The 57,671-nt window shown below is 36.4% G+C and carries 39 protein-coding genes and 1 tRNA gene; 24 read left to right on the top strand and 16 right to left on the bottom strand.

Annotated features, from left to right (window positions below; genetic code table 11):
- Positions 1–125: 125 nt before the first annotated feature.
- The 8 genes from IEW94_RS12970 to IEW94_RS13005 all read right to left on the bottom strand — a co-directional run bounded on the left by IEW94_RS12970 (position 126) and on the right by IEW94_RS13005 (position 15,513).
- Positions 126–3,050 carry an FAD-binding and (Fe-S)-binding domain-containing protein gene (locus IEW94_RS12970; protein ID WP_188653757.1) on the bottom strand — a complete coding sequence of 975 codons (2,925 nt, stop codon included), beginning with the start codon at positions 3,048–3,050 and terminating at the stop codon, positions 126–128.
- A gap of 18 nt (positions 3,051–3,068) precedes the next feature.
- Complete coding sequence (locus tag IEW94_RS12975) at positions 3,069–4,754, bottom strand: glycoside hydrolase family 3 protein (RefSeq protein ID WP_188653759.1); 1,686 nt, start codon at positions 4,752–4,754, stop codon at positions 3,069–3,071.
- The gene (murQ, locus tag IEW94_RS12980; RefSeq protein WP_188653761.1) at positions 4,751–5,572 is read right to left on the bottom strand and encodes an N-acetylmuramic acid 6-phosphate etherase; all 822 of its coding nucleotides are present in this window, start codon (positions 5,570–5,572) and stop codon (positions 4,751–4,753) included. Before murQ ends, IEW94_RS12975 begins: the two co-directional genes overlap by 4 nt.
- Positions 5,573–5,584: 12 nt before the next feature.
- Positions 5,585–7,873: a DUF6259 domain-containing protein gene (locus tag IEW94_RS12985; RefSeq protein WP_188653763.1), complete on the bottom strand. Its 2,289-nt coding sequence runs from the start codon at positions 7,871–7,873 to the stop codon at positions 5,585–5,587.
- Between the two features lie 20 nt (positions 7,874–7,893).
- Positions 7,894–9,375: a sodium:solute symporter gene (locus IEW94_RS12990; RefSeq protein WP_188653765.1), complete on the bottom strand. Its 1,482-nt coding sequence runs from the start codon at positions 9,373–9,375 to the stop codon at positions 7,894–7,896.
- Positions 9,376–9,455: 80 nt separating this feature from the next.
- Complete coding sequence (locus IEW94_RS12995) at positions 9,456–10,643, bottom strand: exo-beta-N-acetylmuramidase NamZ family protein (protein ID WP_188653767.1); 1,188 nt, start codon at positions 10,641–10,643, stop codon at positions 9,456–9,458.
- Positions 10,644–10,807: 164 nt separating this feature from the next.
- On the bottom strand, positions 10,808–12,313 hold the full coding sequence (locus IEW94_RS13000; RefSeq protein WP_188653769.1) for a SusD/RagB family nutrient-binding outer membrane lipoprotein: 1,506 nt from the start codon (positions 12,311–12,313) through the stop codon (positions 10,808–10,810).
- Positions 12,314–12,324: 11 nt separating this feature from the next.
- Positions 12,325–15,513, bottom strand: a complete 3,189-nt coding sequence (locus IEW94_RS13005) for a SusC/RagA family TonB-linked outer membrane protein (protein ID WP_188653771.1) — start codon at positions 15,511–15,513, stop codon at positions 12,325–12,327.
- A 541-nt stretch (positions 15,514–16,054) separates the two neighbouring features.
- Between IEW94_RS13005 and IEW94_RS13010 the strand changes: the two genes are divergently transcribed.
- The 5 genes from IEW94_RS13010 (at position 16,055) to IEW94_RS13030 (ending at position 22,015) form a co-directional block, all read left to right on the top strand.
- Entirely contained in the window at positions 16,055–16,804 is a 750-nt protein-coding gene (locus IEW94_RS13010; RefSeq protein ID WP_188653773.1) for a DeoR/GlpR family DNA-binding transcription regulator, read from the top strand.
- 69 nt (positions 16,805–16,873) lie between these two features.
- Complete coding sequence (locus tag IEW94_RS13015) at positions 16,874–18,136, top strand: exo-beta-N-acetylmuramidase NamZ family protein (protein ID WP_188653775.1); 1,263 nt, start codon at positions 16,874–16,876, stop codon at positions 18,134–18,136.
- 3 nt (positions 18,137–18,139) lie between these two features.
- Entirely contained in the window at positions 18,140–19,093 is a 954-nt protein-coding gene (locus tag IEW94_RS13020) for an NAD-dependent epimerase/dehydratase family protein (RefSeq protein ID WP_188653777.1), read from the top strand.
- 31 nt (positions 19,094–19,124) lie between these two features.
- Positions 19,125–20,378 (top strand): exo-beta-N-acetylmuramidase NamZ family protein, encoded by a 1,254-nt coding sequence (locus tag IEW94_RS13025; protein WP_188653779.1) that lies wholly within the window; start codon positions 19,125–19,127, stop codon positions 20,376–20,378.
- An 80-nt stretch (positions 20,379–20,458) separates the two neighbouring features.
- Positions 20,459–22,015, top strand: a complete 1,557-nt coding sequence (locus IEW94_RS13030) for a glycoside hydrolase family 10-like protein (RefSeq protein WP_188653781.1) — start codon at positions 20,459–20,461, stop codon at positions 22,013–22,015.
- A gap of 96 nt (positions 22,016–22,111) precedes the next feature.
- Here IEW94_RS13030 and IEW94_RS13035 read toward each other — a convergent pair.
- Positions 22,112–22,185 (bottom strand) — tRNA-Ile (locus IEW94_RS13035).
- Positions 22,186–22,240: 55 nt separating this feature from the next.
- Complete coding sequence (gene mce, locus IEW94_RS13040; protein ID WP_188653783.1) at positions 22,241–22,642, bottom strand: methylmalonyl-CoA epimerase; 402 nt, start codon at positions 22,640–22,642, stop codon at positions 22,241–22,243.
- Positions 22,643–22,840: 198 nt separating this feature from the next.
- On the opposite strand from mce, the gene rbfA reads away from it, so the two are divergent.
- The gene (rbfA, locus tag IEW94_RS13045) at positions 22,841–23,236 is read left to right on the top strand and encodes a 30S ribosome-binding factor RbfA (protein ID WP_188653785.1); all 396 of its coding nucleotides are present in this window, start codon (positions 22,841–22,843) and stop codon (positions 23,234–23,236) included.
- Complete coding sequence (locus IEW94_RS13050) at positions 23,237–24,442, top strand: ABC transporter permease (protein ID WP_188653787.1); 1,206 nt, start codon at positions 23,237–23,239, stop codon at positions 24,440–24,442.
- A gap of 11 nt (positions 24,443–24,453) precedes the next feature.
- On the opposite strand, the gene dusB is transcribed toward IEW94_RS13050, so the two are convergent.
- The gene (gene dusB, locus IEW94_RS13055) at positions 24,454–25,449 is read right to left on the bottom strand and encodes a tRNA dihydrouridine synthase DusB (protein WP_188654157.1); all 996 of its coding nucleotides are present in this window, start codon (positions 25,447–25,449) and stop codon (positions 24,454–24,456) included.
- Between the two features lie 69 nt (positions 25,450–25,518).
- Positions 25,519–26,640, bottom strand: a complete 1,122-nt coding sequence (locus IEW94_RS13060; protein ID WP_188653789.1) for a T9SS type A sorting domain-containing protein — start codon at positions 26,638–26,640, stop codon at positions 25,519–25,521.
- Between the two features lie 196 nt (positions 26,641–26,836).
- Between IEW94_RS13060 and lepA the strand changes: the two genes are divergently transcribed.
- The 7 genes from lepA (at position 26,837) to IEW94_RS13095 (ending at position 39,548) form a co-directional block, all read left to right on the top strand.
- On the top strand, positions 26,837–28,633 hold the full coding sequence (lepA, locus tag IEW94_RS13065; RefSeq protein ID WP_188653791.1) for a translation elongation factor 4: 1,797 nt from the start codon (positions 26,837–26,839) through the stop codon (positions 28,631–28,633).
- A 307-nt stretch (positions 28,634–28,940) separates the two neighbouring features.
- Positions 28,941–30,143 carry a glycogen synthase gene (gene glgA / locus IEW94_RS13070; RefSeq protein WP_188653792.1) on the top strand — a complete coding sequence of 401 codons (1,203 nt, stop codon included), beginning with the start codon at positions 28,941–28,943 and terminating at the stop codon, positions 30,141–30,143.
- Positions 30,144–30,226: 83 nt separating this feature from the next.
- Positions 30,227–31,492 (top strand): glucose-1-phosphate adenylyltransferase, encoded by a 1,266-nt coding sequence (locus tag IEW94_RS13075; RefSeq protein ID WP_188653794.1) that lies wholly within the window; start codon positions 30,227–30,229, stop codon positions 31,490–31,492.
- 43 nt (positions 31,493–31,535) lie between these two features.
- Positions 31,536–33,473: an alpha-1,4-glucan--maltose-1-phosphate maltosyltransferase gene (locus tag IEW94_RS13080; RefSeq protein ID WP_188653796.1), complete on the top strand. Its 1,938-nt coding sequence runs from the start codon at positions 31,536–31,538 to the stop codon at positions 33,471–33,473.
- A 2-nt stretch (positions 33,474–33,475) separates the two neighbouring features.
- On the top strand, positions 33,476–35,110 hold the full coding sequence (locus IEW94_RS13085; RefSeq protein ID WP_188653798.1) for a trehalose synthase: 1,635 nt from the start codon (positions 33,476–33,478) through the stop codon (positions 35,108–35,110).
- A gap of 3 nt (positions 35,111–35,113) precedes the next feature.
- Complete coding sequence (glgB, locus tag IEW94_RS13090) at positions 35,114–37,021, top strand: 1,4-alpha-glucan branching protein GlgB (RefSeq protein WP_188653799.1); 1,908 nt, start codon at positions 35,114–35,116, stop codon at positions 37,019–37,021.
- Positions 37,022–37,151: 130 nt separating this feature from the next.
- Positions 37,152–39,548 carry a glycoside hydrolase family 31 protein gene (locus tag IEW94_RS13095; RefSeq protein WP_188653801.1) on the top strand — a complete coding sequence of 799 codons (2,397 nt, stop codon included), beginning with the start codon at positions 37,152–37,154 and terminating at the stop codon, positions 39,546–39,548.
- Positions 39,549–39,567: 19 nt separating this feature from the next.
- Here IEW94_RS13095 and IEW94_RS13100 read toward each other — a convergent pair whose 3' ends face one another.
- Positions 39,568–41,394, bottom strand: coding sequence for a cation:proton antiporter (locus IEW94_RS13100; protein WP_188653803.1), 1,827 nt, complete (start codon positions 41,392–41,394; stop codon positions 39,568–39,570).
- A gap of 194 nt (positions 41,395–41,588) precedes the next feature.
- Between IEW94_RS13100 and IEW94_RS13105 the strand changes: the two genes are divergently transcribed.
- From IEW94_RS13105 to IEW94_RS13150, 10 genes are all read left to right on the top strand, one after another.
- Positions 41,589–43,508, top strand: coding sequence for a cation:proton antiporter domain-containing protein (locus IEW94_RS13105; RefSeq protein ID WP_188653805.1), 1,920 nt, complete (start codon positions 41,589–41,591; stop codon positions 43,506–43,508).
- A gap of 54 nt (positions 43,509–43,562) precedes the next feature.
- On the top strand, positions 43,563–44,423 hold the full coding sequence (locus IEW94_RS13110; RefSeq protein ID WP_188653806.1) for an MBL fold metallo-hydrolase: 861 nt from the start codon (positions 43,563–43,565) through the stop codon (positions 44,421–44,423).
- 12 nt (positions 44,424–44,435) lie between these two features.
- Positions 44,436–46,043: a S8 family peptidase gene (locus IEW94_RS13115; RefSeq protein ID WP_188653808.1), complete on the top strand. Its 1,608-nt coding sequence runs from the start codon at positions 44,436–44,438 to the stop codon at positions 46,041–46,043.
- Positions 46,044–46,104: 61 nt separating this feature from the next.
- Positions 46,105–47,940 (top strand): M1 family metallopeptidase, encoded by a 1,836-nt coding sequence (locus IEW94_RS13120; RefSeq protein ID WP_373286604.1) that lies wholly within the window; start codon positions 46,105–46,107, stop codon positions 47,938–47,940.
- Between the two features lie 170 nt (positions 47,941–48,110).
- On the top strand, positions 48,111–49,508 hold the full coding sequence (locus tag IEW94_RS13125) for a S41 family peptidase (protein ID WP_188653810.1): 1,398 nt from the start codon (positions 48,111–48,113) through the stop codon (positions 49,506–49,508).
- A gap of 162 nt (positions 49,509–49,670) precedes the next feature.
- Positions 49,671–50,996, top strand: a complete 1,326-nt coding sequence (locus tag IEW94_RS13130; protein ID WP_188653812.1) for an aminotransferase class I/II-fold pyridoxal phosphate-dependent enzyme — start codon at positions 49,671–49,673, stop codon at positions 50,994–50,996.
- A gap of 44 nt (positions 50,997–51,040) precedes the next feature.
- Positions 51,041–51,418, top strand: a complete 378-nt coding sequence (gene rnpA, locus IEW94_RS13135; protein ID WP_188653813.1) for a ribonuclease P protein component — start codon at positions 51,041–51,043, stop codon at positions 51,416–51,418.
- 12 nt (positions 51,419–51,430) lie between these two features.
- Positions 51,431–53,068 carry a S41 family peptidase gene (locus IEW94_RS13140; RefSeq protein ID WP_188653815.1) on the top strand — a complete coding sequence of 546 codons (1,638 nt, stop codon included), beginning with the start codon at positions 51,431–51,433 and terminating at the stop codon, positions 53,066–53,068.
- A 60-nt stretch (positions 53,069–53,128) separates the two neighbouring features.
- Positions 53,129–53,974, top strand: coding sequence for an OmpA family protein (locus tag IEW94_RS13145; RefSeq protein WP_188653817.1), 846 nt, complete (start codon positions 53,129–53,131; stop codon positions 53,972–53,974).
- Between the two features lie 34 nt (positions 53,975–54,008).
- A complete protein-coding gene (locus IEW94_RS13150) occupies positions 54,009–55,412 on the top strand; it encodes a T9SS type B sorting domain-containing protein (RefSeq protein WP_188653819.1) in 1,404 nt (467 codons plus the stop codon).
- 3 nt (positions 55,413–55,415) lie between these two features.
- Here the strand turns inward: IEW94_RS13150 and IEW94_RS13155 are convergent, their stop codons facing one another.
- The 3 genes from IEW94_RS13155 to IEW94_RS13165 are packed head-to-tail and all read right to left on the bottom strand — an operon-like array spanning position 55,416 to position 57,233.
- Complete coding sequence (locus tag IEW94_RS13155; protein WP_188653821.1) at positions 55,416–55,859, bottom strand: GNAT family N-acetyltransferase; 444 nt, start codon at positions 55,857–55,859, stop codon at positions 55,416–55,418.
- 27 nt (positions 55,860–55,886) lie between these two features.
- Positions 55,887–56,798, bottom strand: coding sequence for a cation diffusion facilitator family transporter (locus IEW94_RS13160; protein ID WP_188653822.1), 912 nt, complete (start codon positions 56,796–56,798; stop codon positions 55,887–55,889).
- The gene (locus IEW94_RS13165; protein ID WP_188653825.1) at positions 56,799–57,233 is read right to left on the bottom strand and encodes an RpiB/LacA/LacB family sugar-phosphate isomerase; all 435 of its coding nucleotides are present in this window, start codon (positions 57,231–57,233) and stop codon (positions 56,799–56,801) included.
- Between the last annotated feature and the right edge of the window lie 438 nt (positions 57,234–57,671).

Consider the following 57,671-nt stretch of genomic DNA (forward strand, 5'->3'; position numbering starts at 1 on the left):
GCCACTGCCTTTGAGGCCAAAACTGAATTCTCAAAAACCACGGTCCCTATGTTCTCAAATCGCTTTTCAAATCCCGTGGCCTTGTCTATGTTACTTTTCAACATATCTATTCTGTATTATTTTAATTATATATTATTTATAAATGCTTCTTTTAAAACGCTTATAGGGTGCTTTGCGTTTCTTTTAGTTCCATCTTTAATTTGGTGCCTACAACTAGTGCCGGAGGCCGCAATAATAACCTCATCATTCATGTTCCTTATTTTAGGAAACAAACTGTCTTCACCAACTTGCATGCTTACTAGGTAGTGTTCTTTTTCGTACCCAAAGGAACCTGCCATGCCGCAACAGCCTGAATTGATTATGGTGACCTTATAATTTTTTGGAATGGACAACATACTGAATGTTGATTCCATATTGCTCAATGATTTTTGGTGGCAATGTCCATGTATTTTAATTGTTTTTATATCACTTGTAAAGCTTTCCTCTGCAATGTTTTTTTTATCAAACTCCGCTTTAATAAACTCTTCAATGGTAAAGGTATTTTGTGCTATGTCCTTAGCCGCTTCTTTGTCTTCTGCCAATCTTAAATATTCATCCCTGAATGTTAAAATAGCCGATGGTTCTATCCCTACTAAAGGTGTTTCTTTTGAAATTTTATCCTTAAAAAAAGTCACATTACTATCGGCTATGCTTTTTGCTTTGTGCAAAATGCCCTTAGAGATAAAACTCCGCCCACTTTCCTCATGGTTGGCTATTTGTACTCTATAACCTAAATCCGTTAAGAGTTCTATGGTATCTATACCAATAGTGACATCGTAATAATTAGTAAACTCATCAACAAACAAAAACAGCTCACCAATTTTTATGGGTTTACTGCCGAGCCTTTCCTTATTTGCTCTATACCAATTTAGAAACGTTTTATTTGCTAATTTAGGAACAGATCTTTCAACGGCAATTCCTAGTATGTTTTTAGTGATTTTAGAGTTTAAAACTGCATTGGTTACCGAAGGTATTATCATACCCAGTTTGTTCAACTTAGCATTATTGGCAAATAACTTGGTTCTTAAGGAGGTTCCGTTTTCTTTTTGATACTGATATAAAAATTCAGCTTTCAAGGTAGCAACATCAACATTACTGGGGCATTCGCTGGCACAAGCCTTGCAGCTTAAACACAAATCAAAAACATCAAACAATTCCTGATGGTTGAATTTATTGTCCTTTTCTGAATGTGTTAGAAATTCCCGTAACGCATTAGCCCTGGCCCGTGTGGTGTCCTTTTCGTTTCGGGTTGCGCGGTAACTGGGGCACATGGTACCGCCTGCCGTTGGTAGCTTTCTACAATCACCCGATCCATTGCATTTTTCGGTAGCCCTCAAAATGCCCAAGCTATCCGAAAAATCCTGAATGGTTTCAATTTGGGGTTCCTCTCTGTCAACTTCAAACCTTAAATTCTTGTCCATAGGAAAGGCATCTACAATCTTTCCTTTGTTGAAAATATTATGGGGATCAAAGGCGTGTTTTATTTGTTTTAAAAGCGCATAATTTTTCTCTCCAATCATCATTGGGATAAATTCTGCCCTCACAATACCATCTCCATGTTCTCCACTAAAGGAACCTCCATATTTTTTGACCAATTCTGCTGTCCTTGTGGTTATTTCCCTAAACAACACGACATCTTCTTGTTTCTTTAAATTCAGAATTGGTCGTAAATGTAATTCGCCAGCACCCGCATGGGCATAGTAGACAGCATCTTGCCCAAAATCTTCCATCATTTTTGAAAACTCCGAAATATAACTTGGTAAATCCTTTACATCAACCGCGGTATCTTCAATACAGGCCACTGCTTTATCATCACCGACTATATTGCCCAATAATCCCAGCCCTGCTTTTCTAAGTTCCAGAGCCTGATGTATTTCATGTTCAATCAATTTTGGAAACGCATATCCCAACTTATTTCTTTTTAAATCGGCTATTAATGCATTGGCCCGTTCAAAGGATTCTTCCTTGTCGTGTGTACAGATTTCAAGCATCAATATGGCCTTGGGATCTCCTTCAACAAAAAATCTGTTTTTTAATTGTTCCCGATTGTTTTTGGTGCAATCCAAAATGGTCTTGTCCATGAGTTCACAAGTAAACAAATCATGCTTCATGGCAATAACCACGGCCTCCATACTTTCCTGAATACTATTAAAATGTGCCGCTACCATGATGTTTTTTGGCGGTGGCAGATTGTCCAATTGCAAGGTTATTTCAGAAGTAAATGCCAGCGTGCCCTCACTGCCTGTTAACAGCTTTGCTAGATTTATTGTGGCATTAGAGCCACCAAACCCTTTGTACTTCAACAGTTCGTCAACAGGATATCCATTATTTCGCCTGTGGATTGATTGCTTTGGAAACTCTTTAATGATCTCTTGCTGAACGTCTTTGTTTGACAATTCATTAAATACCGTGTTGTAAATGTTACTCTCTAATGAGTTGCCTTGCCTTTTAGCCTCAAATTCTTCCGAAGATAATTCTTTAAAAATCACTTCAGAAGCATCACTTAAAATGACTTTTAATTCTAAAACCTTATCACGGGTAACGCCATATTTTATGGAGGTTGTCCCCGATGAATTATTGCCGATCATGCCCCCGATCATACAGCGGTTGCTAGTTGATGTGTTAGGGCCAAAAAACAATCCGTGTGGCTTTAAAAAACCATTGAGCTCGTCCCGGATGATTCCCGGTTGCACGGTAACGGTTTTCTTTTCTTTGTTAAAATCCAGAATCTTGGTAAAATGCTTTGAGATATCCACAACCAGACCATCGCCAACACACTGCCCCGCCAATGAGGTGCCTGCCGCTCTTGGAATGAGCGTGATGCCATTTTCATTTGCAAAACGGATGAGCGTTTTTAAGTCTTGATTGTCTTTGGGGTATACCACACCCAATGGAATCTTTCTGTACACCGAGGCATCTGTTGCGTAGATGCTTTTATGTAAATCATCTAGAAACACTTCTCCAGAAATGGCGTTGGATAGTTCTTTTATGTTTGTTGTTGTGGAACGCATATATGTGTTTTACTTCTATTAAATCTTTATTCCATAACCTGCCACAAATTCTTCATTAAAAGAGGCAGGTAACTTACCTATCGCCTCTTTTTTGCCTAAAATAATTTGAGCAGATACTTTTTGCGCCAGTTCAGAATTCTCATAGGATACAATAACACCTTGAATATATTTAAGAGACACCTGTTTTAAGCAATACTGACTTGCAAAAACATCTAAAATGACCTTGTTTTTTTTTGAAATAACTTCAATAACCTTTTTATCATCATCAGACATGACATCAGTTAATCGATAATTTAGACGATGATATCCTATGATTACCTTATCATATTTTTTAAGGGCTTTTAATAGTTTCTTTATGGGAAGACCAGTAAGATCATGAACATTCATTCCTAATTTTAATTCTGAAATGAAATCACCATAGTCTCCATCCCCCAACTTCACATAAGCTATTTTTTCTTGCTTACTCACATTAACTGGCAAAACCTGCTTGTTGTTTTTTATGGCAGTAATGGCTTCGCTAAAAGCTTCTTCGTTTAAAGTTTGGTTAATGACACCATTCAAATCATTTACTAAATGTTCTGTATCAATGGGCTTAAAATGATTCAAATTGGCCTCGTATTTGGCCTCCAATATTTTTTTTACGGAATGTGCCAAGCGCTCTTCGGTTATCTCATTATCATGATAAGCGGCTATTATTTTTGAAATTGCTCTTGGAGCATTTTCAGTGAACAGCAATACATCATTACCTGCTTTGAATGCGGCTAAATCAATATCCCCAGGCTCCTCATAATTTGCCGCCCCTTTCATGTTTAGGGCATCAGTAAAAACCAATCCTTTGTATTCCAGTTGCTTTTTTAAAATATTTGTAACCACATTATATGATAGAGAAGATGGCAGGCCGTTGGTAGGCTCTAAACTTGGAACATTTAAATGGGCTACCATAACCCCAGAAATTCCTATTTTAAATAACTCTTTATATGGATATAATTCAACAGAATCTATTCTCTCTTTAGAAAATGATACTGTAGGCAATGTTTTATGAGAATCCTTATCGGTATCTCCATGTCCGGGAAAATGCTTGGCACAAGCCATAATTCCTTGGCGTTGCATACCTTCTGTAAATGCCATTGCTTTATTGGCTACATTTAATTTATCTTCTCCAAACGACCGCACGCCTATTATGGGATTATTGGAGTTTGTGTTTATATCAACCACAGGAGCAAAGTTCAAATGAACTCCTAAACGTTTGCAATGCTTCCCGATTTCACTACCAATTTTTTTGATTAAATCGTTATTTTTAATGGCTCCAAGTGTCATATTATATGGATATCTTACCGTGCTGTCCAACCGCATATTAAGTCCCCACTCTGCATCCATACCAATTAGCAAAGGCACTTTGGCCATAGATTGATACCTGTTAGTAAGGTTGGCTTGTCGCACAGGGCCTCCTTGAAAAAATATTAGCCCCCCTATTTTATAATCTTTGATGAGTTTTTCTATGGAATCAACATGATTTTTATCTCTGTTTGAATAGGCTGCAACCATAAATAACTGACCAACTTTTTCTTGAATGGTCATCCCATTATAAATACTGTCGACCCATTTAGATTTTTTGTTTTCGGGATGTAATGGTATTTCTTTATTGTGTGGATAAAATCCAAAACCTAGGATTGATACAATCAATATTACAAAAATGTTCTTCATTTTTTAATTAATTTATATTGGTCTATGGCGTTTCTAACACTTTTATGTTCTAGTAATAATTTGGTTGCTGTTTCTTCATTAACGTTAATTTCATGCATGATCATTCTAACACCCCGTTTTACAAGTTTTTTATTGGAAAGTTGCATGTCTATCATTTTGTTTCCTCTTACTCTACCTAACTTTATCATGACCGTTGTAGAAATCATATTTAAAACAAGCTTTTGGGCTGTACCGGCTTTCATTCTGGTACTTCCTGTGACAAATTCAGGCCCCACTATTAATTCAATGGGATAATCAACTTCTGATGCTAACGGTGAGTTTATATTGCAAGTTATACAGCCTGTCACAATGTTTTCTTTTCTAGCCTTTTTTACTCCTCCAATGACATATGGTGTTGTTCCTGAAGCTGCAATTCCAACAAGAACGTCGTTTTCATTAATATCATACTTTTTTAAATCTTTCCAAGCCAATGTGGTATCATCTTCAGCGTTTTCGACTGCTTTTCTGAGTGCCACATCCCCACCAGCTATCAATCCTATGACCAAGTCATCTGAAACACCATAGGTAGGTGGACATTCTGACGCATCCAGTACACCTAACCGGCCACTGGTTCCAGCCCCTATATAAAACAAGCGTCCCCCATTGCTCATTTTAGCATGTACAACTTCTACTAATTTTTCTATGGATGGCAGCACTTTTTCTATGGCATAGGGAACCGTTTTATCCTCAGCATTCATATTGAAGAGCAAGTCTATTGTACTCATTTTTTCAAGATCATTATAGTCAGAAGATTGCTCGGTTGTAAGTTCGTTTTTCATTATAATATTTTATTAATTTGTTATTTCTATGATACAAATCTGTCTAGATTCAAGTGTGAAATCTATGTGTATTTTACCTTTATCATATGCTGTCAAGAACGTTTTCCCATTAGCATCAATAATATTGATTTTCCCAGATGGCCATAAACCATAATCTTTGGAATCGATATTAAAATCAACATGGTATGGGTCATCACTGATACTGGCCATCGCAATGCCAATTTGATTATCATCTGATTTCCAGGTGCCATAATAAATCAAAGGGTATGATTTCTTAAAGCTTGAAACTGTATTTCCAGTTTTACCGGCATATATTGATACTCTGGACATTGATAGTTCCTCGTTTGGGATATCCATCTCTGGAGAACGTTCAAAATTTCCGTGAAGCAAATACTTCAAACCATTGTTCCTTACTTTTGATAATTTTAATAAATATCCTATCTCTTGTTTCCTCTGGTTTGACAAAAATCCATGATAATTGGAAATCGTTGGCTGAAAACCCCAAACAAAAGACCTTGCTTGCTCCATCAAAAATTGTTTATTAAACTTGGCATCTAAAAGTTCTAGAGGCTTTTTTGGCGCGTATTTTTTAGGCCAAAGTTCATCATATGGTGGAACCACCAAAGAAGAATAATTACCATAAGTGATTGCATATGGGTGATAAACGGCTTGAAAGAATGGAATAGGTTCCCAACCATTATCGCCTGCATATCGTTCCATGCTTACCTGTAAAGTTAAAAAAGCATCTAAGTAAGGTAGCCAAGCCTCACTCACACCTTCGCCGGCCAAAAAGACATCTTTGTTCTTAGGAAACGTCAATCGAATCTGTTGAGTTAGTTTCGCAAAATTTTTAAGCCAATAATTCCCACCTCCAATTGGATGCCCATGTGTTTTATCATAACATAGAAAACTAAAACAAGCTTGATCCATATATACCCCATTTGTATGATAGGTGTTAACCACACTATCACATAATGACGTATATTTATCTTTCCAGAACTGAGTTCCCAAACACATGGTTGTCAAAGATTTATTGGTAAAAATATTATATAGATGCGTATTCATTTTGCCATTGATATCTTTCACGGCATAGGCCTGTGCATTTTCATTCTTCCAACTTTCAGTCTCTGTTCCCCATTGCATTTGGTTCATATATACAATGGCCTCGACCCCATCTTTTTGAGCAGATGTCATAGCGGTTACAAAAGATTGCTTGCCTTCCCTGGGCGGAAGATACTCTGGAAATCCATCATCGTATGAGCAGCCGTGCCACCAATGCCAAAATACCTTTACTGGCAATTTTAATTGTTTTTCAAGCTCTTGGGCCGGAACAAGCACATTATTTGATTTCCCTCGGTTCCATTCCCAAAGAGCTGTTTTCTCTAAACTCTTTGGGGTTAAACCATTTTTAAATCTACTTTCAAAAGCCCATTTTTGTTTGGAACCCCACTCTCGGTATAGTGTTGCCACACTAATCCAATCTCCTTCGAAAGAACCAATAATGGCTTCATATTTTGGTGAATAAATATCTGATTTCATATCAAGTGAGGGATAATTTGATACCTTATAGGTCAAATTATTTAAGGAATCTAACGTCAAAGAAAAATCTTTTCTATATGCCAATGAATCATTACAAGAGGCGTACAGTCCAAATTTTTTGCCTTTGTTGTACAAAGCAAGACACTGCATAGACATTCTGCCCGGGTATTGCCATTCATATTTTTTTTCTTTGCCTTCAATCTTTGAAAGATGGGTTCTAGGGTTTTTCATTTTTTCACCCATCCAATAGGGAACCGCCAGATTTTCGTCTCCAATATCTTTTATTCCCGAAATTATAGGAAAAACAACTTTGCTCACTTGCACATCCTTAATCCCTTCAACAGCGATTTTCCATGATGATAATGGCATATCGTCTTTAAGCTTAATTGTTGCTGTAACCTTAAAATTTCTGTTCTTGATTTCTTTAAAGTGATCCCAAATCAATACTAAGGTATTGGTGTCTCTTTTTAGAAAATGAAAGTTTGACGCAGCTCTCATATCAATTGTTTTGATACCCGATGGTTGAAACAAATCAATCTTCCAAAGTGATTCTGAGTTATTTTCTGAATCTAAAAAATTATAGGAATGGTTGTAATTTTTAAAATGCTCTAAAGCTCCAGTACTAATATTAAAACCCAACTCAATCTTGCCATTGTCTATTATTGTATTTTGTTCTATTTCACTATTCTTGCACCCCGACAAAAGACAAAATACAATGCTAAAACAAAGTATCAAGAGAATTCTTTTTTTATTGGTTTTCATCTAAATTTTATTTTTTAGCATTAAGGTAGTTTTATGTTATTTGCATTGATCCTTCGGTTGTCTTTAAAAAGAATAAGACATAAAACCGTTAGAAGTGCATTTACAAAAATGTTCATGAATCCAAAATCAAAATTCAAGTAACTAATAAAATAATCATTTAAAAAATATGTAACAATTGGCATGATTATGCATATGTATGGAATAGCTGTATCCTTAATTTTAATTTTTGTAAAAATCCCAAACATATAAAGGCCAAGCAATGGTCCATAAGTGTATCCAGCTACTTTAAAAATTGTTGAAATTACATTGCCCTTACTTTGTGAAAACAGCATAATTATTGCAAAAATAACTACAGAAAAACCGAATAAAACTCGGTTTTTCAATTTCTTTTTTTCCTTTGGATTTTTGTGCTGAACATCCAAAAAATCATGTGTAAAAGACGTTGTTAAAGCTGTTAAGGCGGAATCTGCACTTGAAAACGAAGCTGCCGTTATTCCTAAAATAAAACTAATGCTGGCCAGGGTTCCAAAATGATTTAGGGAAAGCATTGGGAACAATGTGTCTGTATTAATAAATTTCCCGTTTTCAATCTCTAATTGAATGCCAAACTTTTCGGCATACATATACAACATGACCCCAAGGCCTAAAAACAAAAATTGCGTGACCGCTAAAATCAAACTAAAAGTCAATATGTTTTGTTGTGCCTCTTTCTTGTTTTTGCAGGTCAACGTTTTTTGCATCATGTTTTGGTCCAGACCAACCATGGCAATTGCAATTAAGACACCAGAAATAAACTGCTTAAAAAAATTGTTCCCTGAATGAACATCCCAGTTAAAAACCTTAAAATAGTTGTTCTTAATAACAGACGTTATGGTTTCCGAAAAACTTAACTCCAGAGAGTTTTTAACAACATATATGGTAACCAAGACGGCCATTAACAAGAAAAATGTTTGAAGTGTGTCTGTCCAAACAATTGTTTTTATACCAGATTTATGTGTGTATAACCATATAAGGACCAGTATAACAATAACTGTTAGAAAAAAAGGAACATGAAAAGCATCAAATACGGCATATTGCAAAATTTTTGCAGCGAGCAATAATCTCAAAGCTGCTCCAAACGATTGGGAAATTAAAAAAAACAATGATCCCGTTTTGTATGCCCTAAATCCAAAACGTGATTCAAGATAGGTATAAATTGAAACTAACTTTAAATTATAATAAATGGGAACTAAGACATAGGTTATAAAAACATATCCAACCACGTTACCGAACACAAATTGTAAATAATAAAAATAATTGGTACCTACCATGCCTGGAATAGAAACAAACGTAACTCCTGATAGAACAGCGCCTATCATTCCAAAGGCAACAACTTGCCATGGTGACTTTCTATCACCAGTGTAAAAAGAATCATCACTGGAATTTTTGGAAACGAAATGAGATATTAATAATAATACTCCAAAATAGGATGCTATAATTAATAAAATTACTGTTGCGTTCATTTATTTTGTTTGTTTTTCGGTAAAACACCCATTTTCTTAAATCATGTTCAAGGATGCAATGTAATTGGACAAATAAACTGTCAATAAATTTTAATCTCGTTTGACCTATGCTTGAATTCCGTTAGGTCCTCAAGACCATCTAGTTCCTCCATACACCCATTTCTTTCGACCCAATGCCTCAACTTGTTCGTTCCGTTAATGATATCTATGGGGAGTTGCGTATAGTTATATTCAAATGGAGGAGTCCTCCATACAAAATCATGTCCTAGACTTTGGTACAATTCACGCAATAAAAATTGGCCAACCCGCCAAGGCTTGTAATTTTTCTTGTCGATGACATGTAATTGAAATCCACCACAAACCTCATTGATGTTCTTATCAAATGTAGGGGTAAATAGAATAGGCCTCAAAACAAACCCTTGTAGTTTTGATTCTTTTATTGCCTTTGACAAATGTTTTTCATAAAATGAGAAAGGCTCTATTTTGGAATGCCCAACAATCTCCAAAGGCTGCGTGGTACCTCGCCCTTCGCTCAAAAGCGTTCCTTCAAACAGTACAATTGCAGGAAAGGTCAATGTGCTTTCAGCTCTTGCAATATTGGGAGAAGGCAAAAACCAAGGTAATTTCGTATCTTCAAAATACATGCTGCGTTCCCAAAATTGCATTCGAACAATCTTAAGATTTGTGCGGTCTTTGACCCAGTATTTTTGGTGCATCAATGCGACCTCTGCAATGGTCATTCCGTGTCTTACTGGTAGGGGGTGCCTCCCAATAAATGATTCAAACTCCAAATCCAATAGGTTTCCCTCGACATCAATGCCATTAATAGGGTTTGGACGATCGAGTACTATAATCTCAATGTCTCTATCTCTGCATTTTTCAAGCAACAAGGTGAGGGTATAAATGTAAGTATACATTCTACTACCAATATCTTGTAAATCAACAAATAAATGATCGACCCCATTTAACATGGTATCAGTGGGAATTCGGGTTTCAGAATAAAGCGAATAGACCGGAATATCAAAAAAAGGATGCCTATAATGTCCAGTCTCAATCATATTGTCCTGAGCATCGGTCGTAAAACCATGTTGTGGCCCAAAAAGTTTTAGGAACCTTGCACCAAAGAGTTCTTTAAATCTAGATGCGGCATGTACAAATCCTGAATCAACGGATGCATTATTACATAAAAGTGCTACATTTCCCTTAAAGGTTTTTTGAAGTTCCCTATCACCCAACAAGACATCTAGACCTGTTCTAACTCTTTTCAAAATACATCTAATAAATTCATAAAAAAATATTGGAGAGTATGAGGTGAGAGCACTCAATTTCTCTCACCTCTCATACTAACTCAAACTAAAACTAAACAATAAACTAATTTGAAAAAACATTTAAATACCCGTTTGAATTAATCTCCAATAACTTGTTTTGCTCATTAATTTGCGTCCCACCACATTCTTGTGGTCAATAGATCACCTCCTTGCCTATTGATTGCTTCTTGGACGTTTTCTGAATTATTCAACAACTCTGATCCAGGATAATTCAATCTTCTTGGTATTTTTCCACCAGTGTAAGTGGCCGCCACATTGGCTGGTACCAAAACAGGATATCCAGATCTTCTCCAGTTTGCAAAAGTCTCATTGGCATTTCCGAAGGTGGCAACCCAATATTGTTCATTAATCATTTTTAATGCCTGTGCTGGATCAAATGGATTAGCCGTTAAGTAATCATCAATTTGTGTTGAAGTAATATTTACCCCATGTCCATATAATGACAAATATTCCATGGCCGCTCTTACGCCAGCATTATAATGACCTTCAACATCGCCACCTGCCAGTCCCCAACGTTCTGCAGCTTCTGCTAACATGAATTCAACTTCGGCATAAGTCTGATAGAAAAAAGGTGCGTCATAAATAACAATCCTGGACCCATCGCTCAATTGACCTCCGAAAATATTCACATTGGGTTTAGAGTTTGCCGAGCTTTGTGAAAAATCATTGATATCCTGACCAGATTGCAATGCAGGATCAGTGTTACCGTCAGTAGTGGAACACAACACAGAAATACGTGGATCATTTCTGTCCTTCATGAAATCCATTAAGGTTTTAGAAATTTTATTTTGGTTCACCCCTCTAGAAGTAAAACATTTTGTCAATGGATTCACGTTAGGCCCACCGTCATTGGCATTGTTTTCATATTGAACGTAAGCTATGTCATCATTACTGGTCATTACACCACCTGAAATTGCTTTGGTAGCCCATGCTTGTGCTCCTGCATTATCAACTTTAACCATGCGCATGGCCAAACGTAACATCAAAGAATTGGCAAACTTTTTCCATTTTGCAACATCGCCCCCGAACAATAAATCTGCAGAACCGTAAGAACTGGAGCCACCTGAACCCAACGTGTTTGCAGAGCTTTCTAAAGTTGCCAACATATCAGCATATATGTCACTTTGCTTATCGTATTTCGGAAAACGGATTCCCTCTATGAACCCTTTTCCGGCTTCACTGTATGGGATATCACCGTATACATCTGTTATTCTGCTAAAAATAAGAACTTTTTGAACTCTTGCTATCGCAAGATCCACATCTGCCGTTGGGGCCTCACTGTTTTCAAGCTGGGTTTCTAAGTCTACAATGTTTTTGACCGTCGTCTTGAATTGTTCTTCAAATAACCAATGCGTATTGTTGGTTTGGTACAAAAATGCGTTTCCATAGGTGGTTTCATTTAAATGTTGGACGTTTTGCATTAGATGAATAACATTCCAAAACAAGTATGATGCATAACCACTCCCTGCTGTATACAATTGTATATAGGTCAATTTTGTTGATGGATCCAATTGTGTTGGTTTTGTGGGATTAACGTTAATCTCCTCAAAGTTTTTATCACAAGACCCAAACGTTACTACTATTGCTAGTAAAATAAGTATTCTTTTCATTCTATTTTTTTTTAAAATTTAACATTTATAGAAAAACCATAACTTTTAGTTGATGGGATACCGAATCGTTCTATACCTTGAGAATTGAGATTGTTCAGAGCAGCTTCTGGATCCACATTTTCAATATCTTTTGAGATAAAGAACAAATTTCTTCCTATAAAAGAGATTCTTAAATCACTGATAAAAATGTCATCAAGCACTTTCTTAGGCAAATTATAAGATAAGCTCAATTCCCTGAATTTTATAAAATCGGTACTATAAACAAATTCTTCTGCAATTCCTGTTGTCTCAGCCCCAATCAGGCCCCAATAATTTCCTATATTTTCTGGAGCTACTGTTGTGGTAAAAGGTTGGCCTGTTGCGTTGTCAATTCCAGAAACTTCCAACCCTGTTTCACGCCCTTTCAAAGTTTTCTTGGTCAAACCTGCAATGGTTAAATCATGGTTGGTTCCTGAATAGACAGAACCACCAAATTTAGCATCAATTAAAAAACTTAATGAAATGTTTTTGTATCTAAACGTGTTGGAAAAACCTAACGTATAAGGGGCAACGCCCTGCCCTAAGATCTTGTTTTCTCCTTGGATGGGCTTGGGAACTGTGCTTGATAGATCGTAAATGATGTTTCCGTTATCATCCCTTTTGTATGATGATCCCCAGATTACTCCATAATGTTCACCCACAATATGGGAAATGATTGCTGTTCTGTCCCTACTTTGGCTTCCATCTACATTGATAGGGGTATCTTCATCATCGGTATGAACTATTCTACTATCGTTATAACCTAAATTAAACGAGGTATTCCATGAGAAATTGTCATTTTTAATAGGGGTTCCACCTATCAATAGTTCAATTCCTTTGTTTTCCAATTCACCAATATTAAGTATTGAAGATGTATAACCTGATGACAATGATGCAGCAGCACTGACAATATCATTGGTGGTTGTATTGGAATAATAAGCAAAATCAAGGTTCGCTCGATTATTTAAAAATCTGCCCTCAAATCCAAATTCATATTCGCTTTTTTGGAATGGCACTAAATTTGGGTTAGGAATGGTGTTTCCATTCAACTGCCCATAAGATTGTCCTTGAAATGACCCTGTAACTGCATAATCTAAATTCAATGCATAGGCATCTTGAGCTCCTCCTGCTACTTGTGCATAACTTGCCCTAAATTTGGCATAGTTAATCGCTTTAGGTAACTCCAAGGCCTCACTCAGCAAAAAACTTCCACTTAATGACCAATAAAAGTCATTGTTAGGGCTCGTTTTGCCAGGAAAAGATAATGTAGAGAACCAGTCGTTTCTTCCTGTAAAAGTTAAATAAAGGTATTTATCATAATCAAATTCAAATGACCCATAAATGGAATTGGTCTTAGTTTGATAATACGTGTTTTTAGGTTCTGGAAGCGTGGTATTATTTAGATCCTCTAACCCTACCACTATAAAGCCTCGCCCTTGCGCACTGAGTGATTCAAAAGTGTTTGTTCTGGTATTGGCTCCAATTATAGAGCTAGTTGCAATTTTATCTGTTATATCTTTATCTATACCCAACATTACATCGGCATCAAATGAAGAAGAGGTCGATTTACTTTGATAAAATTCACCCGCTGGACGATAGGCTGTCCCATATGGTGTTACTCGTCTTCTTGACAAATCGTAGGTATCCAAACCAGCCCTACCTGATGCATATAACCAATCGGTTATGTCATATCTCAAAGTAGTTGAGACTGTCAATCTGTTCTTTCTGTCATCATTATTAAAGTCATTGACCACCCAATAAGGATTTGTAATAAATTGGCTTGGTTGAAATAAAAGCTCAGTACCTTCTTCATTGAACCCTGGTTTTAAATCATAAATATTCAAACTGCTTGGCAATCTGTAGGCTGTTGCATTTGCATTACCGGGTGTATCACCAATATTGATTCGGTTATGGGCTTTTTCAATAACATATTTAGCATTGATCGTTGATGTTAACTTCGGATTGATCTTAGCCAAAGCATTTAAAGAAAATGATTTCCTTCCAATTGTAGATTTTGGAAAAATGTCCTTATTATCGAAATTAGAAAAAGAAAAACGATAATTATAACCGTCTGCCCCTTTAGACAAAGCTATGGTGTTCACAGCAGTAGTCCCTGAATTATAAAACTTATCCAAGTTATTTCCGGTATAGGAATAAGGTCTTTTGACGCCATCCCAATTGTAAACCTGTGATCCATCCATACGGGCACCCCAAGATTGCAAGGTACTGTTAAAGGCATCGCTAATGGCACTCTCGGTATCAGCAATCTCAATGGGATTTCCTCCTGTATCATACTCGTAACCGGGCTTTAAACCGTTACGCCCCTGACCATAGGTTGTTTGAAAATCCTGAAGATCAGTATTAACTTTATCAAAAGTCAATGAGCTTGAATATTCAACACCAAGTCCTTCCTTGCCCTTTCCTGATTTTGTAGTAATCATAATGACCCCGTTAGAAGCCAAAGACCCATATAGGGCAGCAGCCGAACTTCCCTTTAATATAGATACAGATGCAATATCATCCGGATTGATGGTGGATATATCATCTCCGCCATCCCCAGTACCATCATTGGTGGGACCTACAACCGAACCATTTGTATTATTAATTATAGGAATCCCATCCACAACATATAAAGGCTGGTTATTCCCCGTTAGTGAGCTTGCACCACGAATTACAACCCTACTTGAACCAGCGGCACCAGCACTGGTGGTAGAGATGTTAACTCCTGCCACTCTACCCTGTAAGGAATTGATAGCGCTAGCGGTTTTAACCGTTGACATCTCATCCCCATCAACCTTGGCTAAAGAATATCCCAAAGCTTTAGATTCCCTCTTGATACCCAAAGCAGTGACAACAACTTCATCAAGACTTGTAGCATCTTCTTCAAGAGCCATGTTAATTACTTGGTCCCCGCTTGAAAGGACAACAGAAACAGTTTTATAGCCAAGAAAACTAAAAACCAGGTTCTTGCCCTGTACACCTTCTGTTTGAATGGAATAATTTCCATCAAAATCAGTGACAGCACCTTTAGATGTTCCTTCAATGGTCACATTAACACCTATCAAAGGCATATTAGACCCTTTATCAGTCACAACACCCGATATTGTTACTGACTGCGCAAAGGAACTAAGCCCAATAAATAACATTAACAAGATGTTCAATTGAAAATAATGATTTTTCATATGAGTTAGAATTTAAGTTAATCCCGATAAAAATATAAAAATAATATTTTAAAACGCATTTTATATGCATTTTTTTGCGTGTTTTTTTAAATTTTCTCGAATAATTAATGTTTTTTGTAAGATAAAACGCATTTTATATAAGATTTTATTTGTTATCACCATAAAATAAGCAAATAGAGATTAAATAAAAATCTAATAGAAGAATGCCACAATCTAAATTTTCATCTAACATATAAATTCAATCAAACCTTAATACACTAAATAGTTAGCGTATTACGAATTTACACAATCAACTGTTTATAAGTATTTTATGCTTAATTTTTTCTATTAAAATTTAAAATTCAGTTCAAGAACCTATACAATATTTAATTTCTATCTCCATAATTTATATTACAAAAATTGAATAATTTTAAAATTTTTTGCGTTTTTATTTAATTAAACATGCATTTTATTGCGCTTTTTTGTATATTTATTGCCTATACTTGTTAAGTAGCTGCAAAATCTATCTGCAAATACTATTTATAAAGAAATTTAATTTTTTATGAAAAAAAAGGTAAGGCAACAGAAAATTATTGATGAGGTAAGCATCAATAGAAAAGTAAGCTCAAGCTATTTGTCCGAAAAGCTAGATGTTTCTGAGGACACTATAAGAAGAGATATTAAAGAATTGGATGAACGTGGCATGTTAACCAAAGTGCATGGTGGAGCCATTTCAATGATCCAAAAACTTTACCATTATAATGAAGATAGCATCTACAACAGAGAAAACAAGGTTCGAATTGCCCAAAAAGCGATTTCGTTGATTAAAGATGGGATAGTCATCATAATGAGTGGAGGGACCACTAACTTAATGTTGGCAAAACTACTCCCAAAAGACCTAAAAGCCACCATTTATACTTACAGCCTACCTATAGCAATGCAATTGACCGAGCATCCACTGATTGAGACCATATTTATAGGTGGCAAAATACATCGAAGCTCAATGGTTACCACGGGAATTGATGTTATACAATATCTATCGAACATCAGGGCGAACATCTGTTTCATGGGTGTCAGCGCCTTAAACATAGACCAGGGCATTACGGACGAAGGTTATGAGGTTTCTCTGGTGAAAAAGGCTATGATAAACGCTTCGGAGCATATCATCTATTTGGCCACATCGAATAAACTAGACCAAAGACTCAATTTTGACGTTTGTAATCTTAAAGAGATTGATACAGTAATAACTGACCTAGATCTTGATGACTCCAGACTTAAAGAGTACTTAGACGCAGGCATCAACTTAATTTAAGATAAAGCCTTAAGAAGAAGCCGTTTGCTAATTAAAAGTTAGGCACATATAATTTAATACTTAATTCAGATGAAACAAAGAAAAATTTTAAAAAGCATCATGCTTTTGTCATTGATGTTTCTGTTTTCAACATTTGCAGGTTGTCATAAAAAAAATAAAAACCAACAAGAAGAACACTTAACATTTCAAAATGAAAAGGAAAAAATTGTGGTTGGAGCAAATCAAACCGAAAAATATCTAAACCTTATTAACGGAAAAAATATTGCAATAGTTGCAAACAACACGTCGGTTATTTTTAAAGACAGTCAAGACCACCCTTACAAACATCTTATTGATTCCCTGTTATCCATTAATATTAAAATAAAAAGGCTATTTACTCCGGAACATGGGCTAAGGGGTGCTGTTGATGCTGGGGAAGAAATAAACAATGGTATTGATGAAAAAACCGGCATACCCATTGTTTCGCTTTACGGAGATAATAATAACCACGGCAACGGCAACAAGCCGTCCAAAGAACAACTGAAAGACATTGATCTCATACTATTTGATATTCAAGATGTTGGTGTCAGATTTTACACCTACCTCTCAACATTGCACTATATCATGGAAGCTGCTGCCGAAAACGGAATTCCAGTAATTGTCTTAGATAGACCAAACCCAAACGGAAATTACATTGATGGCCCTGTTCTACAAAGTGAATTCAAAAGTTTTGTTGGACTACACCCTGTCCCTATTGTTTACGGAATGACCATTGGGGAATATGCAAAAATGATAAATGGGGAAAAATGGCTAAATAATGGCGTTCAATGTGACCTAACGGTCATACCGTTAAAAAATTATACTCATGAATCTTCTTATAGTTTACCATTAAGGCCTTCACCCAATCTTCCAAATGACAAATCCATAAACCTTTATCCTAGTTTGTGCTTATTTGAAGGAACAAATGTTAGCTGCGGAAGAGGTACCGAGATGCAATTTCAAATATTTGGATCACCAGATTTACCAAGCGATTTATATAAATTCACATTTACGCCTCAACCTAATTTTGGATCAAAAAAACCCAAAAATATGGGACAAGAATGCCATGGTCTTGACTTGTCAAAAACCAAAAATTTAAACAGTATTAATTTCTCTTGGCTAATAGACGCCTATCATAACACAAGCGAAAAAAATAAGTTCTTCAGGGAAAAGTCATTTAACCTATTGGCTGGTACAGATAAATTAAAAGAACAAATAGAGGATGGTCTCAATTTTAATGATATCAAAGCTAGTTGGCAAAAAGATTTGGACTCTTTTAAAAAAATACGGCAAAAGTATTTGTTGTACCCATGATATATGAAAATAGTAATCATAGGAGGAACTGGACACATAGGAACCTATTTGATTCCTCGACTGATCATGAAGGGTCATGAGGTTATTTGTGTAAGCAGAAATAAAAGACAGCCTTATAATATAACTCCAATATGGAAATTGGTAAAACAGATTTCCATTGATAGAGTAATAACCGAACAAGAAGGTATTTTTGCATCCAAAATCAAAGAATTAAATGCCGACGTCATAATAGATCTCATTTGTTTTACCCCAAAAAGTGCTGCCATGATTGTAGAAGCCCTTACAGGAGCCGTAGAACACTTCATACATTGCGGAAGCATGTGGGTCCATGGGCATAGCTCTGAGGTTCCCACTCATGAGAGTCAAGAACGCAGACCTTTTGGCGAATACGGCATTAATAAAGCAAATATAGAATCCTATTTACTTTCAATGTCACGGCTAAAAGGCTTTCCTTGTACCATATTGCATCCTGGTCACATTACTGGCCCAGGTTGGTTGCCAATCGGGCCTACAGGCAATTTAAATCCTGAAACATTTATAAAGTTAGCCAAAGGAGAAGAAATAATCTTACCAAATCTTGGAATGGAAACGCTCCATCATGTCCATGCCGATGACGTTGCTCAGGCTTTTGTGAATGCCATTGAAAATAGGCAAAACGCAATAGGGGAAAGTTTTCATGTTGTCTCAGAACAAGCCATAACTTTGAGAGGCTTAGCAAATGCCGTGGCAAAAAGTTTTGGACAAGTAGCAAAGCTTAGCTTTCTACCTTGGGAAGCATGGAAAAAAACAGTACCTGAGAGAGACGCAGAGTTAACATGGGATCACATTGCCCATAGTCCTAATGGCAGCATTGCAAAAGCAAGAAGATTACTGAATTACAACCCTAAATACAGCTCTCTTGAAGCTGTACAAGAATCAATCAAGTTTTACTTTGAAAAAGAAAGCATAACTATTTAAACAGATACTAATCCAAAAAATGATTTAAAAAATGGTAAAGCGTATTCTACAGATTACAGTTCTACTTTTATTTGTTGCAACACTTTGTTGCCGCCAATCCAGTGAAAATAAAAAATCACCCTCCGTTAATAAAAATAATTACATTGTTGTTGGGGCTAATCAAACTGAAAATTATATACCACTCATAAAAGGCAAAAATATTGCTGTTGTGGCCAACAACACATCTGTTATTTTTAAAAGTGATACAAAACAGTATACCCACTTGGTTGACTCTTTATTATCACTGGGTATTCATATTTCAAAAGTATTTGCCCCAGAACATGGTTTTAGGGGGGCGGCAGATGCTGGGGAAGATTTAACAGACACCACAGATACCAAAACGGGAATACCTATAATTTCGTTATATGGAGAAAACAAAAACCCATCTCAAAAACAAATATATAATTATAGAAAACCAACACCAGAACATTTGAAAAACGTTGATGCCGTGTTATTTGACATTCAAGATGTTGGCGTAAGGTTTTACACCTACATATCTACGCTTCATAATGTTATGGAAGCTTGTGCAGAAAACAGCATACCCATAATTGTGCTGGACAGACCCAATCCAAACGGTCATTACGTTGATGGCCCTGTTTTAGAAAAAGACACAAAAAGTTTTGCAGGACTTGGTCCAATACCAATAGTTTATGGCATGACCATTGGTGAATATGCTTTGATGACCAACGGTGAGAAGTGGTTGAATAACGGTGTTAAATGCGACCTCACAGTAATTACTTTAAAAAACTACACACACAAGTCTACATATAGTTTGCCCTTAAGGCCATCTCCAAATCTTCCAAATGATAAATCAATCAATCTTTATCCGAGTTTGTGTCTTTTTGAGGGAACAGATGTAAGTTGCGGAAGAGGAACTGACATGCAATTCCAAATTTTTGGGTCCCCTAACTTACCTAAAGACACTTATCACTTTACTTTTATCCCTCAACCAAATTTCGGGTCAAAAAACCCAAAACATATGGGACAGGAATGCCACGGTTTAAATTTATCCAAGGCCAAGGATTTAGATCAGTTAAATTTTTCATGGCTAATAGATGCTTACGCTGCAACTTCAGAAAAAGATAAATTTTTTGAATATGAGGCTTTTAATAAGTTGGCAGGTAACACAAAACTAAAACAACAAATTGAACAAGGCCTTTCCATGGATGAAATAAGAGAAACTTGGCAAACAGATTTAACGGCCTTTAAAAAAACAAGAGCAAAATACCTGCTATACAATGATTAAATCATAGCTTTAAAAACACACTGATATGATATATTGAAAATAGCTTTTTTCTCATTTTAAAATAAATTACCATTTGATATATGAACAAAAAGCGTTTCCTATTTCTTATTTTAATAATTCTGCAGTTCTTACTAAGTGATTGTAGCAGTAACCGCTTGGTTTCCCATAAATTTACCGAAACACTGCCCACGGTACCAAGGGAGTTTAGAGCGGCATGGGTTGCTACGGTAGCAAATATCAACTGGCCGAGTGATAAAGGATTGCCTGTTGAAGAACAAAAACATGAAGTCATAAAATTATTGGATCTGCTAAAAGCCTCCCATTTTAATGCCATCATCCTGCAGGTAAGGCCACAAGCAGATGCCATTTACCCGAGCGATTTAGAACCTTGGTCCTACTTCCTCACTGGCAAGCAAGGTCAAGCCCCAAAACCGTATTACGATCCGCTTAAATTTTGGATAGAGCAAGCCCATAAAAGAGGCCTTGAATTACACGCTTGGTTAAATCCGTACCGAGCTCATCATCTAAGTGGTGGCCCCGTAACAGAAACTTCGATAGTAAAAAAGCGTCCGGATTTAGTAGTGAAACTTGAAACAGGATATTGGTGGTTGGACCCAGGTAAGAAGGGTACACAAGACCACTCTTACAATGTTGTCATGGATATTGTTAAAAGATATGATGTGGACGGCATCCACTTTGATGACTATTTTTATCCTTATCCTTCATACAACAACAATAAAGACTTTCCTGACGAAGAAAGCTGGCAATCATATCTTCAAAAAGGAGGCAAATTGTCCAGACCCGATTGGCGCAGACAAAATGTTAACATATTTATTAAGCGGATTTATTATGGCATAAAAAAAAGGAAACCTTCTGTAAAGTTTGGAATAAGTCCTTTTGGAGTTTGGCGTCCTTCTTACCCGCCCTCGGTAGTTGCGGGTTTTGACCAATACAATGAACTATATGCAGATGCAAAACTATGGCTAAACAAAGGTTGGTTAGACTATATTACACCACAGTTGTACTGGCCAATCAACAGAATTGAACTAAGCTTTCCCGTATTACTAAATTGGTGGAAAGAGGAAAACAAAAAAGGAAGACATCTTTGGCCTGGTTTGAATATAGGAATCAAAAAAGGGGAAAATGCTATTGATGAAACCATTAATCAAATTATGATTGTACGCGGCATGTTACCCAAATCACCGGGAGAAGTTCATTGGAGCATAGAACCTTTAATCACTTCTCCTGATCTTGCACAAGCAATTTCAGAAGGACCTTACAAAGAACCAGCGTTAACGCCTAAATATCCGTGGCTAAGTAAAAAAATACCTAAATTGCCCGAAGTTAAAGTTTCAAAGGAAAACGACAGCTTGACTGTTTCATGGAAACACAAAAATTTGAGTAACATTTCCCATTTGATACTGTATTACAAATTTAAAAACGAATGGGATTACAGGATTTTAAGTAGCGACATTAAATCTCAAAAGGTTCCTCTTATTAAAAAAATCAATCCATCAAAAAATGGAGACTTAACTGAAACAACAGAGACTCTAAATACAATCGCAATATCATCTGTAGATAAATTTGGAAATGAAAGCTCAGTTGTTAAAATACCCATATCTAATATCTATCACTAAGAGAATAAAAAATCTTAAATGTAAGTTGATTTACAAATTTTCTGAAAATAAAAAAACTTCAAAGAATAAAATTCTATGAAGCCTTTATTTTACTAGTGGTCCCACCTGGGCTCGAACCAGGGACCACCTGATTATGAGTCAGGTGCTCTAACCAACTGAGCTATAGGACCGAAATTGGCTGCGAATTTAATACTATTTTTATTACTCTACAAGAAATTTATTTGTTTAAATTATTTCTTGGCATAGCTCTATTAACACGCCGTTTGTGGTTTTAGGATGCAAAAAAACAACCAACTTATTATCAGCGCCTTTTTTTGGCGTTTCATTCAATACCGTAAAACCTTCGCTTATTAATCGCTTTACCTCAGATTCTATATCGTCAACATCAAAGGCTATGTGGTGAATGCCCTCGCCTTTTTTCTCAATGAATTTTGCAATAGGACTGTCTGGATGGGTCGCTTCCAACAGTTCAATTTTATTGGTGCCGACCTTAAAAAAAGATGTTTTTACACCTTCGGTTTCAACGGTTTCCATTTTGTAGTGTGATTGAGCAAAAAGTTTAGAAAACAATGTATTGGAAGACTCGATGTTTTTAACCGCTATTCCTATGTGTTCGATTTTTTTCATGTTTATTTTTCGTGAAAACGGAAATCTCTTTTAGTTTCTATTTAATAGGAAGATACAAATTTTGTATATCAAAAGTAAGATAATCTTTAAATATGCTCTATTTTTGCACGATGAAAATCCCAAAAGATTTTTTAGCCAGAGGCTACGGTTTAATCTGCCAAAATTCACTAAATTAAGCATCCTTTAAAAATAACTACTGTGGAAGAGAGTCAAAGACAAAAAAAAATAGCATCGGTATTACAGCGCGATTTAGTAGATGTTTTACAAAAAGCAGCCACACAGGGCGGTATGCAGGGTATCTTAATTTCGGTATCAAAAGTAAAGGTTACGGTAGATCTGTCAGACGCTAAAGTCTATTTAAGCATTTTTCCTAACGATAAAGGTAAAGAGCTACTTGCGGGCATAAAATCAAATGCACCTTTAATTAAACATGAAATTGCCCAACGTACCAAGCACCAATTGCGACGCATGCCTAAATTGGAGTTTTTTATTGATGACTCCCTTGAATATATGGACAAGATAGAACAATCCTTAAAAGGAAAGGACAACCCTATAAAAGACCCTAGTATTTTAGACAAACGTAAAAAATCTTAATTGAACTTTTCGCTATACATAGCAAAACGTTATTTACGCTCAAAAAGCAGTAATAACGCCATCAATTTCATTACCATTATTGCTGCTATCGGTGTGGTTTTAGGTGCCGCTTCCCTATTTATCGTGCTGTCTGGATTTGCGGGCTTAAAGGATTATACATTGGAATTTTCAAATGTTGTGGACCCCGATTTAAAAGCCGAAACCGCCCTTGGAAAATCTTTTATTTTAACAGATGATGATACTCAAAAATTAAAGGCTTTAAATGAAGTAGCCTTATACTCAAAAATTGTTGAGGAACGTGTGGTTATAGCTTCTGAAGATAAAAATGATATTGTAACCCTTAAAGGCGTTGATGAATCGTTTGAAAGCGTTACCAGTATAGACTCCGTGATTGTACAGGGTAATTGGATATCTCAAAACGCTCCGGAAATTGTGGCGGGTTGGGGTGTTTCAAGCAATCTGTCCCTTGGTATATTAGATTACACAAAAACCATCAATATTTATGTGCCAAAGCCAGGCAAAGGGCAAATTACCTCAACAAAAAATGCATTTAATTCTGTTAAGGCCGTTAATGTAGGGGTATTTGATATTAACGAGAAAATAAACGACACCTATGTGTATGCTCCCATCGATTTGGCGCAACAGCTTTTAAATTATAGCCCCAATCAAGTTACAGGATTAGAATTCAGGTTGGTTGAAGGCGCAGATATAGATGATGTCCGTGGGAAAATCCAAAATATTTTAGGGGATCGGGTTATTATAAAAAACAGGTCACAACTCAATGATGCACTGTACAAAATGTTGAACACCGAAAACTTAGCTGTCTATTTGATTTTTACATTGGTGCTAATCATCGCTTTGTTTAACGTAATTGGGTCTATCATCATGATGATCCTTGACAAGAAAAAAACGCTCAATACCTTATTTAATTTAGGAGCAACCTTAAAGGAAATTAGGCGAATCTTCTTTTTTCAAGGAAGCTTGATGACTGTTCTTGGAGGTGTTTTTGGTATTGCTATTGGCGTTTTAATCATTGTTTTACAAAAGTCCTTTGCTTTGGTCATGATAACGCCTGCCTTACCGTATCCTGTAACCATCAAGCCGGAAAATTTTGTTATTGTATTCTTGACCATTTCTGTTTTGGGTATTTTGGCCTCAAAAATAGCTTCAATGAGAATTACAAAAACCTTAGTGGAAACCCATTAATTTTTTTGATATTAATCTATAAACTGGTAATCTGAAAATTTTTCAAGTACCTCATCAAACGTAGCAAACACATCTGCTGATTGATCACTGGTCACCATTTTGGTGCGGTATTCCTTAAAATGCGGAATGCCTTTAAAATAGTTGGTGTAATGACGTCTGGTTTCAAAAACACCCAGCGTCTCGCCTTTCCAGTCTATAGCCATTTGTAAGTGCCGGCGAGCCGCTTCAACGCGTTCTTCCAAAGAAATTGGTGCTAAGTGCCTTCCTGTTTTAAAAAAGTGTTTTACTTGCTTAAAAAACCAAGGATTACCAATGCTGGCACGGCCTATCATGGCACCGTCCAATCCGTAACTATCCCGCATTTCCATAGCTTTCTCCGGGGAATCTACATCGCCGTTTCCAAATACAGGAATATGCATTCTGGGATTGTTCTTAACTTGGGCTATAGGTTTCCAGTCAGCTTCGCCCTTGTACATCTGCGCTCGGGTTCTTCCATGAATGGCAATGGCTTTACAGCCCACATCCTGCAACCTTTCGGCCACCTCAACAATTTTTATGGAATTGTGGTCCCACCCCAATCGGGTTTTTACGGTAATGGGAATATTGGTGCGTTTAACCATTTCAGCTGTAAGCTGCTCCATAAGGCAAACATCCTTTAAAATTCCGGCGCCAGCGCCTTTGCTCACTACCTTTTTTACAGGGCAGCCAAAATTGATGTCAATAATATCTGGTTTGGATTGTTCTACAATATCAATGGTTTGTAGCATGCTATCTAAATTGGCTCCAAATATTTGAATGCCAACTGGGCGTTCTTTTTCATAGATATCCAATTTCATAACACTTTTGGCCGCATTGCGTATCAACCCTTCACTAGAAACAAATTCGGTATAGACCACATCGGCTCCTTGCTCTTTGCAAAGTGCACGAAACGGCGGGTCACTTACATCCTCCATGGGGGCGAGAAGCAACGGGAAATCAGGAAGTTCTATGTTATCTATTTTAACCACAAATAAAATTTGTGGCAAAATTACACTTTTTTACAACAAAACAAGTTTATCAGTATAAGATGCTCAAAATCATTGCTTAACCACTTTTTTAATCACAAAACTATTGTTCTTTAAGGCAACTTTTACCATGTAAATACCACTGCTAAAACTATCCATGTCTATATGGTTTACTTGTCCTCTGTAAACCAAAACAGACCTTGCGTCATAAATTTCTACAGCTCGTATGTCTTTATTGCTTAAATGTAAAACATGGTTTACAGGGTTGGGATATAAAACAATTGGACTACTTCTTTTGTAATCATTGACAGACAGAACAGCATCATTTGTAGAAAATGCGATGGCTTTGGCATAGTTTGAAATAATATTGGAAAAAGACTCAGACGTTATAAAGTATCTGTTCGCATCTACATAAGCAATGCCTTCTGTTTGTTCAAAACCAAGTGATGAAAGCATTGTCTTTACGTTGGTTCCAGAAAATATATCGCTACCGCTAAAACCTTCACATTGCCAAACAAAAGGTTGTAACATATTTGAATATCCTACTAAATATAGTTTTGCTGTTAATGGATTATATGTACCTCCTGTTATCAAGCCGCCACTATTTAATGTTGTGGGTAATGGAGATACAGAATAGGTTCCTGTTGTTTTGGGAATCAAATACCCTTTTGTGATGCCATTTGCCCAGTTTTTGGTAAATACAATCAAATTAGTAACATCAAACGAAACAAGGGCTTCGGCATCCCACTCCGTAGTATTTGCTGATGCCGCAGTAAAATCTGTTTGGTCTGAATAGCTAAAAGCTATGGTTTGGGCATTTACAGTATCTGAACTTAAATAATCACTTTTGCTGATTTTGTAAATTTTTAAATCGGTCCTGTTTCCGCTTACGTTGTTACCAATATCACCAATATAAATATTGTTATTGTCTTGTGTGATGTCTTCCCAATCCACATTTGTCGCGTTTGAAATTGTAACAGTTCTGGCAACCAAACCTGAAATGGTATCCAGCTCATACAGCTTGTTCTCACCTCCAGAATCGTTATGTGTTATCAGTCTGTTATTGAAAAAAATGGCGCCTGAAGATTCGCTTAAACTGGTCGGTAAAGCAAATTTTTCTGCAGCCGCACTTATTTGTCCGGAAACATTACTAATTCCCAAAACAAAAATTATGATTGAAATTATTGTTTTCATAATGTATTTTACAGCAATGACCAATATAACATAAACGCTTCTGTTTATTTTAAAATACTTGATGTACGTATTTTTTTTAACGTTTATTAGAATATACAGCAGTTAAAAAAGACCTAAAACCCATTCATTAAAAACAATAGATATAAATAGATAAAACATCTATATTTGCAAATTATCTCTAGGTATAGATTGTTGTATGAAGAATATTAGAAATTTTTGCATCATTGCACATATAGATCACGGAAAGAGTACGCTTGCGGACAGGCTGTTGGATTCTACAGGTTCTGTAACCGATAGGGAAAAACAAGACCAGCTTTTGGATAGCATGGATTTAGAGCGTGAACGCGGTATTACCATCAAATCGCACGCTATTCAAATGGACTATGTTTATAAAGATGAACAGTATGTTCTAAATTTAATAGATACACCTGGTCACGTAGATTTCTCTTATGAAGTATCACGTTCCATTGCAGCTTGTGAGGGAGCATTACTGATTGTTGATGCTGCACAAAGTATTCAGGCACAAACCATTTCAAATTTATATCTGGCTTTAGAACACGACCTAGAGATCATCCCAATTCTTAATAAAGTTGATTTGCCCAGCGCCAACCCAGAAGAAGTTACCGATGATATTGTGGAATTACTGGGTTGTGACCCTTCTGAGGTGATTCACGCTAGTGGAAAAACAGGTTTTGGTGTTGATGATATTTTGGCGGCTGTTATTGAACGTATTCCCCCACCAAAAGGAAATGTGGATGAGCCTCTACAGGCTTTGATTTTTGACTCAGTTTACAATCCGTTTAGAGGTGTTGAAACCTATTTTAGGGTCATTAATGGATCCATAAAAAAGAACCAACTAATAAAATTTATAGCTACTGGAAAAACCTATAATGCCGATGAAGTTGGTACCTTGCGATTAAAACAATTCCCAAGGAACGAAATAAAAGCAGGCGATGTTGGCTATTTAATTACCGGTATAAAAGAAGCTAAAGAAGTCAAGGTTGGAGATACCATTACAGATGCTAAAAACCCGACCAAAAATGCCATCTCTGGTTTTGAGGATGTAAAGCCCATGGTGTTTGCAGGCATTTATCCTGTTGATACCGAAGATTACGAAGAGCTTAGGGCATCAATGGAAAAGTTACAACTTAACGATGCATCTTTGGTGTTTATCCCCGAAAGTTCTGCGGCTTTAGGGTTTGGTTTCCGTTGCGGATTTTTAGGAATGCTCCACATGGAAATCATCCAAGAACGTTTGGAACGCGAGTTTGATATGACCGTGATTACCACGGTTCCCAACGTTAGTTATCATGCCTTTACCACAAAACACCCGGACACACCAATTATAGTAAACAACCCTAGTGATTTGCCTGAGCCTTCTGGTTTAGATCGTGTGGAAGAACCTTATATAAAAGCCACTATTATCACCAAGGCGGATTTTGTGGGCAATGTCATGTCGCTTTGTATTGATAAACGCGGGATGATTACCAATCAAACCTATTTAACGCCCGAGCGCGTTGAACTTAATTTTGACATGCCACTAGCCGAGATTGTATTTGACTTTTATGATCGCTTAAAAACCGTATCAAAAGGCTATGCCTCATTTGATTATCACCCAATTGGCATGCGTGCTTCAAAATTAGTTCGTGTTGATATTTTACTAAACGCACAGCCAGTAGATGCACTTTCAGCATTGATACATGCCGATAACGCGCAAAATATTGGTAAACGAATGTGTGAAAAACTAAAAGAACTTATTCCACGCCAGCAATTTGATATTCCTATTCAAGCAGCTATTGGTGCGAAAATTATTTCACGGGAAACCATTAAGGCTTTACGAAAAGACGTTACTGCAAAATGCTACGGAGGCGATATTTCGCGAAAACGTAAACTACTTGAAAAACAAAAGAAAGGAAAAAAACGTATGCGCCAGGTGGGGAATGTAGAAATTCCGCAACAGGCCTTTATGGCGGTATTAAAGTTGAATGATTAGTAGCAAATATGCTATGTAATTATGTGAAAACCTTATCAATAGTTATTTCATTTACATCGACTTCACATCTGTTAAAATTTCCAGAATTAGGATGGTTTTCATCTCATAACTACTATATAAGATAGTTTTGTTGCAACAAATCTTATTGAAGATTCAAAAATAGAATAGATAAAAAATCATTTTAGTTGAAATATTCTTAACGAATATTGCATTTTACGAAATTATCAATAATAGTAGGGGTTTCGTGCCTTTTTATGGAATAATATTTTTAAGTTTATAGACGTATCAACTATTTTATTACGTTTATATGAAGGTACTTTTTTATACCAGGGAATTTCCCCCATATGTGTATGGTGGCGCAGGTGTTCATGTTGAATATTTAGCTACTGAACTGGCAAAACTCATGGAGGTTGATGTAAGATGTTTTGGGGATCAAGATCAAGACAACGGTAATTTAACGGTCAAGGGGTTTCCTTATGACAATCCGGATTTTAATATCAGCAACCCAAAACTTAAAGCCGTTTTCCAAACCTTAAGTACCTGTATACATATGAATGCCGAGGACAGTGGTGCCGATGTGGTACACTGCCACACATGGTATGCACAGTTTGCAGGTATTGTGGCCAAGCTGTGTTATGGTATCCCATTAGTTATCACAACACACTCGCTTGAGCCGTTAAGGCCCTGGAAACGCGAACAATTAGGGCGTGGATATGATGCCTCATCATGGGTTGAAAAAACAGCTATTGAAATGGCCGATGCCATCATTGCGGTTTCAAAAGAAACCAAAGAAGATGTTCTAAAATATTTCAACGTCGACGAATCCAAAGTGAAGGTTATTTATAATGGTATTAACCTTAAAGAATATGTTGTTACCAAAGAAACCTCAACGTTAGAACAATATGGCGTTGACCAGTCAAAACCATATGTGCTTTTTGTAGGCAGAATTACGCGTCAAAAAGGAATCATACATTTAGTGAATGCCATAAAATATATAGATCCAGACACACAGATTGTATTATGTGCAGGAGCACCTGATACACCAGACATAGCCAAGGAAATGGAAGACAGTGTTGCAAAGGTTAAACAAACCAGACGCAATGTGATTTGGATTGATAAAATGTTGGAGAAAAAAGAAGTTATTCAACTCTACTCCCATGCTGACGTATTTTGTTGTCCGTCCATCTACGAACCCTTTGGGATTATAAACATTGAGGCCATGGCCTGTGAAACCGCTGTGGTGGCTAGTGCGGTAGGTGGTATTAAAGAAGTTGTTGTAGATGGTGAAACCGGTATTCTGGTTCCTTTGGAACAACAAAAAGTAGCGCCTTTCGAGCCTGTGGATCCCGATAAGTTTGCCAAAGATTTAGCAAATGGTATCAACACGGTAATCAATGACAAAACACTTAAAGAGTCTATGGCCAAAAAAGGACGAAAACGCGTAGAAGATTACTTTGATTGGATAGCCATAGCAAAACAAGTAGAAGATTTATACAAATCCTTAATATAAAATCGTTCGCATCGGGAATTAAAAAAAATAATTGTAAATTAACAAGGCATATTTTCAATACATAATCTCTTAAACTAACAAACATGATTAATAATAAAGTTTTAGCCATCATTTTAGGAGGTGGACAAGGTTCAAGACTTCACCCATTAACCGAAGAACGATCAAAACCCGCTGTGCCAATTGCTGGAAAATACAGACTTGTTGATATTCCCATATCAAACTGTATCAATTCTGACATTAAACGCATGTTTGTATTAACACAGTTCAACTCGGCCTCATTAAACAGGCACATAAAAGATACATACCACTTTAGTTTTTTTAGCTCAGCTTTTGTAGATGTACTTGCCGCAGAGCAAACACCACACAATAAAACATGGTTTCAAGGCACTGCAGATGCCGTAAGACAAAGCATGCATCATTTTTTAAGACATGACTTTGATTATGCCCTAATATTGTCTGGTGATCAACTGTACCAAATGGACTATGACAAAATGATTGAAGCCCATGAAGAAAACAATGCTGAGATATCCATTGCAACCATTCCTGTAAACGCAAAAGACGCCACCTCATTTGGTATTTTAAAAGCCAACCAGGAAAATATGGTTACATCATTTATTGAAAAACCCGATGCCAGTTTATTGCCTGATTGGACATCTGAAGTTAGCGACGATATGAAATCACAAGGGCGAGATTATTTGGCCTCTATGGGGATTTATATTTTCAACCGAGAATTATTGACTCAATTGATGAACGACCCTTCTACTAATGATTTTGGTAAAGAAATCATACCGCAATCTATTGAAAAACACAAAACTTTGAGTTTTCAATATGAGGGCTATTGGACGGATATAGGGAATATAGACTCATTCTTTGAAGCAAATATCGGGCTTACGGATGATATCCCAAAATTTAATCTTTACGATAAAGCCAAACGTATTTACACGCATGCAAGAATGCTTCCCACCACAAAAATCGCCGGCACGACTTTGGATCGGGCGGTCATTTCTGAAGGCTGTATTATCAGTGCGTCAAGAATTGAGAAATCCGTAATTGGCATTCGTTCAAGAATAGGAAAGGAATCTACCGTAATCAATACCTATATGATGGGTAGTGACTATTATGAAACGCTGCTTGATATAGAAAGCCACAAAATTAAAGTCTTAATGGGTATTGGTGAACGCTGCTTTATTAAAAACTGTATTCTTGATAAAAATAGCCGTATTGGCGATGATGTAAGAATAAATGGAGGCACTCATTTAGAAGACACCGAAAACGATATGTACGCCATTAAAGACGGTATCGTGGTTGTTAAAAAAGGCGCAACCATTCCTGTTGGTTATGTCATTTAATTCAATCTTCAAAAAATTTCATTGATTCAAAACTAACTTAAAAATGCAAGATCAAAGACGAGTTGTTATTGATTATGTTTACCCTAAAATTAATGACGGTAATTTTTATATAAAACGTGTAGTTAACGAAATAGTTTCTGTAGATGCCCATGTCCTGGTTGATGGACATGATGTTATAGCGGCATCCGTTTTATACAAACATGAGAGCGATAAAAACTGGAAAGAAGTACGGATGCACCATGTTGTAAATGACGAATGGAATGCTTCTTTTACCGTTACAAAACAAGGATATTATACTTATAAAGTTCAAGGATGGGTTGATTATGCACTCAATTGGCAACACGGTATTGAGCGTAAGATAGACGACAATCAGCATGTAAAGTCTGAATTATTGGAAGGTATTCAGTTTGTTAAAGACATCATTGACAAAAACCCGGGAAATGATACGGCATATCTTGAACATTTACAACATATTTTTGCTAACGAGCATGATTATGATGAGGCTGTCAAAGAAGCCACCAGTAAAAAACTACACAATATTTTCGTTAAATATCCCCAAAAGATATTAGCCAATACGTCTAAGGATTACCAAATATACGTTGATAGGCTAAAAGCACGATTTAGTACGTGGTATGAGTTTTTTCCACGTTCGGCATCAGAATTTGAAGGTCCACATGGAACCTTTAAAGACTGTGAACGGCTGCTACCACGCGTTGCAAAAATGGGCTTTGATACGTTATATTTCCCACCTATACATCCTATTGGTGAAGTCAACAGAAAAGGCAAAAACAATACACCAACAGCACAACAAGGTGATGTTGGCTCAACTTGGGGCGTGGGTTCCCATCTTGGAGGTCACAAAGCCATCCATCCACAATTAGGCACGTTAGATGATTTTAAAGCATTGATCCAAAAAGCAAAAGCGCTCGGTATTGAAATTGCCATGGATTATGCCCTTCAAGCCGCACCAGACCATACGTGGGTTAAAGAACATCCGCAATGGTTTAAATGGCGTCCTGATGGCACTGTACAATATGCTGAAAACCCACCAAAAAAATATCAAGATATTTTACCCATATATTGGGAAACAGAAGACTATAAAAATTTGTGGGAAGAATGCTTAAGTATTTTATTGTATTGGATAGATTGTGGTATCAATGTGTTTAGGGTAGACAATCCACATACAAAACCCTACTATTTTTGGAACTGGATTATTACTCAAGTAAAAGCAAAGCATCCTGATGTATTGTTTCTTGCCGAAGCATTTACAAAACCCAAGGTCATGCAACAATTGGGAAAACAGGGTTATACACAATCTTACACCTATTTTACATGGCGAAACAATAAACATGAGCTAATTGAATACGTTGAAGAGTTGACCAAAACAGACCAGCGTGAATATATGCGTCCTAATTTTTGGCCTAATACACCCGATATTAATCCGCTCCACTTACAAGGCGCCAACGAATCTAAATACATCCAACGATATGTGTTAGCGGCCACCTTAAGTTCAAACATTGGCATTTACGGACCCGTATTTGAATACATGATTGATGAGGCTATTCCGGGAAAAGAAGAGTACTTGAATTCTGAAAAGTTCCAGATATGCCATTATGATTGGACAAAGGAAAACAAACTGACCACACTGATTTCAAAAATAAATCAAATACGCCATGAGCATGAGGCGTTGCAACAAACAAACAACATCAAGTTTTGCCATATAGAAAACAATAACTTATTGGCGTTTTATAAATGGAACGATAGCAAAACCAATGAACTTTTAATTATTATTAGTTTAGACCCCTATTATGCACAACAAGGATCTGTACAGGTTCCTTTAAATGACCTAAACGTCAATCAAGGGCATCAACTTCAAATGCACGACCTTGTAACAGGAAGTGTTTATAACTGGTACAACGAATGGAATTTTGTGGAATTACACCCCACGCTTCCGTTCCATATTTTTAAGATTAAAAAATAAACATGACCAAAAAAAAAGAAATAAAAACAGCTGTTGTGCAGACTTTTAACTTTAATGATAATTGGGAAGATTTATTAGAGAATAAAGAGTTTGTAAAGGTGTTTCTTTCTGACGTTTTGGGTGATTACATTTTAAAACAACGCTGGTATGGTGGCAAAGCCAGCAAAATGAAATACATTGAACTGTCTGAATATTTTAGGATTCAGCAATTTGGTGAAGTCTATTATGGGCTTATTCTTGAGGTGAATTTTGTAGAAGCCTTTTATCAGCATTATTTTTTGCCAATTGCTTTTGTAACCGACGAAAATTTTGCACAAAAAGACCGTATTCTTCCCATTAGCATTCAAGGAAATAAAGGGTTTATCATTGATGCCACAAACTTAGAGTCTTTTAGAAAATTAGTGTTTGAACGCATTATCACAGCGCTTCCAAAAGACACCACAAAGGTACAGTATCACAAAAGCCATCTTTTAGATAATGTGCTTTATGAGTCTTCCAGATTTATGGGGCTAGAACAAAGCAATACTTCTCTGGTTTATAACGATAAATACGTTTTAAAATTTTTTAGACGCCTGTATGCCGATAAAAATCCAGACTATGAAATGAGTCGGTTTTTATCAGAAAAAAAAGAGTTTAAAAACACGCCCGCATATCTGGGAAGCATCAATATTGTAGATTCTGACGATGTCAATATTACCATAGGTTTATTACAAGAAATGGTTCCCAATGAAGGTGACGCTTGGGATTATATGCTCAAAGAACTTCACAAGGTGTTCAGTAACATTGAATACAAAAACATTGCAATCCATTCCTTGCCAAGTACTAACTTGTTTCAACGTTTAAGCATCCGTGATATTCCGCCACAAATCATTGATTGGGCCGGATTGAATATTTTTACAAAAATCCAAACCTTGGCCAAGCGAACTGCTGAAATGCATATTGCCCTCGGTTCAGAATTTGAAGAAACAGCCTTCACACCTACGCATTTTAATGATGACTACACGGTTTGGTTAAAAAACAGGATGTTATACCAATTTCAAAACAGATTAAATACTATTGAAAATAATCTGCATAAATTGGATGGATTAGCCTTAGATTTGGCACATGAGTTTCTGGACAAAAAAAACCTCATCAGGAAACGTTTTGTAACATTTGACTGGACCAAGCTTAAAGGGGAGCGTATTCGCGTTCATGGCGATTATCATTTAGGCCAAGTGTTGGTAAAAGGTGATGATTTTTACATTTTGGATTTTGAGGGCGAACCCGAAAGTACCATACGAGACCGAAAAGTAAAACAACCCCCTTTAAAAGACGTGGCGGGATTATTTAGGTCCTTTCATTATGCCATTTACGCAACTATCTTTAATAATATAGAAACGCATTACAAGGCGTCACAAGACGATTTATTTAAAGCTGGTGAAATATTATATCGTTACCTTACGGGATTGTTTTTAGGAACTTATGTCACTGAAACACAAAACGCCAATTTAAATCTAGGCTATAACCAAGAGCGCATTTTTATTTTAAAATATTGTTTGCTTGAAAAAGCAGTTTACGAATTGGGGTATGAACTCAATTCACGTCCACAATGGGCCGTTATTCCGTTAAAGGGAATTTCTAACATAATTAATCACTAATATATGGCACAAGTAAAAGTTCACAGTCTATTTACAGACTTCGATATCAATCTTTTTAAAGCAGGTAAACATTATAGACTTTATGAAAAATTTGGGTCGCATATCATGACCTTGGATGGTATTGAAGGCACTTACTTTGCTGTATGGGCGCCCAGTGCAAAATCGGTTTCGGTGATTGGTGATTTTAATTTCTGGATTGAAGGCGAACATCAATTAAACGTGCGTTGGGACGGAAGTGGTATCTGGGAAGGTTTTATCCCATTAGTTGGCAAAGGGAATATTTACAAATATAAAATCCACAGCCATCACAATGATATAAAGACCGAAAAAGCCGATCCCTATGCGCGACGTTGTGAGCATCCTCCCAAAACAGCTTCTATTGTTTGGGAAGACTCCTATAAATGGAAAGATACTAAGTGGATGAAAAAGCGCAAAAACCATAATGCGTTGGATGCACCTTACTCGGTTTATGAAGTCCATTTAGGATCTTGGAAAAAACAACTGGAGGAAAATCGGTTTTTGTCTTATTTTGAGTTGGCTGATGACCTAGTTAATTATGTGAAGGACATGAACTTTACCCATGTAGAGCTGATGCCTATTATGGAATTTCCTTATGACCCCTCGTGGGGTTATCAAATAACCGGCTATTTTGCGCCAACATCTCGTTATGGTTATCCTGAGGAATTCAAATATTTAGTAGATAAATTACATCAAAATGATATTGGTATCATCTTGGATTGGGTACCATCACACTTCCCAGAAGACGCTCATGGCCTCGGGTTTTTTGATGGATCTTGTTTATATGAACATCCAGACAGAAGAAAAGGCTATCATCAAGATTGGAAAAGTTTGATTTTTAATTATGGACGAAATGAGGTCAAAGCATTTTTAATTAGTAATGCACTGTTTTGGCTAGACCAATACCATGCTGACGGCTTACGGGTTGATGCCGTGGCATCGATGCTGTTTTTGGATTATTCGAGAGAAGATGGCGAATGGGAACCCAATATTTATGGCGGCCGGGAAAATCTTGATGTGATAGATTTTTTAAAAGAGCTTAATGAAGAAGTATACAGTTCGTTTCCGGATGTGCAAACCATTGCGGAAGAATCCACAGCGTTCCCCATGGTCTCCAAACCAACGTTTCTTGGCGGTTTGGGCTTTGGCATGAAATGGATGATGGGCTGGATGCATGATACTTTAGAGTATTTTGCCAAAGATCCGGTATATAGAAAATACCACCATAACGAAATTACATTTAGTTTGGCCTATGCCTTTACTGAGAATTTTATGTTACCGCTTTCACATGACGAAGTGGTATATGGCAAAAATTCCATTTTGGGCAGAATGCCAGGTGACGAATGGCAGCGATTTGCTAACCTACGTCTGCTGTATGGCTACATGTTTACTCATCCCGGAACAAAGTTGTTGTTTATGGGTGGCGAATTTGGACAATATAACGAATGGGATTTCCAAGGTAGCTTAGATTGGAACCTTTTGGAATTTGAGCCACACAAAAATCTGCAAACATATTTTAAATCCTTAAATGCGTTTTATAAATCCACACCGGCCCTATTTGAAAAAGCCTTTAGTGGTGAAGGTTTTGAATGGATCAGTTATGACGACCATGAAAACTCGGTGATTTCCTATCTTAGAAAAGGTAATAATCCAGAACATAACGTTGTGGTCATTTGTAATTTGACGCCTACTATTCACCAGAAATATCAAATAGGTGTTCCCGTTAAAGGCAAACTTGTTGAAGTCTTTAATAGTGATTCCATGGAATTTGGTGGAAGTGGTGTTTCTAATAAAAAAGAAATTACCATCAAAAAACAACCGTGGAACGGGAAGGATTTTTCGGCAGAGATTACCTTACCGCCTTTGGCCATTTCTATCTTTCAATTCAAATAGTTAAGTTTTGTTCAATTATACTGCCATTACATTATAAATTACTCAATTTAGCAGCCTTCTTTTTACAAAAAATGTGAGGATTAGATTTATTTTATTTAGTATTTTGGCAACTTTATAAATTGTGTGATTAATGATATTAAATACAGAACTAGAATACAAAGGGAATTTATTTCCAACCAATATAATAGGCTACTCAAAAGATGTAGATATCCTCCACTTCACTACCGATAATAATGTTATTCTTCAATTAACCGTTTTGAGGGATAGTGTGCTTAGGTTTCGGTACACAACGGTAGGGAAATTCAATAGGGATTTTTCGTATGCCATTGATAAAGATGCCAGTAGGGGCTATAACCATTTAGAAATTTCAGAAGAAAAAGACAAATACCTGGTAACCACAGCCAAATTGATCTGTGAAATCCACAAAAGCGATTTAAGAATCTCTATTTATGATGCAACAGATAAATCAATCGTTTGTGAAGATGAACTAGGTTTTCACTGGGAAGAAAGTTATCATTTGGGTGGTGACATTGTTAAAATGAGTAAGGCATCGCAAACCGGTGAGAGTTACTACGGCCTTGGTGACAAGCCACAACACTTAAACTTAAAAGGTAGGCGTTTTGAAAACTGGGCTACTGACAGTTATGCTTTTGGTAAGGATACAGACCCTATTTACAAGGCCATTCCGTTTTACACAGGGTTGCACAACAACAAATCTTATGGGATTTTCTTTGATAATTCCTTTAGAACATTTTTTGATTTTTGCCATGAACGCAGAAACGTAACCAGCTTTTGGGCACAAGGAGGCGAAATGAATTATTATTTCATTTATGGCCCAAAAATGCAGGATGTGGTGGCCAGCTATACCGATTTAACGGGAACGCCAGAATTGCCGCCTTTATGGGCCTTGGGCTATCATCAATGTAAGTGGAGCTACTATCCAGAATCTAAAGTCAAGGAAATCACGTCAACATTCAGAAAATTAAAAATTCCATGTGATGCCATTTATCTGGACATTGATTATATGGATGGATTTAGGTGTTTTACATGGAACAACGAGTATTTTCCAGAACCCAAAAGAATGGTCAAGGAACTGGCAGACAATGGGTTTAAAACCGTTGTGATTATTGACCCAGGCATTAAAATAGACAAAGATTATGGCGTTTTTAAGGAGGCTTTGGAAAAAGACTATTTCTGTAAACGTGCCGATGGTCCCTATATGAAAGGAAAAGTATGGCCGGGTGAATGTTATTTTCCTGATTTCACCAGACGCGAAGTTAGAGAGTGGTGGGCAGGGTTATTTAAGGAACTTATTGAGGATATTGGCGTAAAAGGCGTCTGGAATGACATGAATGAACCCGCGGTTATGGATGTGCCTGGAAAAACTTTCCCGCCAGATGTGCGTCATGATTACGACGGAAACCCCTGTAGCCACCAAAAAGCCCATAATATTTATGGCATGCAGATGGCTCGGGCCACTTACCATGGTGTCAAGCGTTTTAATTACCCGAAACGACCTTTTGTTATTACGCGATCTGCCTATTCGGGCACACAGCGTTACACATCAACCTGGATGGGAGACAATGTGGCCTCTTGGGAACATTTGCAAATAGCAAATATCCAAGCACAACGATTAGCGTTATCAGGATTCTCTTTTGCAGGATCAGATATTGGTGGGTTTGCAGAACAACCAAATGGAGAATTATATGCCCGTTGGATTCAATTGGGTACATTCCATCCATTTTGCAGAACACATTCATCTGGCGACCATGGCGATCAAGAACCTTGGGCTTTTGATGAAGATGTCACAGATGTGGTAAGAAAATTTATTGAAATACGGTATCAACTACTTCCATATTTGTATACCGCATTCTATAAATATTCCCATGAAAATGACCCTATCATCAAATCATTGGTGTTGTTTGACCAAGAAGATCCGCAAACACATTTTAGAACAGACGAATATATCTATGGTAACCAGATTTTGGTTTGCCCAATAAATGAACCTCATTCTAAAGGAAGGCGCATGTATATTCCAAGAGGAGAATGGTATAATTTCTGGACCAAAGAGTTAGTGGTTGGTGGTAAAGAAACATGGGTAGATTCGGATCTGGATGATATGCCTGTTTTTGTTAAGGCCGGTGCCATTATCCCTAAATATCCTATTCAACAATACGTAGGTGAAAAAACATTTGATGAAGTTTCCTTAGATGTATATTACAAAGAAGGAAAAGAAGATTCTGAGCTTTATGAAGATTCATTTGATGGTTATGATTACACCAAAGGCCGATATAGCTTGATGAAATTCAACTTAGCTGGTAATGGTGAAAAATTAGTCATTAGAATCCATAAAAGAGGCCAATATATTACGCCTTACACCAATTTTAAAATCAACTTATTTGGATTGCCTTTTGAGGTCAAGTCCATAAAAGTTGACAATGAAGAAGTGGCCTTAAAAGACTTGAAGTTTAAAAACAACAGTTTGGTTGTAACCAAGGAGTTTACAAATCTTCAAGTAATAGGGTAATTCAATAAAATTTAGATTGTTATTGGTCTATTGGTTTGCCCAAATAAACCAGTTTATAGCCTCTTTCAATTTTACTGATGGCTTTATTGTGGGAGGATATTATTTCTAGAACTCCTTTTTTGTCTTTAACCAACAAAGGAATAATATCGGCATCTTTATTGGTTAACTCAATTAACGTCTCATAGTGTGCACGATCCTTGATTTCCATTTCGTGGATTTCAGGAAATTTACGGGCGACTTCTGTAAGGCTTATAAAATCATCTGTTTGAGAAAACAAGCCTTCTTTGGGGCTTTTTTCAGGATTGTCCATTTCATCAGCAGAAATCAACCGGAATGTCCCGTTTTCACCAAATTGCTCACTAAACTTTTCAATTGCATATTTGTTGATGTCGGCACTTCCTGTTAAGGCCATCAAGAACCCAACATCGTTAAGTTCAATGTTGTCTTCTAGGCTTTCTGAATAAATATCTGCATTAATGGCTTCCAATTGCTGTTCCCTAGCCAATTGTATGTTGGTTTGGTTGCTGTCAATAAGCACCACGTGCCGCCCATTATCTTCTAGGTAACGACCAATTAATCTGGATACTTGAGACGCTCCTACAATTAAAATCCCTTCAGATTTAACTAGAAAAACCCCTATCATCTTAGACACAATCCTAGCAGTAGTTGCATTGAGCAAAACAGTTCCCAATACAACCATAAACACTAATGGCGTGATAAACTGAGCACCTTCAACGCCGCTTTTGGTTAGTTTTAATCCAAATAACGAGGCAATACCGGCTGCAACAATACCTCTTGGGCCCACCCAACTTATAAACACCCTTTCATTTAATTTTAAATTAGATCCATAGGTGCTTAAAAACACGCCGATAGGCCTGATTAAAAACACAATAATGGCAAATAAAACAACCGTGTTCCAGTTATAAACCAACAGCATGTCATCTGTATTAATATTGGCTGCAAGTAAAATGAAAAGTATGGAAATCAATAACACGCTCAAGGATTCTTTAAAGTAAAGAAGCTCTTTTAAATACGGTGATTTAGAGCTGCCCAATACCATGCCCATGACCACAACGGCCAATAAACCAGATTCGTGCGCAAAGTTATCGGACAATACAAAAACACCTAAAACGGCTGCCAACGAAAATACATTCAGCAAATAATGTGGAATCCAGTTTTTATTGATTGAAAAATTTAACGCATGCGCAAACGTAAAACCAAAGGTAAAGCCAAACAAGACGATTTTACCAAACTCGATAAAAACGGTTTTGGTAAATTCTCCACCGGCATCAACACTGATAAACTCAAAAACCAATACGGCAACCAATGCACCAATAGGGTCTATTAAAATGCCTTCCCATTTTAAAACGGCCGAGACATCTTTTTTTAATGGTATGTTTCTTAAAATAGGCGTAATTACCGTAGGGCCCGTTACTATAATAAGTGCCGAAAACAAAAAGGAAATTTCCCAACTGAGATAAAAAATAAAATGAGCTGCAATGGCTGCCCCAAAAAACGTAACCATTACACCCACGGTAATAAGCTTGGTGATTATAGGACCTACATTTTTTATTTCACTAATGCGTAATGTAAGGCCACCCTCAAACAGAATAATGCTGATGGCGAGTGACACAAAATAAAACAAGCTCTCATCAGGAAACAGTCCCCTACCGTTTTCATAAATTGGCTGGATCCATTTAGAACCATCTTCGCTTAAAAACTCGGCAGCAATAGGGCCTACCAACAAGCCAATTAAAATCAAAGGTAAAATGGCTGGAATTTTAAACTTCCAAGCAACCCACTGGGCTAGAATTCCTAAAATAATTATGCCTGCTAATTCTAACATCCGTTAAATTTTTGTGTTAAAATAGTAATAAAAACGAGAATACTAAATCATAAAACAAACTATATTATTGGGGTGGTTTTTGTAAAACTATCGTTTAGCTGGTATTACACAGGTCCTTTTCATTTATTTTAATTTATATTGTCCATTCAACAAGGTTTTATATATTTAAAACTTGATCAACACCCGTATTGCTTATGGATTTGAACTTTACAGTACTTTTAATAGGTTTTACTATTGTTTCCATAGCGGGATATCAAATCGCCAAGGTGTTCCAGAAAATAAAGTTCCCGTTAATAACAGGGCTTATCATTACTGGGATTATTGCAGGGTCATCCGTATTGAAATTTATACCCAAAGAATCACTGCCCAAACTTCATTTTTTAAATGACATTGCCTTGTCCATCATAGCCTTTTCTGCAGGATCTGAATTATACCTAAAAGAATTGCGAAGTCGCATTACAAGTATCAAATGGATGACTATAGGCCAATTGATAATTACGTTTTCATTAAGTACGATTGTCATTTATTTTGCAGCTTCCCATATTGCCTTTATGGCAGAACTGCCCACAAAAGTCCAGATAGTCATTGCCATGTTGTTTGGTACCATTTTCGTTGCCAGATCACCTTCTTCGGCAATTGCGGTGATCAATGAAATGCGAGCCAATGGACCTTACACTAAAACAGCTATGGGCGTTACGGTTGTGAAGGACGTATTGGTTATCATCCTATTTGCTATTTGTTTTGCAATTACCAAGGCCGTTATCCACAAAGAGCCATTGGGCTTTTCGTTCTTGCTGTATTTATGCATTGAATTAATTCTGTCTTTTGGGTTGGGTATTTTATTGGGCAGAATAATACAAGCTTTATTGTCGTTAAAACTTCATAAATATGTCAAATCCATTCTAATTGTTCTTATTGGGTTTGGCGTGTATTTATTTGCTTTATTGGTAAAAGCCGAGTCACATCATTTTTTACCTCATGAAATTACGCTAGAACCTTTGTTGATGTGTATAATTGGAAGTTTTGTTGTTACCAATTACACTAAAAACAGGGTTGAGTTTATTGAATTATTGGATGATATCAGCCCGATTATCTACATTATATTTTTCACGTTAACTGGAGCTTCTTTGTCATTCCATACGTTAATCAATGTGTTTTGGGTAGCCATTGCGCTGTTTGCCTTACGGATTATAACCATTTTTATTGGAAGTGTTTTTGGTGTTATTGCAGCCAATGACAGTAAGAAATTCACTTTTATTTCTTGGATGCCCTATGTCACCCAAGCGGGTGTTGCCCTAGGTTTGGCAACTTTGATTGCCACCGAATTCCCGGGATGGGGAAATGAATTTGAAACCATCGTGATAGCCATCATCGTCATCAATCAACTTATTGGTCCGCCTTTGTTTAAATGGGCCATAAACATTGTTGGAGAAAGTCATTTAAAACATAAAACACCTGATTTTGATGGAGTTAAAGACGCCTTGATATTTGGCCTTGAAAATCAATCCATAGCACTCGCCATGGCACTCAAGCAACAAGGATGGGTTCCAAAAATATTTTGTAAAATGGAGGATTTCACACAAAGTAATGAGCATTTTGAAATCATTCCCGTACATGACTTTTCAAAAGAAACGTTTCAAAACTTACAAATAGAAAAAGCCGATGTGATTGTGTGCCTGCTTTCTGATGCAGAAAATTACAAAATCGCTGAACTTATCTATGAGAATTTTGGTGTTAAAGATATCATTGCCCGTTACAATGGTTCACGGATTTTCTTGAATAAATTAAAGAATTTAGGAGTACGAATAATTGACCCATCGCTTGCCATGGTCAATTTACTGGATCATTTTGTGCGCTCACCAAATGCAGCCTCTATTTTATTGGGCATAAATTCTTCACAAGATTCCATTGATGTTGAAGTTAGGAACAAGGACATTCATGGGCTTACCCTTCGTGATTTACGGTTTCCAACCGATGTGATTGTGCTCTCCGTCATGCGAAAGGGACGCATAATAATCTCACATGGGTTTACCAGACTTCGTCTTGGTGATATTGTAACCTTGGTGGGCTCAAAAGAAAGCGTCAACAACGTTCGTTTTAAGTTAGAATCATAATAAATTCTTAACATTTATAAGTAATTGCAAGGGTTTTGTTACTTTTGCAATAGTATGAATTTATACCCCATTGATACTGGAAATTTCAAGCTTGACGGAGGTGCCATGTTTGGTGTGGTGCCTAAATCTTTATGGCAAAAAACCAATCCTTCCGATGCCAATAACATGATTGATATTGCGGCTCGTTGTTTGCTTATTGAAGACGGCAACAGGCTCATTTTAATTGATAACGGAATGGGAAACAAGCAGTCAGAAAAATTTTTTGGATATTACTATTTATGTGGAAATGATTCGCTTGAATCATCCTTAAAAAAATACGGTTTTCATCCAAATGATATTACCGATGTGTTTTTGACGCATCTGCATTTTGACCATTGTGGCGGAAGCATCCAGTGGAACAAAAGCAAGACCGGATATGAACCCGCTTTTAAAAATGCTCATTTTTGGAGCAATAAAGACCATTGGGATTGGGCCACAAAACCCAATAAACGCGAAAAAGCGTCGTTTTTAAAAGAAAATATCCTACCCATGCAAGACAGTGGTCAGCTTAAATTTACAGAGCTTCCACATGAGACCATTTTGAAAGATTCAGCACTTGGTTTCGACATTTTTTTTGCTGATGGGCATACCGATAAACAAATGATTCCAATGATTCAATATAAAGGCAAAACCATCTGTTTTATGGCAGATTTACTTCCAACCGTTGGGCACCTGCCCTTGCCTTATGTTATGGGGTATGATACCAGACCCTTATTGACACTTGATGAAAAGGAGGCTTTTTTAAATATGGCGGCTGATAACGGCTATTTTCTGTTTTTAGAACATGATGCACACAATGAAATCATTACGGTGCAACATACAGAAAAAGGCGTGCGGCTTAAGGATATTTATACAACTTCAGAAATTTTTAATTAAAACTAAACCCTAATGAAAACATTTAAAGCTTTTTTTATTGCCGCTTTTGCCGCAACTCTATTTTATGACTGTGGAAGTACTGCCATACTATCTACGCCTATAGAAAATATAGACAATACTCCCATAAAAACCACCGATTTAACAGAGGCCGAACTTCATAAGTGGGGTCATTTAGACCTTGTTAAAGATACTGTTCCCGGTATGAGTGTTGAAAAAACCTATTCTGAAATCATTAAAAACAAGAAAGGTAAAAAAGTCATTGTTGCCATAGTTGACTCAGGAATTGATATTGACCATGAGGATTTAAGAGATCTTATTTGGACTAATACAGATGAAATTCCAAATAACGGCATAGACGATGATCATAATGGATATATTGACGATGTGCACGGGTGGAACTTTTTAGGCGATGGTTATAATGAGCAATTGGAATACGTCAGGTTATTGGCCAGTGGAGACACCAGCAACCCAGATTATGACAGGGCAAAAGCTGAATATGATAAAGAATACCAATTGTGGATGGGCAGAAAAACCCAATACGATCAAATTTATCAAAGAATAACAGCAACAGATGAAGCGCTTTCAAAATACTTAAACAAAAAAGATTACACACAAGACGATGTGAACAACATTAAATCAGATGACCCTTCAATAAACCAAGCTGTTCAAATGGCAAAATATATGTACAGCAATGGGTTGGAATCTGTTAGTGATGCCATTAAAGAAATTAAAAGCAGCTTAGAAAGCATCAATGACCGTTTAAATTACAACTTAAACAAAGACTTTAAAGGTCGCGTAAATGGTGACAACCCTGATGATATGTCTACCAAATACTATGGCAACGGCAATGTAAAACCTGTTAAGAAAAGCGAAAGCCACGGTACCCATGTAGCTGGTATCATTGCCGCTGAACGCAATAATGGTATCGGTGTAAATGGGGTTGCAAATAATGTTGAAATCATGCCTGTTAGAACCGTTCCTAACGGCGATGAGTATGACAAAGATGTGGCGCTAGCCATTCGATATGCCGTTGATAATGGCGCAAAAGTTATTAACGGTAGCTTTGGAAAATATTACTCACCTCACAGTGATTGGGTTAGAGATGCTATTGCATACGCCGGAAAGCATGATGTGTTGTTTGTCAACGCAGCAGGAAATGAAGGGGAAGATTTAGATGTCAAAGCATGTTACCCTAATGACCAAGTGGATAATGGCCCAGAAGTGTCTGATACATTTATAACCGTTGGAGCCTTAGAACCAAAATATGGTCCAGACATGGTCGCTGGTTTTTCAAATTATGGAAAAATCAATGTGGATGTGTTTGCGCCAGGAGCTAAAATTTATTCCACAACACCAGAAAACGAATATGACACCAAAAGCGGTACCTCAATGGCAGCGCCTGCTGTTGCAGGTGTAGCGGCTTTAATCCGTTCCTATTATCCCAGCTTGACTGCTGCGCAAGTAAAACAAATTTTAATGGGCTCAGGACTTGCTGTTAAAACAAAAGTTATTGTTGGTGGTGACACCAATGATGTAGAACCGTTTTCAGAATTATCAAAATCAGGAAAAATGGTTAATGCTTACAACGCTTTAATTATGGCGTCTCACATGGCAAAATAACTGTTTTTAATTACCATAAAAAGGGGCTGCAGCCCCTTTTGTTTTTAAAAAAATATAACCTATGAAACTCAAACCTTTTTTAATGTATGCCTTAATTGGCTCGGTATTATTTACATTCAATAGTAAAGCAAATACTGCTGTTGATTATAATAACATAATCAACCAGAATCCTGGCTATTGGCAACAACATGTTGATTACACCATGACCATTGACATGGATGTTAACAACTACCAATATACCGGAAACCAAACCTTGGTATACACTAACAACTCGCCCGATGTATTGCATCACGTCTATTATCATTTATATTTTAATGCCTTTCAACCAGGCAGTGAAATGGATGTTCGCTCCCGCACTATTGCCGATCCAGACCCAAGGGTTAAAGACCGCATCAGTAAATTACAACCAAACGAAATTGGATTTATCCATGTAAGCTCATTAAAGCAAAATGGTGAGGATATAACTTATAATACCGTAGGAACCGTTTTGGAGGTAGATTTGGCAAAACCCATTCAACCAGGTGAACAAGTCACTTTTGATATGGTTTTTAACGCCCAGGTACCAATTCAAATACGTCGCTCGGGACGAAATAATGCAGAAGGTGTGGCACTCTCCATGTCGCAATGGTATCCCAAAATGGCCGAATATGATTTTGAAGGCTGGCATGCCGATCCTTATATCGGTAGAGAGTTCCTAGGTGTTTGGGGCGATTTTGATGTGACCATCAACATCGATAAAAATTATACCATTGGCGGAACAGGTTACTTACAAAACCCTGATGAAATTGGTCATGGTTACACCACAGAAAAAGTAAAAAAACATAAAGGAGATAAACTATCTTGGCACTTTAAAGCCCCCAATGTCCATGACTTTACGTGGGCTGCCGACCCAAACTACGCCCATGATACCATGCAAGTTCCCAATGGTCCTCTTTTGCATTTTTTCTATAAAAAGGATATGAAAAAAGAGTATTTGGAAAACTGGAAAAACCTGCAACCAAAAGCCGTAGAGCTTATGCAGTATTACAGCAACAACATAGGCCAATATCCGTATGACCAATATTCCATCATTCAAGGAGGTGATGGTGGTATGGAATATGGTATGTGTACACTTATAACCGGAGAGGACGATTTTAATGGTTTGTTTGGCGTAACGGCACACGAAATGGCGCACTCATGGTTTCAGTTTGTGTTGGCCACCAACGAATTGGAACACGCCTGGATGGATGAAGGCTTTACAAGCTATATGGATGAATGGTCTAAAAATGATATTATGCACAAAAATCTAAGTAACCCGAACAAAGGAGCTTATGCAGCATATATTTATTTGGCAAAATCAGGCAAGGAGCAACCGTTGACCACTCAAGCCGATAGATTTGAATATAACAGATCGTATAGTATATCGGCATACTCAAAAGGCGACGTGTTTTTGGCGCAATTAGGCTATGTAATTGGCCAGGACAATCTTAAACAGGCCATTAAAAAATACTTTGCAGATTTTAAATTCACGCACCCACAACCCATTGATATCATTCGCAGTGCCGAAAAAGTATCTGGATTGGAACTGGATTGGTATCTTATAGATTTTGCCGAAACCACCAATACAATAGATTATGGTGTGAAAGCCATAGATGGCAACTCCGTTACCTTAGAGCGTATTGGGTTAATGCCTATGCCCATTGACCTAACCGTAACTTATACCGACGGTTCTACAGAAGATTTTTATATCCCGTTACAAATGATGCGTGGCGAAAAACCAACAGAGGCAACAATTATTGGCGATTGGGCGTGGGCCTACCCTACCTATACCTTTAAAACCTCAAAACCGGTAAGCCATGTGCAAATAGACCCTAAAGAATTGATGGCCGATATTAATAAAGAAAATAACAAAATGTAACACAATATCACCTCGAGTGATTTCGACATAAAAGGCGAAATTATATCGAGAGGCACAAAAGCTTAAACCTCTTTGTGAGAACAAAGAGGTTTCTTATTTTATTCACTTATTGTCTTTGTAGAATTTTTAACTAACTTAGTTTGTCATCTGTTAGAAAACATTTTAATATTATGAAAAAGAAATACAAGTATATTGTATTTGCTGTGGGTTTGTTGATTCTAAAAAGCAACTATAGTTGTCATGATTCAGAACCAAAATTATCAGGCATTTGGTCTTCTGTTGGTTACGGAAAACAAATGATAATTACTGACAGTACGATTACTTTATATGACACCTTCTCAGGAGGTTGTGCTCTTTTTGCTGAAATACCCCCTAAAGACTTCAACAACATTTCTGAAATATTGAATTTAACACACAATAGTCTAAAACTTAAAGTAGGTTTGACTGTATATGAATTTACGAGAACAAATTCGGAAATTCCCCCTTGTAGCAAGCAGCTTATAAAAAATGACCCTCTTTCAAATTTTGATGCGCTTTGGAACACTTTTAATGAGAATTATTCATCATTTGATGTCAGGAACATTAACTGGGGTAAAATTAAGGAGCGTTATCGACCAATGTTATCAGTCGAATCATCAGATGTTAAATTATATTCTGTACTTAGTCAAATGATTTCCGAGCTTAACGACGGACACGTCTTTTTAGATGCCCCCGATAGTATAAAAAATGACCCAGCTGTAAAAGATGATAATAGAATTGGCGATTTGAGGAAAATGGTAATATCACAAATTGATTCAACGTATATCGATAAAGTCAATAATTACAACAAAGGAAATCTCATTTGGGGTACAATTGATAAAAACATCGGTTACATTCAAATAAATAATTTTGAGGATCTAGCAAATTATAATATAAGCGATAGTTTATCGGAGGATGAGTTTTGGGAGGAATATTGGAAGGCTGCCGAAAATAGCAAGAGTTATACACAAGATGTTCTTGTAAGTTTTGACAAACAGATGAGTAGCATAATGGAACACTTGAAATCCACAGAATTTTGTATTATTGATGTAAGATTCAATAATGGTGGTTTTGATCAGGCCGGACTAATAGTTCTTAGTTACTTTACAAATCAAAGAATACTTGCCTACACAAAAAAAGCAAAAAATGGTACAGACTTTACCCAGAAACAGGCCATTTATATTGATCCTAAACCAATAAATTATTCAAATCCAATATATATTTTAACAAGCCATCAAACAGCAAGCGCCAGTGAAACTTTTGTTCTTGGTTCATTGAATTTGCCCAAGGTTAAAAGAATTGGATCAAGCACAGCGGGCGTATTCTCCAACGTTCTAGATAAAAGATTACCAAATGGTTGGCATTATGGGCTTTCAAATGAAATATATGAAAGCCCAGATCATAAAAATTACGAAATGGTCGGAATAAAACCTGATTACATAATTGATTATGAAAAAAGCGGTTTTTTGTTTTATAAGCAATTAAATAATGAAATTGAAACTGGAGATGTTGCCATTGAAAAGGCTGTTTTTTTTGGTAAAAATCAATAAATTACCTTTTTAAGGAAATGTAAATAGCTTGTAATAATGTATAAACGAAACATACTAAATGGCAGTAAATTTAAAGATAGTAATCTGCCTAACTCTTTTATTGGCTTCATAAAGGTGAACTCTGCAATAGACTACTTTACATTTAACAAATCTATATAGAACATGAATCAAGATAAATCAACCCTATCAAAACGAGGCACTGATTTGGCTGAAAATCCGGCACGGATAGATATGGCCTTATTTGCCGAAGCGTCCCAAAACCTATATTGTCCCACTACCAATCCAAAAGGGGCATTTTTGTTAAATGTGGCCGAAAACAGCTTAACTGCATCTATAATAAAAAATAAACTAACGGCTATTCTACAACAACAGGAACTACCGGATTGGGTTTTAAAATACACCGATTCCAAAGGACATCCAGATGTCAGAACAACTGTGGCCAACTTTATGGAAACATACCTGTGTAAATGCCCGATTGACCCAAATACCATCGCGTTTTCGGCAGGAGCTTCTGCCATTATTGAAGTCACGTCCTTTGTTTTGGCCAATCCTGGTGATGTTGTGGTGATTCCTGCACCTTCCTATCCTATGTACACGAAAGATTTGGGTACAAAAAGCGGCGTAGAGCGTTATGATTTGCAAACGCACTATCATTTAGATGAGATAGGTTCAAAAGCACCTGTAACTATTTCTTTGTTAGATAAAACATTTGCTGAATTAAAAGCTCAAAACAAGTGTTTTAAAATATTGCTCATTACGTCTCCTGACAATCCCACAGGTTGCAGATATACCAAAGCACAACTCAAGGAACTTGCCAATTGGTGCATCCGGCATAAGGTTCACATGATTGTCAATGAAATTTACGGTCTGTCTTTAATTGATACCCAAGACTCGTTAATTAAAGATGACTACCAAGACTATGGCGATTATGCCTCATTTGCCAACATCATGGCAGAATTAAAAAGTGATTACTTACACCTTTGGTATGCCTTTTCAAAGGATTTTTCCATGTCTGGTTTGCGTTTTGGCGTATTGCATTCCTTAAATACATCGCTTTTACAAGGTTATGACAATGCCAATATTCCGCATATGGTATCCAACATCACCCAATGGATGGTAGGTGAGATGCTCCAGGATTCTGCGTTTGTTGAACACTATATTAAAACCAATAAAGCATTATTGAACGCCAGTTATAAACTGGTTGTAGAAGCCTTTAAAAACATAAAAGTACCTTATATACCCAGTAGGGGAAGCTTGTTTGTTTGGGTAGATTTATCAAGGTTTCTTAAAGAGGATAGTGCTAACGGACAAGAACAATTATGGTTGGATATCTACCATAATACTGGCCTACTTTTAACACCTGGAGCGGGATTTCAGCATCAAAAAAAGGGCCTCTTCAGAATTGTGTTTACTGCCGTGGAAATCCCTTATCTAAAGGTTGCCATGGAGAGGTTGACAACTTATCTTATTCAACTGGAAAACCAATAACAGTTTCTATAATTTACTACCTTTAAGCCTTAAATTACTAGCGTTTGAAATTTACGTTTAATAAAAAGGATAAGTTAAAAAGCAGTAAGCTTATTGAGCAATTGTTTTCCGAAGGTAAATCGGTAAGCGCGTTTCCGTTGCGATTGGTATATTTACCCACTACATTTAGTGATGGCGCAACGTTTAAAACAGCCATATCCGTCAGTAAACGGAACTTTAAAAAAGCGGTTGATAGAAACCGTATCAAGCGCTTGATGCGTGAGGCTTTTAGGCTTCAAAAGCACAATTATATTAACAATATGTCAGAGCCATATGCGTTTATGATTTTGTATATTGGAAAAGAGAAACCAACCTTATCGCAAATAGAAGTTAAAATGGCACAATTGTTTGAAGCGTTTTCAAACAAAGTTAGTGGCCAATAAAAATAAATGACCATGAAACATCTACTAAAAAAGAAACTCATCATTCCGTTGGTAGTGCTGACTGTTTTGTTAACCGGCTCCGCATTTGTTAAAAGTGATTTTTTTGAAATCGCCAAGCAAATAGAAATCTTTACGGATTTGTTTAAAGAGGTCAACATGAATTATGTTGATGAAACCAATCCGGCAGACCTGATGGACACCGCCATAAAAAGCATGTTACAGGATCTGGATCCGTACACCAATTTTATGAACGAACAGGACGTGGAAGCGGCCAGAATAAACAATACAGGCGATTACATTGGTATTGGAGCCAAAGTAAGAACACTCAAGGACAAATTGGTGATTGTTGAGCCATACAAAGATTATCCTGCGGATAAAGCCGGGTTAAAGGCTGGTGACGAAATTATTAAAGTAGGGAATACCCTAGTGGAATCTGTCAAAGATGATGCAGGCGACTTGTTAAAAGGTTCACCAGGAACCACTGTAGACGTTACATTTAAACGACAAGGAAAAACCCAAACAGCCACCATAAACAGGGCAGAAGTTGAAATAAATGCGGTGCCTTATTTTTCAATGGTCAATGATAAAACAGGTTATATTGTGTTGAGTCGGTTTAGCGAAAAAGCGGCAGCCCAGACCAATTATGCTGTGCGTGACTTAAAAGCACAAGGCGCCAAGCACCTTATTTTGGATTTGCGCGGCAATCCAGGAGGATTGGTCAATGAGGCCATAGACATTGTTAATATTTTTGTGCCTAAAGGACAATTGGTGGTGACCACAAAATCCAAAGTAAAAAAATACAATCGTACCTATTACACCCAAAAAGATCCCGTTGATACAGACATTCCTTTAGTTATTTTAATTGACGGCAACAGTGCCTCGGCCAGTGAAATTGTGTCTGGTTCTTTACAGGATTTAGACCGAGCTGTAATTGTTGGTTCCCGCAGTTTTGGTAAAGGTTTGGTACAACGTCCTAAATTATTGACCTACGGTACCCAAGTAAAAATAACGATTTCAAGATATTACACGCCTTCAGGACGCTGCATTCAAGCTTTGGATTACTGGCATAGAAATGAAAAAGGAGAAGCCGTTAGGGTCAAACAAGAAAACTATAACGAATTCAAAACCAAAAATGGTAGAAAAGTATTTGATGGCGGTGGTATTCTTCCTGATGAAATTATGACTCCATCTCAAAATACAGCTTTAACAAACGCAATTGCTGACGATAATCTTATTTTTGATTTTGCTACAGACTATTATTATAAACATAAAATAGACAATATCGATACATTTAAGTTGACCGATGCCGATTTTACTAACTTTAAAAACTATCTAAAAGCAAATCAATTTTCCTTTGAAACACAAACAGAAAAAGCTTTGAAAAACGCCTTTGAAGCGGCCAAAAAAGAATCGTTTGACGATGATATAAAAACCGATTATAACACTTTGGTTTCGCACTTAAATCAGTCCAAAATAAAAGCACTTGATGAAAATAAATCGTATTTATTGGATCAATTAACAGACGAGATTGTGAAACGATACGTGTACCGTGAAGGTTTATATGACTACCTAAAAACCCATGACCCTGAAATACGGAAAGCAACCGACATACTTGGAAGCCCTTCTGCTTACCTAGAGTATTTAAGATAGACTCATTTTTTAACAAATAATTAAAAATACTATCTTTATGGATTATTATATGCCTCTGTAATGAAAAGATTATTTGTCCTCATACTATTTTTGACACTTAAAATAGGTCTTTCCCAAGAAGAATTAAACCATGTTGTATATTTTGAAACCGATAAATATGAGGTTCCAGTAACTGAGGAAAATAGATTGTTACTGTTTATTTCAACACTTTCTGATATGGATATTGAATCCATTTCCATTTTTGGGTTTTGTGATGACCGGGGCGCCTCAGACTATAATTTAAAACTCTCACAACAACGTGCTGATGCCATCAAAGCCATTTTTGCCAATAACGAAATCAGTGAATCATTGATAACCAATGTGGACGGCAAAGGAGAGGTGTTACTAAAAATAGTTGATGAAAAAGATGTCTTAAAAATAAGAGGTCTTAACAGAAAAGTAGAAATTATTGTAAAGCCAAAACCACCAAAGGTAGAGGTGATTGCTGAAGAAAAAAAGCCAGATAAAAAGAAGGATGTCCCTGAAATTATAAAAGGCGATCTTAAGGTGGGCGATAAAATCGTTTTTGAAAATATCTTGTTCAAAACCGGTTACAGTACCGTGATGCCAGAATCAAAAAAAACATTGGAGGAAATTGCCAAATCCTTGGTAGAACGAAAAGATATATATTTTACCATTCAAGGCCATGTATGTTGTACACAATTCAGTCGTGATGCGGTTGACAGAAAAACCAAGAAACGCAATCTATCTGTAGCAAGGGCCAAATATGTGTATGATTATTTTGCTAAAAAAGGCGTTGATAAAAAACGAATGAAATATGTAGGCTTAAGGCGTTTGTTTCCTTTGGGCGGTGATCCAAAATTTGACAGACGCGTAGAAATTTTGATTACCTATGTAAAAGAATAATTAAACTTACTTTACTAACGTAACGGGTTTTGGTTTGAATAAAAAAACAATACTATGTGTCTTTATCTTACTTACAACAAGCTTTTACGTTTGGAGCCAAACATATGTGCCCGATGATAATTTTGAGCAGGCTTTAATTGATTTAGGTTATGACTCCGGTCCTCTAGATGATTATGTACCCACGGCAAATATTAGTGGTATTATTGATTTAGATATCGATTCAAAAAATATTGCGGATCTCACGGGTATTGAGGATTTTTTAAGTTTACAAACCTTGAATTGCGAAACGAATTTGTTATCCGTTATAGATGTCAGCAAAAACACGGCATTGACCCAATTATTCTGCGGCGGTAATTTGTTATCAAATATTGACATAAGCATATTACTTGATTTACAAATATTTTGGTGCCAAGACAATCAAATGACCAATATTGATGTCACAAACAATACCCAATTGATTTCGTTGGTATGTGGTAATAATTTATTGACCAATTTAGATGTCAGCAAAAATAAGTCATTAAATGTATTGTCCTTTGAAGACAATCAAATCAGCGCCATAAATGTTTCAAATAATACCACGCTTAATCATTTGAATTGCAAGAACAACCTACTAAGTAGTTTAGATGTTACCAATAATACTATGCTTACTTATTTTGATTGTAGCTATAACCAAATCAATGTTTTAGATCTTTCTAAAAATAATTTATTGATATCCATAAGCTTAAAAAATAATGCGTTGTCAGAGCTGGATGTGTCACAAAATAAACAGTTAACAGAAATGGATTGTAGCAATAATATGTTGTGTAAGTTAAATATGAAAAACGGCAATAACAACAATTTGGTCTTCTGTGATTTTTCCAATAATCCAGATTTGAATTGTGTGGTTGTTGATAACCCTTCTGGTAATCATGCTATCTGGTCGCCTTCAACCTTTTCAAATTATGTTTCCTCACAATCCAATTGTTCAGGTTTTGTAAATGTTGATACCTTAAACAATGTTGTAGGAAGCAGTTATACATTACCTTCTTTAACTTATGGAAATTATTTTACCGCACCTGATGGCTCAGGTATGCAACTTTTTCCCGGTGACCTTATTACAAGCTCCCAAACTATTTATATTTTTAACGAAACCGCTTGCAACAGTAACGAAAGTAGTTTTACTGTTTTAATACAGGATGGCGATTATTATATTCCTAGATACTTTACGCCAAACAATGATGGCAACCATGATTTTTGGCAAGTTTTAGACGCTACCAATACCATAAACCACATTTCCATATATAACAGATATGGTAAACTTATTAAAGACATGTTGCCTAATACTGTGGGTTGGAACGGAACTTTTAATGGTAAACCATTGGAATCCAATGATTATTGGTACGTGATTACGTTTAATTCTGGAGAGACTTTAAACGGTCATTTTACCCTGAAACGATAATAGTTATTCCTTTATCATGGCAATATGTGGAATATCATCTTCTAAATATTCCTGACCTATTTCCTTAAATCCTAAATTATTGTAAAACGATTTTAAATAAGCCTGAGCTGATATTTTTATGAATGTTTCTTTATAGCTGTTTTCAATTGCTGAAATTGACGCTTTCATAATGTCATAACCATATTTAAACTGGCGTTGGTTTTTAGCCACAACTACACGTCCTATACTGGCATTTTCAAAATAATCACCCGGTTTGAAAATACGGGTGTAAGCAACTATCTTATTATTTTTAATTCCAATAACATGAAGTGCTTTTTGGTCTTTTCCATCAATATCTTGATACACACAGTTTTGCTCAACCACAAACACCTCACTGCGCAATTGAAGGATGTCATAAAGTTCCTGGGTTGAAAGTTCTTGAAACGATTTTACTTGTATCTCTATCATTTGTTATAAACTTTCAAAAACTGTATTTTAATCTTGAACAATCACATCCTTAATATCACATTTTCCAAACTCTGGTTGGATATTAACATGGTTGATATCATAATTTTCATGAACCAAATCCTCAATTTCATGAAGAATGGTATCAAACTTTGATAAAGGAATATCTTCTGTGAAATCTATATGCGCCTCCAAATGAATTTCTTCTTCGTTTAATTGCCAAATATGGACATGATGCACATTTTTAATACCTTTTAATTTCTGAATATCTGCAACTATTTTTTCTATTTCAATGGAATTAGGCGTGAATAACATGAGTACTTTAAAAGAATCTTTTAATAAGTCATATCCCATAACAATTAAATACAGCGCAATGATTAATGTCAACACACTATCTACCCAATATATCTGATAGTATTTCATTAATAAACCGCCTATCAATACAGCTACACTGGCCATCATATCAGTTAGTAAATGAAGATACACACTTTTCATGTTCATGTTGGTTTCAGAATCTTTTTTAAGTAACAGCACACTAAATCCATTACCTAAAATAGCAATCAATGATAACCATATAACCAAACCTGATTTTATTTCATGAGGATCTTGAAACCGGATGATGGCTTCCTTAATCAAAAAAATAGCTACCACAATCAATGTTGCAGCATTTACAAAAGCAGCAACAATTTCTGCTCGTTTATAACCAAAGGTTTTTTGCAAAGATGCTGCTTTTCCTGAATACTTATTGGCAATATAACTGATTACCAAAGAAAGAACATCACTAAAATTATGTAATGCATCACTTAATAAGGACAGACTCCCAGATATTAAACCACCTACTACTTGTGCAAGGGTTATAACAATATTCAGTAAAATTGAAATAACAAGATTACGCCCTCTTAAATTAACATGGTTGTGTGAATGATTATGAGAATGTCCCATTTAACAAGAAACTGGTATTTTATTGATTCGTGCCTGATGACGGCCACCTTCAAACGCTGTCCCTAAAAACGTATCAACCATTTCTATAACTTGTTGTCGTGCCGTAAAACGCGCAGGAATACTTAAAATATTAGCATTATTGTGTTGGCGAGCCAATTCCACAATTTCTTTATTCCAACATAAAGCAGATCGCACACGTTGGTGTTTATTGGCTGTCATATTAGCACCATTGCCACTCCCACAAACAATGATTCCAAAATCTACTTTGTTTTGTTCCACGTCATTGGCAACAGGATGTACAAAATCTGGGTAATCAACACTATCCTCAGTATCTGTACCATAGTTGATAACTGTATAACCTTTTGATTCTAAATGCTTTATAATGGCGAATTTATATTCTACACCGGCGTGATCATTTCCTATTGAAATATTCATATCTGTTTGTTTTAAAACGGTAAAGGTAATAAATATGACGTATTTATTATGTGCATTACTAGTTTGATTACTTGTTAATAACTGGTTATTATTTTTTAAAACTAAAACCTTGTAAATCCATTTATTTTTTCAAAGGCAAACCTGATTAAAACCACCTAATTTTTTAAGCTATTTTTTTATACATTTTATAAGACAAATTTCAACTGATACAAACACTAAAATTTAAAATAGTTATAACCAAAAAGCTATTAATTTCAGTTGTTAACAACTGTTTATAGAATACTAAAAATCATTAAAAATGAACATATTAAAATACTTTGTATTGTTAATTAACTATTAACAGAAAGTAAATAAATTGTAATCAAAATAAAATTCAAAAAAGTTATACCACATATTAACAACCTATAATAAACATCATTAATTTTTTAAAATTTTAAA

It is taken from the genome of Yeosuana aromativorans (assembly GCF_014646655.1).
Lineage (GTDB): Bacteria > Bacteroidota > Bacteroidia > Flavobacteriales > Flavobacteriaceae > Yeosuana > Yeosuana aromativorans.

What these genes read in the sequence shown, in the direction of transcription:
- IEW94_RS13080 (WP_188653796.1), top strand. Translation starts at nt 31,536, where the DNA reads ATGCAAGATCAAAGACGAGTTGTTATTGATTATGTTTACCCTAAAATT.
- IEW94_RS12985 (WP_188653763.1), bottom strand. Translation starts at nt 7,873, where the DNA reads ATGAAAACCAATAAAAAAAGAATTCTCTTGATACTTTGTTTTAGCATT.
- IEW94_RS13160 (WP_188653822.1), bottom strand. Translation starts at nt 56,798, where the DNA reads ATGGGACATTCTCATAATCATTCACACAACCATGTTAATTTAAGAGGG.
- IEW94_RS12970 (WP_188653757.1), bottom strand. Translation starts at nt 3,050, where the DNA reads ATGCGTTCCACAACAACAAACATAAAAGAACTATCCAACGCCATTTCT.
- IEW94_RS13125 (WP_188653810.1), top strand. Translation starts at nt 48,111, where the DNA reads ATGAAAAAGAAATACAAGTATATTGTATTTGCTGTGGGTTTGTTGATT.
- IEW94_RS12975 (WP_188653759.1), bottom strand. Translation starts at nt 4,754, where the DNA reads ATGAAGAACATTTTTGTAATATTGATTGTATCAATCCTAGGTTTTGGA.
- IEW94_RS13100 (WP_188653803.1), bottom strand. Translation starts at nt 41,394, where the DNA reads ATGTTAGAATTAGCAGGCATAATTATTTTAGGAATTCTAGCCCAGTGG.
- IEW94_RS13095 (WP_188653801.1), top strand. Translation starts at nt 37,152, where the DNA reads ATGATATTAAATACAGAACTAGAATACAAAGGGAATTTATTTCCAACC.
- IEW94_RS13005 (WP_188653771.1), bottom strand. Translation starts at nt 15,513, where the DNA reads ATGAAAAATCATTATTTTCAATTGAACATCTTGTTAATGTTATTTATT.
- mce (WP_188653783.1), bottom strand. Translation starts at nt 22,642, where the DNA reads ATGAAAAAAATCGAACACATAGGAATAGCGGTTAAAAACATCGAGTCT.
- IEW94_RS13025 (WP_188653779.1), top strand. Translation starts at nt 19,125, where the DNA reads ATGGTAAAGCGTATTCTACAGATTACAGTTCTACTTTTATTTGTTGCA.
- IEW94_RS13105 (WP_188653805.1), top strand. Translation starts at nt 41,589, where the DNA reads ATGGATTTGAACTTTACAGTACTTTTAATAGGTTTTACTATTGTTTCC.
- IEW94_RS13115 (WP_188653808.1), top strand. Translation starts at nt 44,436, where the DNA reads ATGAAAACATTTAAAGCTTTTTTTATTGCCGCTTTTGCCGCAACTCTA.
- murQ (WP_188653761.1), bottom strand. Translation starts at nt 5,572, where the DNA reads ATGAAAAACGAACTTACAACCGAGCAATCTTCTGACTATAATGATCTT.
- IEW94_RS13165 (WP_188653825.1), bottom strand. Translation starts at nt 57,233, where the DNA reads ATGAATATTTCAATAGGAAATGATCACGCCGGTGTAGAATATAAATTC.
- IEW94_RS13130 (WP_188653812.1), top strand. Translation starts at nt 49,671, where the DNA reads ATGAATCAAGATAAATCAACCCTATCAAAACGAGGCACTGATTTGGCT.
- IEW94_RS13075 (WP_188653794.1), top strand. Translation starts at nt 30,227, where the DNA reads ATGATTAATAATAAAGTTTTAGCCATCATTTTAGGAGGTGGACAAGGT.
- IEW94_RS12990 (WP_188653765.1), bottom strand. Translation starts at nt 9,375, where the DNA reads ATGAACGCAACAGTAATTTTATTAATTATAGCATCCTATTTTGGAGTA.
- IEW94_RS13010 (WP_188653773.1), top strand. Translation starts at nt 16,055, where the DNA reads ATGAAAAAAAAGGTAAGGCAACAGAAAATTATTGATGAGGTAAGCATC.
- IEW94_RS13120 (WP_373286604.1), top strand. Translation starts at nt 46,105, where the DNA reads ATGAAACTCAAACCTTTTTTAATGTATGCCTTAATTGGCTCGGTATTA.
- IEW94_RS13060 (WP_188653789.1), bottom strand. Translation starts at nt 26,640, where the DNA reads ATGAAAACAATAATTTCAATCATAATTTTTGTTTTGGGAATTAGTAAT.
- IEW94_RS13145 (WP_188653817.1), top strand. Translation starts at nt 53,129, where the DNA reads ATGAAAAGATTATTTGTCCTCATACTATTTTTGACACTTAAAATAGGT.
- IEW94_RS13000 (WP_188653769.1), bottom strand. Translation starts at nt 12,313, where the DNA reads ATGAAAAGAATACTTATTTTACTAGCAATAGTAGTAACGTTTGGGTCT.
- IEW94_RS13030 (WP_188653781.1), top strand. Translation starts at nt 20,459, where the DNA reads ATGAACAAAAAGCGTTTCCTATTTCTTATTTTAATAATTCTGCAGTTC.
- IEW94_RS13020 (WP_188653777.1), top strand. Translation starts at nt 18,140, where the DNA reads ATGAAAATAGTAATCATAGGAGGAACTGGACACATAGGAACCTATTTG.
- IEW94_RS13110 (WP_188653806.1), top strand. Translation starts at nt 43,563, where the DNA reads ATGAATTTATACCCCATTGATACTGGAAATTTCAAGCTTGACGGAGGT.
- glgB (WP_188653799.1), top strand. Translation starts at nt 35,114, where the DNA reads ATGGCACAAGTAAAAGTTCACAGTCTATTTACAGACTTCGATATCAAT.
- IEW94_RS13085 (WP_188653798.1), top strand. Translation starts at nt 33,476, where the DNA reads ATGACCAAAAAAAAAGAAATAAAAACAGCTGTTGTGCAGACTTTTAAC.
- IEW94_RS13155 (WP_188653821.1), bottom strand. Translation starts at nt 55,859, where the DNA reads ATGATAGAGATACAAGTAAAATCGTTTCAAGAACTTTCAACCCAGGAA.
- glgA (WP_188653792.1), top strand. Translation starts at nt 28,941, where the DNA reads ATGAAGGTACTTTTTTATACCAGGGAATTTCCCCCATATGTGTATGGT.
- IEW94_RS13140 (WP_188653815.1), top strand. Translation starts at nt 51,431, where the DNA reads ATGAAACATCTACTAAAAAAGAAACTCATCATTCCGTTGGTAGTGCTG.
- IEW94_RS13015 (WP_188653775.1), top strand. Translation starts at nt 16,874, where the DNA reads ATGAAACAAAGAAAAATTTTAAAAAGCATCATGCTTTTGTCATTGATG.
- lepA (WP_188653791.1), top strand. Translation starts at nt 26,837, where the DNA reads ATGAAGAATATTAGAAATTTTTGCATCATTGCACATATAGATCACGGA.